The following is a 54331-nucleotide window of genomic DNA, read 5'->3' as shown; positions in this document are numbered from 1 at the left end:
TCCCGAACTCACGTGGAGCGCGAAGTCGATGCGGTGCAGGGTGATGTGTTCGATGCCGACGCACTCCCCTACACCAAGGCGGTGATGGAGGAGACGATGCGGCTGTTCCCGCCCGTTCCGTTCATGAGCCGGCAGGCCATCGCGGAGGATCGGATCGGCCGGATCAAGATCCCGCAGGGATCGCTGATCATGGTGGCACCCTACGTGCTCCACCGCCACCGGACGTTATGGGACGAGCCCGAGACGTTCATGCCTGAACGTTTCCTGCCGGAGAACAGAGCGGCGGTGCAACGATTTTCGTACCTGCCGTTCGGAGCCGGACCGCGCGTCTGTATCGGCCAGAGCTTCTCGCTCCAGGAAGCCGTCATCGTGCTGGCGCATATGATCCGTCGCGTACGCTTCACATTGCCGGCGGATCATGCCCCGGTGACGCCGTTGCAGCGCGTAACGCTTCGGCCAGAACATGGCTTACGGATGCGAGTGGCGCTGCGGGCCTGACCTGACCCGCGGCACCATTATTAGGTAAGCGAAGCGCGCTTCGGCTCAGTTCTTCTTGCGGAACGCATCGAGGCTCACGACTTCGGCGCCGGCCTCACCACCCTCGGGCTTCTTGGCCGCTGGCCGGGCCGGCTTCCCGTCCGCGCCATCCTCGGTCTTGTCGAGGTTCTGGCTCGCACCCTGCGCGGGCAGAAGTTTGGGAACGCTTGCGCCGATCGCCGCGGTGGCATTGCCTTTCGGCATGATCTCGCTCGGCTCCGATGCGGCGCCACGCGGCGCGTTCTTCGAGCCCGGGACCTGTGGAGCATCGTCCGAAGCGTCATCCTCAGCCGTCTCGTTCAAGTCGAACTTTAGGCCGAACTGCACGGAGGGATCGAAAAACCCGCTCAGAGCATCGAATGGTACGAGCAGACGCTCGGGTACTCCCGAGAAGGACAGACCGACCTCGAACGCATGTTCGGTGACGCCGAGGTCCCAGAACTGATGCTGGAGGACGATGGTCATGTCCTGAGGGTATTTCTCCCGCAACCGCTGGGACATCCGCACCCCCGGCGCTTCCGTCCGGAACGAAACGTAGAAATGATGTTCCCCCGCGAGGCCTTCGCGGGCCGCGTCGGTCAATACCTTGCGCACGACGCCGCGAAGGGCATCCTGAACCAGAAGGTCGTAACGGATCAGATCGTCTGCCATCGCTTGTCGCTTTGCCCGGTACCTGCCGGAATATCGCGCTGGTGGCGCACCGGGTCGGTGAATTGACGTGAAGGCTTGCCGGACTCGGGCCCAGGTTTCAATCGCGCCGTTGCCGCCGTGGTGGCCACGGGGGGCGGTGAATTGACACCGTATCCAAGTACCCAGAATTCTGCTGAAAACGCCTGGGTCCATCGGCTTTCACCGAAGTCTGTCAGGCGCCTAGCCCGGCCTCTCGACCGAGCGGATTGAATATAGAGGGAGAGGCGTCGCTTTTGAAGCCCGATCCTGTCGTGGAGATGTCCGCGGAGCGGGCAATCGCTGAAATGGCTCGCCATGAAGGCGACGGGCGGTCGAGGCGCTCGTCGTTCCATCTGGCCGCGACCGCGTTTCGGGATGCCATCGGCCTCGTCCTGGTAACGCTGTCCATCATGGTCGTCGCGGCCATCGCCGCGATGCTCATCGTTCGAGTCGGCGCAGACATCCTGCAGGGTATCGATCCGCTGGCCAGCGACGTCCGCCGACCCCGGCTCTATCCGCAACAGATGGTCCTACGGGAGGTGGCGAGCGACATCCTGCGACAATGCCTGATCGTCGCCATCGTCATCGGTACGGCGATCTGGTCCGCGGGCAAGGCTTGGCGCGCCAAGCTCGCGCTCAGTCCGGTCGACGCACCCGGCCTCGCTCCTTCGAGGCTTCTCGCCATCATCCTGTTCTGGCCCTTCCTCCATATTCTGTGGGTGATCGCGACCGCGGATGCCTTTCACATGGCGTTCGGACGCAATGTCGGCCTGTCGCCCCTGCTCAGCAGGACGGGCGCATTCGCTTGGCTCGCCTTCACGATCGTCCTGGCTCCCGTGGCGGAGGAGTTGCTGATGCGCGGGGCCATGTTCGATAGGGCATCGCGCTTCCTCAAGCCGTGGGGAGTCATCCTCGCTACCTCGGCACTGTTCGTGCTGCTTCATCTCCAGGTCGGCAGCATCGCCCGTCCGGTCTCCCTCGTCCCCCTGGCCCTGATGCTAGGCTGGCTCCGTTGGCGGACCGGGCGGCTATGGCCATGCATCCTGCTCCACGTCTGGAGCAATCTCGCCGTCGTCGCCTACTTGCTGTGGCCGGCGCCCGCCTGACGCTCGCCTCCCGACCCGCTTCGCGGTATCGCAGGAGACAAGAATGGGATCCCGATGCACGCCTATCATCAGCTCATCGAACGCATCCTCTCCGAGGGGACGCGCAAGGACGACCGAACCGGCACAGGCACGCTCTCGGTCTTCGGCCACCAGATGCGCTTCGACCTGGCGCAGGGCTTCCCGCTTGTGACGACGAAGCAGTTGCATCTGCGCTCGATCATCCACGAGTTGCTCTGGTTTCTCACCGGTGACACCAACGTGCGGGCGCTCCAGGCCAACGGCGTCACGATCTGGGACGAATGGGCCGACGACAACGGCGATCTCGGTCCGGTCTATGGCCGGCAATGGCGTTCCTGGGCTAAGCCCGACGGCGGTGCGGTGGACCAGATTTCCTGGCTCGTGGACGAAATCAGGCGGAACCCCGATTCCCGTCGCCTGATCGTTTCGGCCTGGAACCCGGCCGACCTCGACAGGATGGCGCTGGCGCCCTGCCATTGCCTGTTCCAATTCTATGTCGCCGACGGGCGGCTCTCGTGCCAGCTCTATCAGCGCTCGGCGGACGTGTTTCTCGGCGTGCCCTTTAACATCGCGTCCTACGCGCTTCTGACAGCCATGATCGCGCAGGTGACCGGTCTCAGGCCCGGCGATTTCATCCATACCCTGGGCGACGCCCATCTCTACGTGAACCATCTCGACCAGGCGCGGTTACAGCTGACTCGTGAGCAGCGCCCGCTGCCAAGCCTCGTTCTCAATCCGGAAGTCCGCTCGCTGTTTGAATTTCGGTTCGAAGACATCGCCATCGAAGGCTACGCGCCGCATCCCGCCATCCGTGCGCAGGTGGCGGTCTGATGTCTGTCTCCTCCCGCCCCCTGATCAGCCTCGTCGTCGCCATGGCCCGCAATGGCGTCATCGGCCGCGACAATGGCCTGATCTGGCGACTCGGCAGTGATTTGCGCCGCTTCAAGGCACTGACCATGGGCAAGCCGCTTCTGATGGGTCGGAAGACCTACGAATCCATCGGACGACCATTACCCGGCCGACGCATCATCGTTCTCACCCGCGATCAGTCACTCTCGATTGCGGACGTCAATGTCGTGCACGATTGGGAAGGGGCCATCGCGGCGGCCGGCGATGCGGAGGATCTGATGGTGGCCGGTGGGGGGGAGATCTATGCCCTGGCGCTACCGCATGCCGACCGCATCTACATGACGGAAGTCGACATTTCTCCTGAGGGAGACACCGTCTTCCCCAGCTTCGACAGAGGTACCTTCCACGAAACATCCCGCGTCGCACACCCGTCCGGCGATCGGGATGAATGCGCCTTCGCATTCGTTGATATGGAACGGGTCCGGTAACTCTACGCCGCGACGCATTGTGCAAGAGCGCCCGGCGCTGTTGCCTTTCCCCTTCATGATGCCCACTTGCCAGCCTTGACAGGACGGAGTGGCGACACTCAGTACCGTGAGACGGATCGGCCCGAAGCGGCAACGCGCCGGGCCGACCTCGAACGTCACTGCCTCAGCGGGAGATATCGGCGAGCATGCCTTGGAGCAATCAAAGCGGCGGCGGTGGCGGCAACGGGGGAGGGCCCTGGGGCCGTGGCGGCGGCGGCAATGGAGGCGGGGGCGGCCCGTGGGGTAGCGGCGGTGGAGGCGGCGGCGGTAAAACGCCTCCCGACCTCGAAGAGATCCTCCGTCGTGGCCAGGACCGTCTGCGCGGGATCATCCCCGGCGGGTCCATGGGCGGCGGCAAGGGTGTGGCCGTGGCCGGCGGCATCGTGCTGTTCATCTGGCTCGCCACCGGCATCTACACGGTCGCGCCGCAGCAGGTCGGTATCGAGACGATCTTCGGCCGCTACACGAACACCACCGGTCAGGGGCCGCATTACAACTTTCCCTATCCGATCGGCGCGGTCACCAAGCCGAATGTCGGTCAGGTCAACAGCGTTCAGATCGGCTACCGCGCAGGTGTCGGGTCTCAGTCTCGGGGCCGCGACATGCCTGAGGAAAGCCTGATGCTCACGGGCGACGAGAACATCGTCGACCTCGATTTCGAGGTGCAGTGGCGCATCAATCCGCTGAAGGCGTCGGACTTCGTCTTCAACCTCGAGAATCCCGAAGGGACGATCAAGGCAATTTCCGAGAGCGCCATGCGCGAAGTGATCGGTCGCCGGAATATCCAGGCGATTCTGACCAACGAGCAGTCCAGCGTGGCCCAGGAGGTCAAGGAGATCACCCAGAAGGCTCTCGACGAGTACGGCGCCGGTGTCCGCATCGAAGTCGTCCAGCTCGTGGCCGTCAACCCGCCGCCGGATGTTCGGCCCGCCTTCATCGACGTGAACGCGGCTCAGCAGGATGCGGAACGCGCTCAGAACGAAGCCCGCACCTATGCGAGCCGCGAGGTTCCGCAGGCTCGCGGTAAAGCCTCGCAGATCGTCCAGGCCGCGGAAGCCTACAAGACCCAGGCGACAGCGGACGCTACCGGTCAGGCGGCCCGATTCCAGCAGGTCTACGAATCCTACAAGCTCGCACCGGCTGTCAGCCGTGAGCGCATCTTCCTCGAAACGATGGAGCGGGTCCTGGGCTCGGTCAACAAGGTCATCATCGACCAGAACGGAACCGGCGTTGCCGGTGGAGCAACGGGCGCGGGCGTCGTTCCGGTGCTTCCGCTGACCGAATTCGGCAATCGCAACACCAATACGGGGGCTGGACGATGAACAATCCCGCTCTTCGCACCGGCGTCCTCTTCCTCCTAGCAGTGCTCGCCGTCGCGCTCTATGCTTCGGTCTTCACCGTCGGACAGATGCAGCAGGCCCTGGTGATCCAGTTCGGCCGGGTCCGCACGGTCCTTAACCAGACTGGCACCGAGAAGCCGGGCCTGTACTTCAAGGTTCCGCTGATCGAGAACGTGGTGCTCTTCGACAAGCGCGTCCTCGATCTCGATCTTCCGGTTCAGACGCTTCTGACTGCCGACCGGCAGAATCTGGAAGTTGATGCGTTCGCCCGCTACCGCATCGTCGATCCGCTGCGCTTCTATCAGTCGGCGAATAACGTCCTGCGCGCCAACACGCTTCTGGCGAGCTTCACCAACTCGGCCCTGCGTAACGTGCTCGCCCGTTCGACCCGCGACGCCATCGTGCGGACCGAGCGTTCGCACCTGATGAACGTCATCCAGGGCGACGTGAACAATCAGGCGAAAGAGCTGGGCGTGGAAATCGTCGACCTGCGCATGACTCGGGTCGATCTTCCGGCGCAGAACTCGACCGCTGTCTACAAGCGGATGATCACCGAGCGTAACCGTGAGGCCGCCGATATCCGCGCGAACGGCGATCAGATCTCTGCGACGATCAAGGCGAAAGCGGACCGCGACGTCACCGTCGTCCTGTCGGAGGCCAACCAGACTGCTGAAACCCTGCGAGGCCAGGGCGACGGCGACAGAAACCGGATTCTCGTGGAGGCTTTCGGCAAGGACCCTGATTTCTTCGCCTTCTATCGGTCGATGCAGGCTTACGAAACTGGTCTGAAGGGGCCCGAGACACGCCTCGTCATCAACCCGAACTCGGATTTCTTCCGTTATTTCAACGATCCGCAGGGGCGTGCTCCGGCAACTGCACCGCGCGCATCGGGTTCGGCGGATGCGGCTCCGACGACCGGGACCGTCCGCTGAAACGGGCGTCCATTGACTGACCTACCCTTGATCGTCCGCTTCGGCGGACGATCTAAGCCTCGTCTCAACAAGAGGTCGACCATGATTTCCGCCGCGAGCGCCAGAACGGCGCGACGTCCCCGAGCGTTCCACCAGACGGCACGCTCGGCCTTCGCCGCCGTGTCGTTCGCCACCGCCGTGGCGTTCACGGGCCTCGCGACTCCGGCTCTGGCGAAGGGACCTGAATCCCTTGCCGATCTCGCCGACAAGGTGACCGACGCCGTCGTCAACATCTCGGCCTCTACCACTGTGGAGTCGAAGACACCCGGCCGGACGATGCCGCAGCTGCCTCAGGGCACACCATTCGAAGATCTCTTCGAAGAGTTCTTCAGTAAGCGTGGTCAGCGCGGTGACGGTGATTCACCGCGTCCACAATCGCGCAAGTCGAACTCCCTCGGCTCGGGATTCATCATCGACGCGTCGGGCATCGTGGTAACGAACAACCACGTCATCGGAGACGCCAACGACATCCAGGTGATCCTGCACAACGGCACCAAGCTGAAGGCAGAGATCATCGGCAAGGATCCCAAGATCGATCTTGCCGTTCTGCGGGTGAAGCCAGAGGCCGACAAGCCGCTGAAAGCTGTGCCCTTCGGCGATTCGGAGAAAATGCGTCCCGGCGACTGGGTCATCGCCATCGGCAACCCGTTCGGCCTCGGCGGCTCGGTCTCGGCCGGCATCGTGTCCGCGCGGGGCCGCAACATCGAGTCCGGCCCCTACGACAACTACATTCAGACCGACGCGGCCATCAACAAGGGCAATTCCGGTGGCCCACTGTTCAACATGGATGGCGAAGTCATCGGCATCAATACGGCGATCCTGTCGCCGACGGGTGGCTCGGTCGGCATTGGATTCGCCGTTCCCTCCGCTACGGCGTCACAGGTCATCGACCAGCTTCGTGAGTTCGGCGAGGTTCGTCGTGGTTGGCTCGGCGTGCGCATTCAGAACGTCGACGATGCCACCGCCGACGCCCTTGGCCTCAAGGGCGGCGCCAAGGGCGCGCTGATCGCGGGCGTCGACGAGAAGGGCCCTGCAAAGACGTCCGGACTCGAAGTCGGTGACGTCATTACCAAGTTCAACGGAACGACGGTGAAATCGTCCAGCGACCTTCCCCGCATCGTCGCATCGACCCCGGTAGGTAAGGTGGTCGAGGTCATCGTAGTACGGAAGGGTACCGAGACAACCAAATCGGTCACCCTTGGCCGCCTGGATGATCCTGAGAAGCCGCAACTCGCCAATGCCAAGCAGCCTGAGGCGGAGCCCGCAATTCGGCAGGCCCTCGGTCTCAACCTGTCCGGGATCACCGACGAGCTGCGCCGTCGGTACAGCATCAAGGATAGCGTGAAAGGTGTCGTCGTCACGCGCGTCGACCCCAATTCCACCGCCGCCGACAAGCAGATCAAGCCGGGTGAGGTGATCGTCGAGGTTGGACAGGAATCGGTCTCATCGCCCGCCGACGTGACGAAGCGGGTCGATCAGCTGAAGAAGGAGAACCGCAAATCGGTTCTCCTCCTCGTGGCGGCCGCATCGGGTGATGTGCGCTTCGTGGCGATCGGACTGGAATAAGCGCCGTCCCATCGAGAGCATCAGCCCATCTCGCACGCGGGATGGGCTTCGCTATGCCGTCGAGCCGGGACATTCGTCTTGTGCGACTCGCCGGCCGGCGCGTAGGCTGATCTCGACGCTATTGAGACTAGCAATTGATGACGGCGGTCGCCTTCGACACCTTGAAATTCGCCCGCTCCCTTCGCGAGAAGGCGAAGCTGTCGTCCGAACAGGCCGAGGGCCTCGCGGACGCATTCACCGAACTGTTTCAGAGCGACATCGCCACGAAGTTCGATATCGGATCGGTGAAAGTCGATATCGAAGCTCTTCACTTCTCGACACGAGTGGATATCGAAGCTCTTCGGCTGTCCACGAGATCAGACCTTCGCGAAGCCCTGGCACGGCTGGAAGCCAAGATCGAAGCCACGAAGGCCGACATCATCAAATGGATGTTCGGGACGATCGGCTTTCAGACCCTGATCATCCTCGGCGCCGTCATCGCCCTGGCACGGATCGTCCGCTGACGGCGTAGTCCTACGCGACGAACTCGTTCGCCCCGTAACCCTGCAGGTAGAGAAGCGCGGTCAGGTCGCCGTGGTCGATGCGGACATCGGCCGCCGCCGCGACCTTGGGTTTGGCGCGGAACGCCACCCCGAGCCCGGCCTCGCCGAGCATGTCGAGATCGTTTGCCCCGTCGCCCACCGCCAGCGTATCCTCACGCTCAAGTCCGAAACGCGAGCGCAGGGCGATGAGCGTCGCGCGCTTGGTCTCCTTGCCGACGATGGGCTCCAGCACCTCGCCGGTGAGATGGCCGTCCTTCACCCCGAGGGTGGTGGCGTGAGCCTCGTCGAAGCCGATCGTCGCCGAGATCGGTCCCGTGAACAGGGTGAACCCGCCGGAGACCAGGCAGGTATGCGTTCCGTTGGCCTTCAGTGTCCGCACGAGGACGCGCCCCCCCGGTGTGAGGGTGATGCGGTCCCGGATGAGGTCGTCCACCACGCCGACCGGCAGATCGCGCAACAGGGCGACACGCTCGCGCAGGGCCGGCTCGAAGGCGATTTCGCCGCGCATGGCCCGCTCGGTGATGGCGGCGACGCGGTCCTTCAGGCCGATCGTGTCGGCGAGCTCGTCGATGCATTCCTGCTCGATCATGGTCGAATCCATGTCGGCCAGGAACAGTCGCTTGCGGCGGTGGGAGCCGGCCACCTGCACGGCGACGTCGAACGGTTCGGCGGCGAAGGCCGCCCGTAGCCGCCGCGCCGTTGCGGAAACCTCTTCACCGGAGCCGGGAAACAGGATCTCGGCCGCCACCTCGCCATGGAGGATGCGCGGTTGATGATCGGTCCGCAGCACGGAACGGGCTTCCGCGAGAACCGCATCGGTGATGGCGGGCCGGCTCTCGTTTGCTATCAGGGTCGCGACGAGGGTCATCGGGGAGTGTCCACGCCTTGCCGCCGGTCACGGACGGATCACACAGACAGGCGCCCCCGGCGGCGATCCTCATCGCAGGGCCCACCGCCTCGGGCAAGTCCGGCCTCGCGACGGAACTCGCGCGCCGTCACGACGGCGTCGTGATCAATACCGATTCCATGCAGGTCTATGCCGACCTGCGACGGTTGTCGGCGCGGCCGAGCGTCGAGGAGGAAGCGCTGGCGCCCCACAGGCTCTACGGCGAGGTAGATGGCGCGGTGAATTACTCCGCCGGCCATTTCGCCCGCGATGCCGCGCGCCTCCTCGACAGCTTGCACGGCCGGCTTCCGATCTTCGTGGGCGGCACCGGCCTGTATTTTCGCACCCTGGAGGAGGGGTTGTCGGACCTGCCGCCGGTCCCCGATGAGATCCGAACCGCGCTTCGCTCACGGGCCGAGGACCGGGCCACCGACCTGCTCCATGCCGACCTCGCGGAGGTCGACCCCGCCGGAGCGGCGGCCCTGCGGCCCACCGACCGCGCCCGGATCATGCGGGCGCTCGAAATCTTCGCCGCCACAGGGCGGCCGATCTCGGCGTTTCATGGCGAGCGCGTCGCCGGGCCGCTGGCGGGCAAACGCCTGGTCAAGCTGTTCCTCGCCCCCGAACGCGAGACCCTGCGTGCCCGGATCGACCGACGTTTCGTGGCGATGATCGAGCAGGGCGCCCTCGACGAGGTCTCGGCCCTGCGGGAGCGCCGCCTCGATCCGCTCCTGCCGATCATGCGCGCCCACGGCGTGCCGGGCCTCATCGCCCATCTCGACGGGACGATCCCCCTCGCCGAGGCGATCCAGCGCGGCCAGGGCGATACAAGGCGCTACGCCAAGCGGCAATTCACCTGGTTCCGCCACCAGATGGGCGAGGACTGGGCCTGGACCGATCCCGACGCGGCCCTCGCCGTGGCGACCAGCCTCATTTTTCCAGGCGGGCGATGAGGCTCGACGTATCCCAGCGGTTGCCGCCCATAGCCTGCACGTCGGCATAGAACTGGTCGACGAGGGCGGTGAGCGGGAGCTTGGCGCCGTTGCGCCGGGCTTCGAGGAGGAGAATGCCGAGATCCTTGCGCATCCAGTCGACGGCGAAGCCGAAATCGAATTTTTCGGCATTCATCGTCCGGCCGCGATTCTCCATTTGCCAGGAGCCGGCCGCGCCTTTCGAGATCACGTCGAGCACCGCATCCACGTCGAGCTCGGCACGCTTGGCGAAGTGGATCGCCTCCGACAGGCCCTGGACGATGCCGGCGATGCAGATCTGGTTGACCATCTTGGTGAGCTGGCCGGAGCCCGCCGGTCCCATCAGGCGTGAGGCCTTGGCGAAGCTGAGGATCGCGGGATCGACCTTGGCGTAAGTGGCCTCGTCCCCGCCGCACATCACGGTGAGCGCCGCGTTCTCGGCGCCGGCCTGTCCGCCGGAAACGGGAGCGTCGATAAAGCCGAGGCCGAGTTCGGAGGCGGCCTGGGACAATTCGCGGGCGACCTCGGCCGAGGCCGTGGTGTGATCGACGAAGACCGCGCCCTTCTCCATTCCGGCGAAGGCACCGTCCTCACCCAGCGTCACGCCGCGCAGATCGTCGTCGTTGCCGACGCAGGCGAAGACGATCTCCTGTCCGGCAGCCGCCTCGCGCGGGGTCTTAGCGAAGGCGCCCCCATTGGCCTTCACCCAGGCTTCCGCTTTGGCGGTGGTCCGGTTGTAGACGGTGACGTCGTAGCCATTCTTGGCGAGATGACCCGCCATCGGGCCGCCCATCACACCCAGGCCCAGGAACGCGACCTTCGCCATCATCCGTCTCCATCCGTCACTACGTTTGCGGCGGGTCTAGATTCGATGGCGAGAGGGGTCAAACGCGAGACGGTCTCAGCCGCCCGTGACGCTCATATGGCGTGGTACGGCAGCCGGTCGGGCGCGCTCGATGACGAAGTCATGGCCCTTGGGCTTTCGCGCGATCGCATCGATCACGGCTTGAGTGACGAGGGCGTCGTCCGGTGAGGCGCGCAGGGCCTCGCGCAGGTCGGCCGCGTCTTCCTGGCCGAGACACATGTAGAGCTTCCCCGTGCAGGTCAGGCGGACACGGTTGCAGCTCTCGCAGAAATTATGGGTCAGAGGCGTGATGAAGCCGAGCCGCCCCCCGGTCTCGGCGATGCGGACATAGCGGGCAGGGCCACCGGTGCGGTCCGGCAGCGGAATCATGGTGTATCGCTGTTCGAGACGTGCCCGGGCAACAGACAAGGGCAGGAACTGGTCGGTACGGTCACCATCCACTTCACCCAGGGGCATCACCTCGATAAGGGTCATGTCCATGCCATCGCCATGGGCCCAGGCGATCATGTCGGCGATCTCGTCTTCGTTCACGCCCTTCAGCGCCACCGCGTTGATCTTGACCTTGATCCCGGCCTTGCGGGCCTTCTCGATGCCGTCGAGCACGACCTTGAGGTCGCCGCGCCGCGTCACGGCGCGGAACTTGTCCGGGTCGAGCGTGTCGAGAGACACGTTCACGCGCTTGATGCCGAGTTCGGCGAGTTCCGATGCGAAGCGACCGAGCTGCGTGCCGTTCGTCGTCATCGTCAGCTCTTCCAGGGCGCCGGTGCCCAGATGGCGCGACAGACGACGGAAGAGATGCATGATGTCGCGGCGAACGAGCGGCTCGCCGCCGGTGATCCTGAGCTTGCGCACGCCCCGGTCGATGAACACGCCACAGAGCCGGTCGAGTTCCTCTAGCGTGAGCAGATCACGCTTGGGCAGGAACGTCATGTCATCCGACATGCAATAGACGCATCGCAGGTCGCAGCGATCGGTCACGGAGATGCGAAGATAGGTGATAGCCCGCTGGAACGGGTCTATCAGGGGCGCTTGCGCTTTCGAAGCTACGGGTTCGGCATAGGCAACACCCATGGGAGACTCGTGGCTCTTGGCTGGGGAGATTTCTGAAGCGTGGTCGCGCGAGGAACCTAGCATCACTGGCATATGAGGCGTTGGTGGCCAGGGAGCAAGCGCATGCCGACGCATGCCCCGTACGCTCTACACATATATTGCATCCGAGACTGTTACAGGCATGAGAGTTCCAATATGAGCCAGCATCACGCCGATCCCCTCCCCACCGGACAGCAGGTCGCCGCACCGGAGCGGTGGCCCACCGAGATCCGCCTGTCAGGCGACAAGCGGACGCTGAACGTCTCCTTCGAGGATGGCGGCAAGTTCGCGCTGCCAGCGGAATATCTGCGCGTCTCGAGCCCCTCGGCCGAGGTTCAGGGCCATTCCCCCGCCGAGCGCAAGGTCATCGGCGGAAAGCGCGACGTGGCTATCCTCTCGGTGGAGCCGGTGGGCAATTACGCGGTCAAGCTCACCTTCGACGACATGCACGATACCGGGCTGTTCGGCTGGGGCTATCTCTATGACCTCGGCCGTGAGTACCGGAACCGCTGGGCGACGTACCTGTCCGAGCTCGAAGAGCGCGGCCTCGTGCGCGATGCCGCCCGGCGTCCGGCCACCAATCCGGCAAAGGGCGAGCCTCCGAAGAGCGAGGGAAGCTGCGGAAGCGGGTGCGGATGTCACTGACCGCCACCGCGGACCCGAACGGTATCGCGACCCCGACTCCCGCCACCAGCCGCCGCATCCTGGCGCTGGCTTTGCCGATGACGCTCGCCAACGTCACCACCCCGCTCCTCGGTTTCGTCGGGGCGGCGGTGATCGGGCGCCTCGGCGATGCCGCTCTCCTCGGCGCCATGGCACTGGGCGCGGTGGTATTCGATGCGATCTTCTGGTCCTTCGGCTCGCTTCGCATGGCGACGGCGGGGCTCACGGCTCAGGCGGCAGGTGCCCGCGACTCGGCCGAGATCGACCGGATCCTGGCCCGCTCGCTTGCGGCCGGAATCCTGGTGGGGCTCGTCATCGTCGCCGCTCAGGTGCCGATCGCGACCGGGGCCTTCGCGCTCAGCGGCGCGAGCCCGGCAGTAATCGCGGGTCTCGCCACCTATTTCCACATCCGCATCTTCGCGGCCCCATTCACGCTGGCGAACTATGCCATCCTCGGCTCGGTGCTCGGTCGTGGGCGGACCGATCTCGGACTTCTGCTTCAGGTGGCGATCAACCTCGTCAACATCGTCCTGACCCTCATCCTCGTACTCTGGGCGGATCTCAGCGTCGCGGGAGCCGGCATGGCCACGCTCGTCGCCGAAGCCGCCGGAACCGGCATCGGGCTCGTCCTCCTGGCCCGGCTCGGCTCGCGTCCGTTCGCGGTACCGTTCGCCGTCATTCGCGATCCCCTGGCATTGGCGCGCATGCTCAGCGTCAATGCCGACGTCATGATCCGCACCCTGCTGCTGGTCGGTGCCATCGCCCTGTTTTCCGCGCTGGGTGCGCGCTCTGGCGACGTGATCCTGGCGGCGAATGCCGTCCTGTGGAATCTCTTCCTCATCGGAGGGTTTTTCCTCGACGGGTTCGCCACCGCGGCCGAGACGCTGTGCGGGCAGGCCGTCGGCGCGCGTGACGAAGCCGGTTTCCGCCGCGCGGCCCGCCTCAGCGTAATCTGGTGCGTTGCCTTCGGCCTAGCGGTGGCGACACTGTTCCTGGCCTTCGGCGCGGCCTTCATCGATACGGTCACGACGAGCCCGGAGGTGCGCGAAACGGCGCGTGCGTATCTGGCCCCCGCCGCACTCGCTCCTCTCGTTGCCTCCGTGCCGTTCGCCTTCGATGGAATCTACATCGGCTCCACGTGGACACGGGCCATGCGCAATCTGATGATCGCGGCCACCGGCGTCTACGCCGTGGCGATCGGCATCGCTCACACCGCAGGCTTCGGGAATATGGGTCTGTGGCTCTCGTTCCTGATTCTGCTGGCGGCACGCGGCGCCAGTCAGGCTCTGGCCTATCCGGGGCTCGCCCGCCGGACCTTCGATAGTGCGCCTGCGGCAAGGGATGTGCGCGCGCCCTGATCGTCGGCGTCCGAGCCGGATTGGTGCCGTTCAGCTTCGATCGATACACTGAGCACGTCTCACCAGCCGGGGATCGGCGCCGGTATCCATCCGCGCCGCCTCATCGGAGTCCTCCGTGCCCTATACCACCCTCTCCGACGTCGCCCCCGCCATCGATACGTCGCCGCGCTTCGCCTCCTCGGTTCCCGACACCGTCATCGCGATCCCGGTCTACAACGAGGCCGAGCGGATCGAGGCCTGCCTCCGCGCCATCGACGCGCAGGAGGGCGTGCGTCCCGGCAGCCTCGGGCTTTATCTGTTCCTGAACAATTGCAGCGACGGCACGGATCGGATCGTTGCCGAACTCGTGCAGGACATGTCGATCCCGGTCCGGGTCAGGATGGTCACCTTCGACGGCGCCCATGCCGGATGGGCGCGCCGCGCGGCCATGGAAGCCGCTGCCGAATGGATCGGCCCGGACGGCACCGCCGGAACGATCCTGACCTCGGATGCCGACAGCCGGGTGCCGTCGGATTGGGTTGCGCGCAACCTCGCCGCCTTGGATGCCGGGGCCGATGCCGTAGCGGGGCGCATCCAGATCGATGAGGACGAATGGGCGGCACTGCCCAAGTCGCTTCGCGCACGGGGCAAGCTCGAAGATGCCTACAGCGATCTCCTGACCGAGTTGGAAGCACGGATCGATCACGATCCGCACGATCCCTGGCCGTGCCACCGGACGACGATCGGCGCCACGCTCGCCGTCCGCCTCTCGGCCTACCGTAAGGTGGGGGGCATGCCGATGATCGCTCTCGGCGAGGACGGCGCTTTCGTAGCAGCCCTGCTGCAGCACGGGCTGCGGGTCCGGCACGCCAAGGACGTCGTCGTCACCGTTTCCGGCCGCCTGGTCGGCCGCGCGCCCGGTGGCGTCGCCGATACGATACGCGCGCGCTGCGAGGTGCCTGACAGCCTCTGCGATGCACGTATGGAGGCGGTTCCCCGCGCGCTCTACCGCTATCTGTGGCGACGCCGCCTTCGTCGGCTCCACGCCTCGAGCGCCTTGGCGACCACCACGGCCTGGGCACGCAAACTGTCGATCCCCGAGGCGGATGCCGTGCGGATCGCCAAGCAGCCTCTCGTCGGACTCGCGGTCGCCGAGATCGAGCGTGTCAGCCCCAAACTGGTCTACCGCCCGCTCGGCCCTCGGCAACTGCCCCGCCATATCCGCCTGGCGACGGTCGCCCTTACATTCCTACGCGCTGCTTCGGCCCTGAACCGCAAACTGCCGCCCCCCGAACTGCCTGAAGTCAAGACGCTGCCTGAAGCCAAGACAATGGCGGTCGATCCCGCCTCTCGCTGAGCCTCGCGCTTCGACAAAGACGACGCCTTCAGATCGGCTTGCCTGCGATCCCCAGGCCGACTTTCTCGCCTCTCACCGAAAGAATGCCTCGCTTCAGGATCGCGTCTTCGAGTTCGTCGAAGGCCTTCGTGAGATGGGTCTTGGCCGTCAGGATGGTCGTGGCGCGCGGACGAGGCTGCTCCATCATCAGGCCGACAAGGTCGTCCGTACTTTCCAGGACGATGCGGTGAAGCGAGTGGATCGTAGGGTCGGGTTCGATGAACCGCATCGCACTATCGGTCCACCGCCTCAACTCGCCAGATAAATCCTCACCCACGGAAGCATAAGCTTCGATCTTCATGCGAACGTTCACGAAACTCGTCGCGATGTCTTTGTGCAGCTGCGTCATGACAATAAGGTCGGTCGGGGTTGGACTTCATAGGCCGTGAGGATAGTCTCTGTTCGTCAACAAAATATGGCATGCAAAATCGTGCGCAAAGTCGCACCGATCAGCCATGATTGGTGCTGGCCAGATATCGCGCGGCGTTCATGCGAACCACACGTTGTGCCGTCGTGACGGAGAGGGCCTGGAAGGCCGCCGTCATGCCATGCATCACTTCGGGCGCCGTCGCGCGCTCCGATTGCGAGGTCGTGAACAGCTTGAGGATTTTCCAGCCGAGCCGTACGGAGCGGACGAGATGATGTCTCCGGCCAAGCCCCCCAGCCAGCGCATCCCATTGTTCACGGATTGGTCGCGCGTCCGTTAACGCCCCGCCGTCGCGAACCGAGCATCCGGCATGGGATGAGCCGCAGCGGTATCGAAGATGCCTTAGAAAATTCCCGATGATGGGTGATTCCCGCCATCGGGCTGAAAAACCGACGCCAGCCCTGTCCGTCAGGGTAAGGCCGGGCGAACACCCTGGCTTCCTGGCGGTGCAACACATTGGAAGTATTCTGATATATGGTTTTTCTCAAGAACCGGCTTTGCTTCCGACGATCGCTGGGCTACGCGCTAGCGACAATGCGCAAGATCACTCACTCCGCACTGATTTCCGCCTCCCTGCTGGCCTTCGCGGCCCTGGGCACCGGCTTCGCCTCGGCCAAGGAGACGCCGATCGGCCCTCCCATGCTCAAGGACGGGCTGGAAGTGACGGCGGTCTATCTTCAGCCGATCGAGATGGACCCGCCGGACATGATGCGCGCCGCCGCTCAATCCGACATCCACCTCGAAGCCGACATCCGCGCGGCCAAGGACAACCGTAACGGGTTCGCCGAGGGCGATTGGCTCCCCTCCCTCGACGTGAGCTTCGAACTGACGAAGCTGGAGGGCGAGGCCGCCACGGGTCCGAAGGTCAGTGGCTCGCTGATGCCGATGGTCGCCAATGACGGCCCGCATTACGGCGACAACGTCAAGCTGAGCGGCCCCGGCCGCTACCGGCTCAAGCTCACCGTGGCGCCTCCCGGCAAGAACCAGCATTTCGGCCGCCACGTGGACAAGGAGACCGGCGTGGCCGAATGGTTCAAGCCCTTCGACCTGATCCAGGACTTCACCTTCGCCGGCACCGGCAAGAAGGGCGCGTATTGAGCACCGTGATGCAGCACGTCCGCAGCCTCGCACTCGCCTGCGCCTTCCTGGCGGCCGGCATCGGCTTTGCGTCGGCCAACGACATGCCGGTGATCAAGGTCGAGATGAAGGACGGCGTGATCATCCCCGAGATCATCGAGGTGCCGGCCAATACCCGCTTCAAGCTGGAGATCACCAATACCGGCACCTCGCCGGTGGAGTTCGAGAGCATGGAACTGAAGCGCGAGAAGGCTTTGGCCGCCGGCGCGACCTCGGCAATCGTGTTCCGCACCCTCGACCCCGGCACCTACGACGTGTTCGACGACTTCCACCCGGAAGCCAAAGCCAAGCTGGTGGCGAAGTAGCCCGATGGCGGCGAGCGTCTCGACGGACCTGCGTGAAGCCTGGATCGACCGGCGCCTCGCGGAACTCGGCCATTGGCTCCAGCGCCACGGCGGGATCATCCGCAGCGTGCAATGGGCCGTGGTGGCGGTCTATCTCGTCCTCGTGGCCGTGCCGGCCTTCCTGCCCCTGCCGGACCGGACCGCCCATCTCTGGAACAACCTGACCGTCCTCGCGCAGTTCGCGTTCTGGGGCATCTGGTGGCCCTTCGTCCTCGTGAGCATGGTGCTCGTCGGCCGGGCCTGGTGCGGGGTGCTGTGCCCCGAGGGTACGCTCACGGAATTCGCCAGCCGCTGGAGCCTCGGCCGCGCGGTGCCGCGCTGGATCACCTGGGGCGGCTGGCCCTTCATCGCGTTCGCCGGAACCACGGTCTACGGCCAGATGGTCAGCGTCTACGGCTACCCGAAGCCAGTGCTCGCCGTCCTCGGCGGCTCCACCGTGGCGGCGATCGCGGTGGGCCTCGTCTATGGCCGCAACAAGCGCGTCTGGTGCCGCTATCTCTGCCCCGTGAACGGGGTCTTCGCGGTGCTGGCCAAGCTCGCGCCAGTGAGCTTCCAGGTGGACCGCCCCGCCTGGGCCGCCTCCGACAAGCCGCAGGGCGCCGCCTTCAACTGCGCTCCCCTGGTGCCGGTGAAGACCATGCGCGGGGCCGGCTCCTGCCATATGTGCGGGCGCTGCAGCGGCTATCGCGGGGCGGTCCGCCTCGCCCGGCGCTCCCCCGCCTACGAGATCGTCCATGTGGCCGGCACCGAGCCGAGCCTCGAACAGACGGTCCTGATCCTGTTCGGCATGATGGGCCTCGCGGCCGGCGCCTTCCAATGGTCGTCGAGCCCCTGGTTCATCGACGCCAAGCAATGGCTCGCCACCTGGTTCATCGAACACGGGATGGTCTGGCCGCTGGAGACCACCCTGCCGTGGTTCGTGCTCACCAACTACCCCGAGCACAACGACGTCATGACCCTGCTCGATGGCGGCCTGCTGCTGGCCTATATCGGCGCCGCGACGATCATCCTCGGATTCGGCCTCTCCGCCCTCGTGGCCCTCGGCACTCGCTTTCTCGGCCCCTGGTCGTCGTCGCGTTTCCACCACCTGACGCAGACGCTGATCCCCATCGCTGGATGTGGCGTTTTCCTCGGCCTCTCGGCCCTCACCGTCACCTTCCTGCGCGGGGAGGGGCTCCCGCTTCCCTACGTCGCCGAGATGCGGGCCGGGCTGCTCATCGGCGCGAGCCTGTGGAGCGCGTGGCTCGCCTGGCAGGTGGCGGGGCTCACCACCGGCGGATGGCGCCGGGCGGGCGCGACGGCCTGTATCGCCGCCGCCGCCACCCTGTCGGTTTCCGGCTGGGTGCTTCTGTTCTGGATCTGGTAGGGCGCTCACACCGCCCGCCCGCGACATCGAAGGAAATCTCCGCATGATCGGAGCATTCGTCATCGCCTTCCGCGAGGTCATCGAAGCCGGCCTCATCATCGGCATCGTGCTGGCGGCCACGCGCGGCATCACCGGGCGCGGCCGCTGGATCGGCCTCGGCGTGGTCGGCGGGCTTGCCGGCGCCTGCCTTGTGGCGCTCTTCGCGGAATCGATCTCCGACGCGTTCGAAGGCGCGGGGCAGGACATCCTCAACGCTGCCGTCCTCGCCACCGCCGTCGTCATGCTGATCTGGCACAACACCTGGATGAGCCGCCACGGGCGCGAGCTTGCGGGCGAATTGAAGGCCGCCGGAGAATCCGTGCGCAGGGGGGAGACCACATCCGCTGCCCTGGCCTTCGTCGTCGGCGCGGCGATCCTGCGCGAGGGCGCGGAGTTCGTCCTGTTCCTCTACGGCCTCGTCGCGTCGGGCACGTCCGGCCCCGACCTGCAGATCGGGGCGCTGGCCGGAGTCGGCGCGGGCATCCTGATCTCGGCGGTGAGCTATTTCGGCCTGGCCGCGATCCCGACCCGCTACGTCTTCTCGGTGACCAGCGCGCTCATCATCTTCCTCGCCGCCGGCCTCGCCGCTCAGGCGGCACAGTTCCTTACCAATGCGGGGCTCATCACCGTGCTCGACCGGCCGCTCTGGAACACCGCCAACATCCTGTCCGAGGGCAGCATGGTCGGCCGCGTGCTCCACGCCCTCGTCGGCTATATCGACCGCCCGACGGGGCTGCAGGTCATCGTCTATCTCGGCACGATCCTGGTCATGGTCGCCCTCATGCAGTGGTCGTCGGCGGACAAGCGTCGGCGGACACTGCGGACGGCGTGAAGCGGAGACACAGGCCGTGCATGTGACTCACGATTCGGCGGCCCCGGCGGCCGCCCCGATCAGCTTCGACGAGTTCCTCGCCGTCGACATCCGGATCGGCACGGTGGTCTCCGCCGAGCCTTTCCCTGAAGCGCGGAAACCTGCAATCAAGCTCGTCATCGATTTCGGTCCGGCCATCGGCACCAAGCGCTCCAGCGCCCAGATCACCGAACATTACCGGCCGGAGGATCTGGTCGGCCGGCAGGTCGCCGCGGTGGTGAACTTCCCCCCGCGCCAGATCGGCAAGTTCCTCTCGGAGGTCCTGACGCTGGGCTTCGCCGATACGAACGGTGCCGTCGTACTGTTCCGCCCCGACCATGCCGTGCCGGACGGAAGCCGCCTGTTCTGAATGTAGACTCACCGCCGGCGGGTAGCGGTCGCTATCCAGGCGTCCACTCGCGCGGCCATCCCGGCCGGATCTCCGCTGAGCGCGAGGATCTTCTGCCTCGAGGTTTCGCCCGCCGCGATCCGGATCTCGGACCGTCGCAGTGACAGGGCCTCCGCCAAGGCAGCGATAAGAGCCGTATTGGCGGCGCCCTCCACCGGCGGCGCGGCGACCCGCATCTGTACCCAGACACGTCCATCGGCGGTCTCGACCAGCCCGTCGAGGCCCGTTCGGCTCGCACGTGGCGTCAGACGCACGGCGAGCCGAATCCCCTCCGAAGTCAGGGTATAGGGACACGCCTCGGTCATGGCATGGCCGAGGCGTGGCAACGGCTCTCCGCCGACGGCAAGATGATTCCAATTAGCCACAACACCAGACCCCTTCCTCAGTGCGATCCCGGCGCGAGGCAAAAGCGGAGCATCGGCGAAAGTCTTCTCTCCGGATTTCTCCCAAGAGACCTATGCGGCGGTCTTCGGCACGCATGGCCGCTTGTCAATCGCGCGTCATCGGCGCGCATTTTATATCCGGAGGGCTGTCGCGGCGGCCGTGTTGCACTAAGCTGCACCGCATCGTCACTGGAATGCGTTCATGTCCGATCTTCGCCTGCGCCGCAGCGTCCTTTACATGCCCGGCTCGAACCAGAGAGCCCTCGACAAGGCGAAGACCCTGCAGGCGGACGCTCTGATCCTGGACCTCGAAGACGCGGTCGGGCCGGACGAGAAGGAACTGGCCCGGGATCAGGTCTGCGCGGCCGTGAAGGGTGGCGGGTATGGCAGCCGCGAGCTCGTAATCCGCGTCAATGCTCCCCAGACTCCCTGGGGCGAGGCGGATTTGAAGGCCGCGATCCAGGCCTGTCCCGACGCCATCCTGATGCCGAAAGTGTCCTCGCCGGCGGTTCTCGAGAGCATCGCCAACCATCTCGAAGCCCTCGACGCCCCCGAGAGCATCGATGTCTGGGCGATGATCGAGACCCCGGCGGCGATCCTCAACATCCAGGAGATCGCCAAGGCCCGGCGCGACCGGCGCACCCGGCTCACCTGCTTCGTCCTCGGGACGAACGATCTTGCGAAGGACACCTGGGCCCAGCTCGTGCCGGGCCGGGTGCCGATGCTGCCCTGGATGATGTTCACCCTCGCCGCCGCCCGCGCCGAAGGACTCACCATCCTCGACGGCGTGTGGAACGATATCGGCGATGTGGAGGGCTGCCGCACCGAGTGCCGGCAGGCCCGGGACCTCGGCTTCGACGGCAAGACGCTGATCCATCCCAACCAGCTCGAACCGGCCAACACCTCCTTCGCCCCGACCGAGGAGGAAGTCCGCCGCGCTACCTTGGTGATCGAGGCCTTCGACAAGCCGGAGAATGCCAAGCGGGGTGCCATCAAGGTCGAGGGCCGCATGTACGAGCGCCAGCATATCAGCATGGCGCGCCGCGCGGTGAACTGGTCGGACTCTATTGCCGCCAAAGGGTATTGAGGGCGGGCCTGCGTCGCGAAGGCTCGGCCGGGCGGGGAACAAGGCGTGGTGAAGCGGGCTTTCCCGCTCATCCCGCCTCACCCCGGTCCTTCGCCGTCGCGTTACCGCCCACGGACGGGTCGGGATGATTCGGGCAGATCGGGTGAGGTCAGCACCGGAGGGCGCCACTGCCTTCCGCCGACGTCTTGCCCCAAGGATTCTTGCCCCTCATGAGCCCGATCCTCGAACCCTTCACCCTCGGCGACCTCACCCTCAAGAACCGCGTCGTCATGGCTCCGTTGACCCGGAGCCGGTCCTCCGACGAGGGCATTCCCCCGGATTTCGCGGTCGACTACTACGCTCAGCGGGCCAATGCCGGTCTCATCATCTCGGAGGCGACCAACATCTCGCCTCAGGCGGTCGGCTACGCCCTGACGCCGGGCATCTGGACCAATGCGCAGGTAGAGGGATGGAAGCCCGTCACCGCGGCGGTTCACGCCAACGAGGGCCGCATCTTCCTGCAGCTCTGGCATACGGGGCGGATCTCGCATCCCGACGTGCAGCCCAACGGCCAGTCGCCGGTGGCGCCCTCGGCCCTGAAGCCCGAGGGCATGGCTTTCACCAAATCCGGCATGAAGCCGCATGAGACGCCCCGTGCGCTAGAGACAGACGAGATCCCGGGCATCGTCGAGGATTATCGCAAGGCCGCCGAGAACGCGAAGCGCGCAGGATTCGACGGTGTCGAGATTCATTCGGCCAATAATTACCTGCTCGAACAATTCGTGCGCGATTCCACCAACAAGCGGACCGACCAGTATGGCGGCTCCATCGAGAACCGTCTTCGCTTTCCCCTCGCCGTGGTGAAGGCGGTCACGGACGTCTGGGGCGGCAAGCGCGTCGGCATCCGTCTTTCGCCCGCCACCACGGAGCCGGGCAAGACACCGCTGGACAGCGATCCGAAGGCAACGTTCGGCGCCTATATCGACGCGCTGAACGCGTTCGATCTGCTCTACGTCCACACGATCGAGGGCGTGACACAACAGACCCGCGACGTGCCGGACGAGGTCGATTTCGGTCAGATCCGCGAGCGTTTCCAAGGCGCCTATATCGGCAACAACCAATACACGCTCGAACTTGCCGAAAAAGATCTTGCCGAGGGGAGGGCGGACCTGTTCAGCTTCGGCCGGCCCTATATCGCCAATCCCGATCTCGTGGAGCGGCTGCGCACCGGCGCACCGCTCGCCGAGGCTCCGAAGGCGTATTGGTATGGCGGGGGCGCCAACGGCTATTCCGACTGGCCGGGCATGAACGGCCCCGTCGCGTTCCGGCGCTGAGGCTTTGTCCTGAAAGGCGGGCCTCAGCCCTTCGGTGAGGGCGGGGGCTCGCTGGCCTTGGCCTCGACCTGGGCGCCATCGGCGTTGGCCGGTTGCGGCACGGACACTTCCGGGTAGCGCTTACGATACTCTTTGAGGAAGGCCTGCAGCGTATCCGCCTTGGTGGCTCTCTGCGCGATATCCCGGAAGGCTTGGCTCCGCACGGCGTTCGGCTGGGTGAGCAAGGCGAAGGTGCGCGCATCCATGCTGTCGGCCATGGGGCCGGCGAACTTCGCCCGCAGGCGCTCGAGCCCGAGCACCTCGTTCGACAAGCCGTAGGCAATGGCGGCGCGGATGATGTCGGAGCGCATGGCATCGTCGAGAGGTTTGCGCATGCGCCATGCCTCGCCGACCATGGCCTCATGCGCCTCGCCGGCCTCGCGCCAGCGGCGGCCACCCCAGAGAATGTCGGCACGCAGCCGGTCCGCGTCGGGGCCTGACTCCGCTTCGATGGTCTCCAAAGCCAGATCCGTGCGTGACAGGTCGGACAGGGCGCGGGCGCGGATGAGGGCGCGGGCGCGGCGCAGATCCTCGGGAAGCTCGGGCTGGTAGGTAGCATCGATGACCTGAAGCGCCTGAAGGGGCTTCTCGTCCATCATCCTGATGGTCGCCAGCCGCGCAGCGACACTGGCGCGGGCCGGCCCGGACAGCCGGTGATCGACCTGATGTTGGAGAAGTTCACCGGCTGAATCGAGGAGATCGAGTTCAACCAGCTTGTCCGCGAGGCGGCGCACGATCTCGTCGCCACGGCGGCCGATCGGGGCGAAATCCTTGAAGTCGAAATACAGCGCCAGCGCCTCCACGCCGGACATCTTCGCGCCCTTCTCGGTCAGGAAGAGGTCATCGAACAATTCCTGAGCGCTGTCGTGGAGCTCGCGGCTGATCGGTGATCCCGGCGCCAGCGCATCCGCCTTGCGTGACGCGGCAAAAGCCTGCCGCCAGCGCCCGGCTTCCATGTTGAGCTTGGCGAGTGCTGCGATCGTCCTCTGCTCGATCTCGTCGCCATGCCAGGTGAGGAGGAGGGTTTCCAGCCGCTCGATCGCCTCAGCCACCGGCATCTTGTCGAGGGCATGGGCCAGGATCGCGGCGCGAAGGGTCGCCACCGCCGCGATGGGCCGGTCCGCCGTGTCCGAGAGCCGCGTGTAGGTGTCGAGGGCAGCACTGGTCTGGCCCGTCACCTCGTCGATGCGTGCGCGCAGGAAGGCGAGCCTGTCGGTGACGGAGCGATCCGCCGCGCGCGCCAGCGCCGTCGTGATCTGCCGGCCCGCAGCGGCCCAATCGCCGTTCTCGATGGCAGCCTCCGCTGCCGCCGCGCGAAGCAGTCCCTGCAAGTCGTCGGGATAGCGCTCGATGATGCCGGCCGTATCGCGAAAGGCCGTATCGGCGGCCGGCCAGCGACCCGCCATGGCATCGAGGTAGCCTTTCCAAAGCCGTGCTTCCGGGTCCGCCCGGAGGAACTCGTTCTCCAGCGCCTTTCGCGCATCGGCGTAGCGCGCCATCTGGATGTTTGCCACGGCGGTGAGGATGGCGAGTTCGCGTTGCCCGGCCAGAACCGGATCTTCGCTGGCCGCCACCTGAAGGACACCGAGGGCTTCCACGTCGAGCCCGTTGGCGAGCATACCCCTCGCGAGGATCAGTCGCAGCGGTCCACGCGCCGGCCGTGGGGCATCCACCACGTCGTTCAGTTGCTGGCGCAGGTTCTCACCGATATTGCCGCTCCTCGCCGCATCCCAGGGCGTGCGCTCTATGGCGAGATCGCTCACGGCGGTGAGTGCCGGCTCGGCAGGACGCGCGACGCCGGAAACCGACATGCCGCCCTCGCGGCCGATCACGACGCCGTCCATATCCGGCCGCACCAGCAGGTCATCGGCTTTCGCAAGGACGGCGACGCCCTGACGACTGGGCAGCAGCTCGAAATCCACGAACGCCTGGCGTTTGGGGATCCCGGCGGGCTTGGGCCCATAACCGGTCACGACACCGATCCGCTCGCCGTTCCGCTCGATCCATGTCGCTCCGCCCGGATGCGGCAGGCGTATACCGATGCCGATCCGGCCACTGACTTCCGGGTTGCGGATCGCCGAAAGCGGTTCGCTGGCCGACAGATTCTCACCGGCGACGAGTTCCCACCCGGTCGGTGCGTCGGCATCGCCAATCGGAACGAGATCGAGAAGGCGCTCGCGGGGAACCCTGAAACTGAGAACGATGAAGGCACCCTGCCGCCGGGGCTGGCTGACCGTCTCGAAGACCGCATCGCCAGCGGGCACGACGACGGTTTCGGCGGTCTCGAAGACGAGGGTAGCGATGCCGGCGCGTTCGAACAAAGCCGCCGCCGGCTGTCGGCTGAACGGGAAAGCGAGGCCTGGGCCCGCTGGCCGCAGGATGAGGGTTTTCTGCGGGGCCGTCACCTGCGGGGCACCCACCTGCTTCTGCATCGTCGCGGTGAGCGGCGAGGCGGGTTTCGACGCAGGTTCGGCCTTCCCATCCGCGGCCTTGCCGTCGGTTGAGGACTTACTGTCAGGGGAGGGTTTGCCATCGACGGGCGCGGCCCTGGCGTCCGATGGCACAGCTTTGCGGAGGATATCCAGCGTGACGCCGTCATCGTCCCGTCCGGTCCGGATCTCGTATCCTGCGGCGGGACTCACCATGAGGCGGGCGCCGTCCGCATCATTCTCGACCGTCAGAGTCTCGATGGCAGGCTTCGTCCGTCCGCGGGGAGCGCTGTCATCGATGCGCCAGGCACCGGGAATCGTCAGCCGCGTTCCCGATCCGGTCTCGTCGAAGCGAGCGACCGTATCCGGCGGGAGCCGCAAGCTAAGGCGCGTCAGCGTTGGGAGACGCGAGAGTTCGAGGGCGAGTCGCCTCGGTTCCACGATGGGCGTGGCCGCCTTCATGGCAGCTTCTGCCAATTGCGCCCGACGGACGAGGTCGGCCACGATCTCCGGTGGCAGGGGAGGGGGAAGCCCGGACCAATCCTCAGGTAATAGATCGATGAAGACATGCTCGCCCGCCGCCTGAACGTTCAGGCGATACGGCTTCTGCAAGGCGATACGCATGCCGGTCCCGTCAGGGTCCCGCCGCACCGTCGAGACGAATTCGGGGATATCACTGACGATCTTTTCCGGCGCGGGAGTGGTGGGTTCGCCGAAATTCACCAGGAGGACGAGGCCGGACATCCTGGCCTTTACCGGAACCGCCGAATTGAAAGTCATGGCGATTCTGGCGTAGCGCCCGACCTGATTGGCCTTCACCGTCAGGAGCCGCGCGGCTTCCGCCTCGCTGGCCCAGACGAACGTCCCCGCCACGATCGAGGTCGCCATGAAGCCGGCCATGAGGTGGCGCCGACGTCTCGCGATTCCGGCCCCCATTCCCATTGCAGTTTACGCCACACCCGGTTGCGCGGAGAGCCGAAGACAAGCCGCCGCGAAACGATACACCGTCGGCGACTCTCCCCCTTCGAGGCTAACGCCCGCCTAACGGCCGCCTGGCGCGCTGTCTCAAAACTGCGCGTCGCTCGAGCGATACTGGCGCATGCATTCTTTCGAAGCGCGATATCGTCGGATCCGCGCTATCTCGCCCTCCGAACAAACAAAAAGCCCCACTCGGCTTTCGCCAAGCAGGGCAGTGTTCAGAAGGACATTCCTTGGGAGGAATGACCCTTCATATCATGTGAGATCCCACATTTACCACATCGACCCCAAACATCTCCCCGGCTTTCGAGGCTGGGCTACCCTGACGCTCGAGCATATGTCGGCGTTGCCCAGGGCGGACGGGACAGATCCGGTCAATGATCGGCGTTACAGACCGCCGTTTCCGCCGCTGCCACCGCCAGCGCTTCCGCCCCCGGACCGACGTGAGGGCTGGCTGGAATTGCCGCCCGCCGCCGAGCTGTCGCGACCGCTGCGGCCACCAGTATTGTTCGACATGCTGGGGGTGCCAAGGCCGCGCTTCGAGTAGCGCGAGCGCGCATCGGCGGACGTCGTCATCTGGGCGAGCGCGAGAGAGGAAACGGCGAGCGCACAGAATGTGATGGCTAAGGTCTTCATAGGTGCTCCTGCGAATGCCCGGAGGTAACGCGGGACCGACCGGAAATATCCATACTGGACAATGGAGATCGCGATAGTAAAAGCCCCGCCCGGCATAGGCCAGACGGGGCGAAGTCGTCATATCCCCCTCGGGGCCGAGGGTATGGGTTAGACGCTTCACGGCACCGGAATCATCCCGGAAAGACGGCGACTGCGCAGATGTCGCACCTCCCCGGCGCGTTACCGCCCTAGATGACGCAGGCTATCGATGGGTTCGGCAACCGATGTGGTATCTGTACGGCCTCGTACTGCTCGCTGGCGTCGCGAACGCTGTGCAGGCGGGACAGAACGGTGCATTGGCGAAAAGCTTCGGCGGCTCGCTGAGTGCGGGCCTCGTCGTGGCAGCGGGAACGGCCACTTGCGTGCTTCTCGTAGGGCTTGCATCGGGCAAGCTCACGCTGCCGACCACGGCTCAGGTCCTCGAGGCCCCGTGGTGGGCATGGTTCGGCGGAGTGCTGGGCGGCGGCATCGTTGTCGCGCAGCTTATGGTGGCGCGTCAGATCGGGGCGGCTCCCTTCCTCGGCATGCTCGTGACGGCGGGCGTCGTCGCTTCGATCATGCTCGATCATTTCGGATGGGTCGGCTTCGAACGCCATCCGGCGACCCTGTGGCGCATCGTCGGCGGCCTACTGATGATCGGAGGCGTAGCCCTGGTGGCAAGCTCCTAGCCCATCGGGCCGAACCCTTACAGCGCCGCCCGTCTCCCGCCGGGCCGGTCACTCTCACATTTCGTCCTCAGGAACACCGATGCACCGCTACTTTCCCGTTCTGATCGCCGTCTTCGCCCTAATTGCGGCAGGAATTCTATATGCGTTCGTCCGAAACGGAGACACGGCACATACCGCGCCCGTCCAGCAGACGGCGCCTCGCTGATGCGTCGCCTCATGCCCATGGTGCTGCTGGGACTGGCTGCGATCCTTGCGGTGATCTGGGTCGGCGTTTGGAATTTCGAATCGCTTCGCACGGAAAGGTTCGAGAACGGCGGAGCCCCCGCCGTTCCCGCCTGCGATCCGGACAACAAGGTTGGCAAGGCAATCCTGCCGAACTGCCCGGATGCGTCGATCAAAGCGACGTCCAAACCCTGACACGTACACCGACGGCCGAACTTTGATCCATCCGGGACCGACGACGGTCCCGGATCGACGGTCTGTACAAGCGGATCGGGCTGATACCCGATCCGGTCACTGCTTCACGACGAGGCCCGGAAGGGTTTTGCCGTTCGCGCCGAAATTCTCCAGCGCCTTGGCGCAGTTGGCCGGAACGTCCTGCGAATAGACGTCGGCATAGGCCTTCACGCGCAGAATGAGTTCGCCGCCCGCCAAGGCATCGGGCTCGAGACCGAGGCTCCGCACCACCGTCTTGAAGGTCTCGTAATTCGGTTTCGCTTCGGGGCAGGACACCGAGACGAACTGCAACAGCCCAGCGAGCTTGGCGGCGGTGTTCTTCTGGCGCTCTTCCTTGGTGTCCGGGGGCGCTGGCGCATCCGGGGCGGGCTGTGCGGCGAGCGGGAGCGTCAGGCTTCCGAACAGGAGCGAGGCGAGCAAGATCTGCTTCATGGGTGGCGTTTTCCTACCTATCTGTCGCATCGCCTGACTGTTTGCCGTCAGTGCGAGAGCGCGCTGGCCCGGGCGAGTGCGGCACCGAAGCCGTTGAGCGGCACGGTGATCGTCGTGGGTTCGGTGGCGTCCTGCTTCGGTGCGAGAATGAGCAGGTTCTTCGCGGTCTTCATCGTGTCGGTGGCGAGGGTGGGCAGGCTCACCGGGACGAGGCACCCTTCGGAACTGCAGGTGTAATAGGGGGCGCCCTTGCCGAGGACCGCCTCGTCGATCTTGAAACTCAACCCCGCCTCGATCTGGAACCCGAACGGCATCAGGATCAGTCCATCGGTGCGGTCGTTCGCCGGCGGCTTGAGCTCGATGGCGAATTCGCGGCGATTGTCGCGCTTCGAGCCCTGTGCCTGCACCACCGAGCAGATCGTCGCCTGATTCTCGCGGGAGCAATTGATGCTCCAATCGCCGTAGCTCTCGCTCAGCGCGCTGGCTCCTTCCGGCCACGTCGCCTTGGCGAGGGCGGTGGGCGCAGGCGCGGCTGTGGCGGCAGCGGCCGGTTTCGGTGCGGGCTTGGGTTTCGGTTTGGGTTTGGGCTTCGGCGACGACTCGGCGGCCGGTGCGTCCTGCTCCGGCGCGGCCTCCTGGGCGTAAGCGGCGTTCCAGGCATCCCCGATCGCGGCAAGCGAGATCACGCCGACCAGGGGTAAAACATGTCTCCAACGCATCAAGCGGGCATCCGGCGTTCGAACGAAGTCACGCCTGCCGCCTAGCCCTCCCTGCCTCCAAGCGCAATGCACCGGTTGGGATCGCGATTTGTCGCCCACCGGCAATCCGACCCGTTCGCCTTGCCTGATCTACCCGCGGGGCTCAACGCCGCTTGTCCTGGCCGGTGCCCTGGTCGATGGCCGGCAATTCGTTGGGGCCGAGGCCCATGACGACCGGCTGCTGCGTCGGTGTCTGGCCACGCGCGCGGTTGGCCAGGGCCACGGTCAGCTTCTCGGCGGGCTCCGATTGCATCAGGGCCAGGACGTCGGCCATCTTACGCGGGTTCATCGCCAGGACGATGGGCACCAGCACGTCGAGGGCAAGACGGTCGAAGACGCGGGCGGCATCCTTCGGCTTCATCGTCTCGTACATCGTGACGATGTTCTTCAGGGCCGCCCTCTCGGCCTCGGCCTGTTGGGCGCCGGCCCCGTCTGGCCTCTCTTCGTTGCGTTTGAGATCCTTCACGCCCTCTTCGAGCTTGCGTTCGGCGGTGCCGAGCATCTGCTCACGAAGGCTCAGGGTCTCGTCACGCTGCTTGAGCGCGTCGCGCCGAGCAGACAATTTTTCGAGGATGGCGCGCTCGCTGGCCGGCATCGGCTCCGCGGGCGGCGGTGGCCGTGGAGCAGGCGGCTCCGGCTCGGCCGCCGGCTTCTCCGGCTCTTTCGGTGTCACCGAACCCGTGGTCTGCGGGTCGGCGAGTTCGTAATTGGTCCGCGCCTTAGCGAGGACCCTGGCGAAGTCTGGAAGTTGCCCACCGGCCGAGGCCGCGCTCGGCCCCATATCGTCGACGACGATGGCGCCGAGCTTGAGCACGAGCAGTCCGACGGCCGCCATCGTCACCGCATCGATGAGGCGCAGCTTGTAGGGCCGAACCTGGCCGGGACCTTTACGGCCCGGCCGCAGCTTTCCGAGGTGGTTCTGCTCCGCGCGGACGAGGAAGCCGGACTTCTTCATGCGGCGCGGCTCCGCAGGCGTCCAAGGGCGCGCTCGGACATGGCGAGCGCGGCGGCGGCGGCGGCTCCGAGACGCTCGCCGTTAGGGCTCGATGCCGCGACCGGCGCCTGCTCGGGCTGGGTCCGGCTGGCGCGGAGCTCCGTCGGGCGGATGTCGGAGGGGCGGATTTCGACGGGCGGCACCGCGGCCAACTGCGACGGCTGGGAATGCGCGACGATGGCCGAGATGCGGGCGATCACGGTCTGGCCGGCCTGGACATGGGCGGAGAGATCGGCGGCATAGCGCTCCGCCGTGCCGAGACGGTCGGCCAGGGTGCGGTCGCATTCGTCGAGGGTGGCGCGCAGGCCGATGATCGCCCGCTCGGCGGTGGAACTCGCCACCACGAGATCGCCGATCGTCTGGCGCAGGGCCGCTTCATCGGCCTTCATCCGGGTGATGCGCCGGCTCAGGCTCACCGACGAAACGATGCTGGCGACGAGCAGCACGGCAACGAGGACATCGGCGGCGAGGGTGACGAGGAGGCTCATGGCGCGGTCACCCGTCGTTGCGGTTGTTGATGGAAGCCTCGAAGGCCTGGAACGTGGTGCGCGAGCGCCGCAGTGGCCGCGTAAGCTGCACCGAGATGTTGTCGTCGACCCGGCCGATGCGCCCCTGCGTCAGGGCCCAGTCGCCACAGCGCACGGAGATCAGGTCCGTGGGCTTGGTATCGAACATCAGCGTGTCGCCGACCTTGAGCGACAGCACCTTCTTCAGCGGCAGCATCATCTCGTGGAGGACCGCATCCATCGTCGCGTCGGCCTGCCAGATCTCGGTGGCGAGGTGGCTCTCCCAGACATGATCGCGGCCGAGCTTCTCGCCCATGAAGCTCTGCATGAGCAGTTCACGGATGGGCTCGATCGTGGCGTATGGAAACAGGATCTGAAGCTGGCCGCCGCGGCCGTCCATGTCGAGCTTCAGGGTGATCAGGATGGCGGCGTTGGCCGGCCGGGTGATCGTGGCGAAGCGCGGGTTGGTCTCGATCCGGTCGATGCCGAAGCGCACCGGGGAGAGGGGCTGGAACGAGAGTTCGAGATCGCTGAGGATGATCTCCACGAGGCGCCGCACCAGCTGCATCTCGATAGTCGTGAACGGACGCCCGTCGAGCCGGGTCGCCGAGCCGCCGCGCTTGCCGCCCAGCAGCAGGTCGAGGGTCGAGTAGGCGAGGTTCGATTCCACCGTGACGAGGCCAGAATTCTCCCAGGCATCGGCCCGGAAGACCCCGAGCAGGGTCGGCAGCGGAATGGCGTTGAGATAATCGCCGAAGCGGACAGAGGTGATGTTGTCGAGGGTCACCTCGACGTTGTCCTGGAAGAAGTTGCGCAGGCTGGTCGACAACAACCGGATCATCCGGTCGAAGACGATTTCCAGCATCGGCAGGCGTTCGTACTGGACGACGCCCGAATCCACGATGGCGCGGACACCGCCGGCACCCGATGCCGACAATTCGCGCAAGGAGAAGCCGAGGACGCCGTCGATCTCATCCTGGTTGAGGATGCGGTCGTTGCCGGCGAGTTCGGGGAGATTGTCGGTCTCCCCGTCCTCGATCATCGTCGCCCATTCGGCGGCGACGTCGCTGGCATGCGTGCTCGTGCCCTGCTCGGCGAGAGCGGCGCCCCACTCGTCGGCGAGCGAGGTTTCGCCGCCTTCGGCGTTCTGCGCGATTAGGGCCGCTGCCCAATCGTCCTCTTCGAGCTCGTCTTCGGGACCTGCCATGACCGTCTCGATACCGGTTGAGGGGGATTACTGGACGATCACGTCCTTGAAGAGCACGGCCTCGGCCCGTGCCGGATGGATCGCGACATTGACGCGCCGCAGCAGTTCCTCGCGGAGCCGGTAGAGGCCGGCCGAGCCGGCGAGATCGCTGGCGCGCAGCTCACGCATGTAGACTTGGAACGTGTCCTCGATGCGCGGCATCAGCGGCTTGACCTCACCCTCGACCTTGGCGTCCTTCAGTTCGAGGGACACTTTGACCTTGGCCACACGCGGCTTCTCCTGGCCGGGGTCGTTGGCGAGGTTGATCGTCATCTCGCGCACGTCGAGGAAGACGAGGGGCTTCTTCACCTCGACGGCGGCGTGATCGTCGCCGCCCTTCTTCTTCATCATAAAATATCCACCGCCACCGCCGGCCAGCAGCAGCACGGCCGCACCGATGATGATGATCTTCTTCTTTCCACCCTTCGGGGCTTCGCCTTCGGCGTCTTCCCCGTCGGCGGAAGGGGTCTTCGTCGGCTTCTTGGCCATGGCGCGCCCCCTTCGGATCTCGTCTCAGGGTGCGTTCGGCGATGTGTGCCCGCGACCCCTTGGAGGGATATATCTGTGGCTACGGTTAACACCTCGTTAAGGAGGCAAATTCTGCCGGGCGGTTCTTGCCGTGGGGAGAGGAAGATCAGCGGACGGGAGCAGGCCGGACTCATACCAAGCAATTGATACTCATCATCAAATCAATTTTTTGGCGGATGGCACGGGCCGTGCGGACATGATTAACGTCGCCGCAGCCCAAGGCCTTTCGATCCATGCAAAACGCGCTGTTTGTCGGAGTCTCCAGTCAGGTCGCCCTGCAGCGTGAACTCGACGTGATCGCCAACAACATGGCGAACGTCTCCACCACGGGCTTCAAGGGCCGCAGCTCACGGTTCCAGGAATACCTGATGCCGGTCGCGAGCGCCGACTCGTTCCAGCGGCAGGATCGGCGCGTCTCCTACGTCATCGATCAGGGCACGGCCCTCGACCTCGCCCAGGGGCCGATCGAGCAGACCGGCAATCCTCTGCATGTGGCCGTGCGCGGCGAGGCGTTCCTCGTGGTCCGCACTCCGACCGGAGACCGCTACACCCGCAACGGTGCGTTCGAGACCGACCCTCAGGGCAACCTCGTCACCAGCGACGGCTATGCCGTCCAGGGCGAGGGTGGGCCGATCCAGATCAACCCCCAGGAAACCGGCATCGCCATCGGTCCGGACGGAACGGTCTCCACCAATCTCGGCATCCGTGGTCGCGTGCGGATGGTGACCTTCCCCAACCCGCAGTCCCTGACCAACGAGGGCGCCAACCTCTACTCGTCCCAAGCGGCCCCGGTGGCCGCCGGCGTGAACGGCCGCCTCGAATCGGGTGCCCTCGAACGCTCCAACGTCAGGCCCGTCATCGAGATGACCCGGCTGATGGACGTGAACCGCACCTACACCATGGTCTCGGGCGTGATCTCGCGCCTGGACGAATTGCGGGGCACGGCGATCCGCCGCCTCGCCGACGTCGCGTAAGGAACCCAGGCGATGCGCGCCCTCTACGCTGCCGCCACCGGCATGGCGGCCCAGGAACTCAACGTCCAGGTCATCTCGAACAACATCGCGAACCTGCGGACCACCGGCTACAAGCGCCAGACCGCCCATTTCCAGGATCTGCTCTACCAGAACCTACGCCGGGCCGGTTCGTCGACCTCGGACCAGAATACCCAGCTTCCCGCCGGCCTCGCCATCGGCTCGGGCGTGAAGACGACCTCCACCGCCCGGACGATGTCGCAGGGTCCGCTGGCATCCACGGAGAAGGAATACGACGTCGCCATCCGCGGCGAGGGTCTGTTCCGGGTCACGATGCCCGATGGCCGCATCGCCTTCACCCGGGACGGCTCGTTCGATCTCTCCGCACAGGGACAGCTGGTGACCCGCGACGGCTACCTCGTCGATCCGGGCATCACCGTCCCCAACAATGCGACCAGCGTGACGATCAGCGCGCAGGGTTCGATCCAGGCCACGGTGCCGGGTCAGACCGCGCCGCAGAATCTCGGCCAGTTCCAGCTCTCCCGCTTCGTCAACAAGGTCGGCCTCGAATCCATCGGCGACAACCTGTTCGTCGAAACCGCTGCCTCCGGCCCCCCCATCAACGGCCTGCCGGGCGCCGAGGGCTTCGGCAACCTGCAGCAGAGCTACCTCGAAGAGGCGAACGTGAACGCCGTCAACGAGATCTCGTCCCTGATCGCCGCGCAGCGCGCCTACGAGATGAACTCGAAGGTCGTCACGGCGGCCGACCAGATGCTCTCGACGACGTCGCAGATGTTCCGCGCCTGACGGTGCGGGCGCCTCACTCCCCTGACGTCCCAGCCTCGTCCTTCCATTTTACCCCGCCTCCGAAAGCGTCATGCCATGTACGCCCTGAGACAGATCCCCGCCGCCGAGTCACGGCGCGCCGCCACGCTCACCCCCGGCATCGTGGTGCGCGCCCTCTTCGCCCTGGCGGCCCTCTGCTTCATGACCGTGCAGGTTCTCGCGGAGAACAACGGCCAGCGGCTCCGCCTCCGCGGCGACGTCACGGCGCGCGGCGATATCCTGACCCTCGGTGATCTCGTGGAAGGTGCGCCGGCGGATCTCGCTCAGCGCGCGCTGTTCCGCGCTCCGGCGCTCGGGGCGTCGGGTACAATCCAGGCTCGCCGCATCGCCGACGCGATCGCGCCCCTCGGGCTCGGCGAGATCGAGACGGGCGGGCGGGCTCAGGTCTCGGTCCAGCGCGCCGCTCGGCGCGTGGGCCCGACCGAGATCGAGGCCGCGATCAAGCGCGTGCTGGAGACGTCCTACGGGCTCGATCCACGCAACCTCGCGATCCGCATCGATGGGGAGAACACCGTTCTCCTCGCCCCCCTCGATCTCGACGGACAGGCGACGGCCCTCGACGTCACCTACGATCCGCGCCTGAAGCGGGTCGCTGCCCTCATCACCCTGGGCGAGCGTCAGGCATCCCTGCGCGTCGCCGGACTCGTGCAGGAAATCCGCGAGGTCCAGATTCTCTCCCGCACGCTCAATCGCGGCGACACGGTGAGCGCCACCGACGTCACCATCGAGCGCCGCCCCCGGGAGGCGACGCCCCCCGACGCCCAGGCCGGGTCGGTCGTCTCCATCGGCCAGGTCGCACAGCGCAGCCTGAGTGCCGGCTCCATTCTCCGATCCGGCGACGTCGCACCGGCGGATATGGTCCAGCGTGGCGAGGCCGTGACCATCGTTTTCGATGCCCCCGGCCTCAACCTCTCCCTGCGCGGCCAGGCCAACGAGAACGGCCGCCTCGGTGCCGCGATCACCGTCACCAATCCCGTCTCCAAGAAATCCCTCGCCGCCACCGTGATCGGCCTCGGCCGCGTCTCGGTCAGCTCGCCCGCCAGCCTCGGCCGCCAGGCCAGCGCGGCGTTCGACGCCGCCCGCTGATCCCACCCGATCGCCTCTAGGAAAAAAGCTGGCTCCCATGACCAACCGCACCACCCGCCTCACCTTCAAGCCGCTCTCGCTGGCCGCTGCCGTGCTGGTCTCGTCGGCCCTTGGCGCTTGCAATACGGTCGATCGGCTGTCGCAGGTCGGCGCCACGCCTACGCTCTCGGCCATCGAGGACCCGACTTCGCAGCCGGGCTACCGCCCGGTGCGCCTGCCGATGCCGGACGTCCAGCCGGTATCCTACGCACCGAATTCCCTGTGGCGGACAGGATCGCGTGCCTTCTTCAAGGATCAGCGCGCCGCCCGGATCGGCGATCTCGTGACGATCAAGGTGAACGTCACCGACCGCGCCAACCTGAACAACGAGACGAAGCGCTCCCGCTCCAATGCGGAAGGAATGGGCCTTCCCAACGCTTTCGGCCTGGAGAGCAGCGCCGCCGTCGCCGCGGCCGGGATCAGCCCAGACAAGCTGATTGCCGGGACATCGACCTCATCGAGCGATGGTTCGGGGTCGGTCCAGCGCAACGAGACGGTGACGACCAACATCGCGGCGATCGTCAACCAGGTCCTGCCCAACGGCAACCTCGTCGTGGAGGGCAAGCAGGAAATCCGCATCAACTTCGAAGTGCGCGAACTCATCGTCGCCGGCGTGGTCCGGCCGGAGGACATCGAATCCGACAACACGATCGATTCCTCGAAGATCGCCCAGGCCCGCATCGCCTATGGCGGTCGCGGTCAGATCACCGATGTGCAGCAGCCCCGTTACGGCCAGCAGCTCGTCGACATCCTGCTTCCGTTCTAAGCCGGAAGAGGCCGGTCAATGGTCGGTGCCGGGCCGGTTCGGGCGCGGAGCGGTACCGTGATTGTCGACGAAGGCGGAGCGTTCGGGATCTTTCTTGAGCGCGGCGACACGGCGGCGCTGCCACATCGCCACCCCGATCACGAGAGCGAAGGTGGCGAGCGCAAGCACCAGGATCAGAACTTCATTGTCCATTTCGGGATCCTTGATCGACGCAAAGTCGTATCAGTAATCACGAGATGAGCGCGAAGGTTCCGGCGCAGAAAATCAATGCCCTGCCAAGCTTACGCCGGATATCGGGCCCCGATCATCGGATCGAAAGCTCGGGCTCCGGTATCCGCAATGCTTGATCACCGATGCCATCCCCGACAGAGCCGGTTGATGACGTGAGGTTCGGTGCTACTCGTCCCGATAGACGCGCTCGCGCCGCTCGTGGCGCTCCTGCGCTTCCAGGGACAGGGTGGCGATGGGCCGGGCATCGAGCCGCTTCAACGAGATCGGCTCGCCGGTTTCCTCGCAAAATCCGTAGCTTCCGTCTTCGAGACGGGCGAGCGCTGCGTCGATCTTGCCGGTGAGCTTGCGCTGCCGATCCCGCGCCCGCAACTCGATGGCCCTATCGGTTTCGGACGACGCGCGATCGGCGAGATCGGGATGGTTCTCGTTCTCGGTCTGAAGTGCGACGAGTGTATCCTGCGCCTCGCGCAGGATATCGGCCTTCCAACCCACCAGCTTGCGGCGGAAATACTCACGCTGCCGATCGTTCATGAACGGCTCGTTCTCAGACGGAACATACCCGTCTTCGATCTTGACTGTCGCCATCCTCGCCCCTTCGCAAGTCCGTCACAGCCGGTACGCGGCGATGTTTCGCGTGCCTATACTTGAGGGCGCCCCACACTACAACGCACCCGACGTCCCGAACCTCATCTGATTTCATGATGCGTATACCATGCGACAAACACGCAACGGGTGCATCCCCCCGGCGGCGGGTCCGTCGGTGGCGAGTCCACCCGGTCGCCAAGGATTATCGGGGTCGGGTCACGGCGCGTCAGATTGGCCCATAGCTGTGGCAATCGAGACCGTACGCAGTCGGACAGGTTGCGCGAATGGCTGTCGCCGGAGCAGTCCCGCAGGTATGCGGCTGGACCGTCGTGACCTATACCTGTCTCGTTCGCGCTGGTCCGGTGACCGACGGCTCGATCTCGCCTTACGCGTGCAACCGAGGCCCTGAGAGTGCCGGAAAGCCGATCTTTGCCGAAGCCGATCAAAGAACATTCGGAGATCTTCGTAGGCGGCAGCGAGATGGCGGCCCTGATGCGGGCCAAGGACTGGTCACAGACTCCTCTCGGCTCGCCGGAAGGCTGGCCGGAGGCGCTGAAGGTCGCCTTGCGGATCCTGCTGACCTCGAGATTCGAGATGTGGCTCGGCTGGGGGCCGGACATCGCCTTCTTCTACAACGATGCCTACCGCCCGACCCTCGGCCTCAAGCACCCGGATTCCCTGGCCAAACCCACCCGGATCCTCTGGGCCGAGATCTGGGACGACATCGAGGCACGGATCCGCAGCGTCTACGATCACGGCGAAGCGACCTGGGACCGTGGGTTGCTGCTTCTTCTGGAGCGCAACGGCTATCCCGAGGAGACCTATCACACCTTCTCCTACAGCCCCGTCATCGACGACGACGGATCGGTGGGCGGCCTGTTCTGCGCGGTCAGCGAAGAGACCGACCGGGTCATCAGCGAGCGCCGGCTCGGTATCCTGCGCCTTCTGGGAGAGAGCCTCGCGCGTGCAGAATCCCGCCCCGACGTCCTCAGCGCGGTCGAGGCCAGTTTAGGCGTGGCGCGTCGAGATCTTCCCTTCAGTGCCATCCATCTCTTCGAGGGGGGCAACCTCGCCCATCTCGCCTCCACCACCGGAATATCCCGGGACCATCCCGCACTGCCGGGTGTGATCGATCCTGCGGGCCCCCTCGCCGAATGGTTCGGCGGCACCCAAGGCGAGAGGATCATCGATCTCGATCAGGCGCAGAACTGGCCCACGGGCGATTGGTCGAGGCCGCCGGCGAGGGCAGTGACGCTGCCCCTCGTCGGACAGGGTGGAAGCGCACCGCTGGGCATCGTCACGGTCGGCCTCAATCCGCACCGGCCCTTCGACGCGGATTACCTCAGCTTCCTCAAGCTTCTCGCCGGCCAGATCTCGTCGAGCCTCGCCAGCGTTTCCGCCTACGAGGCCGAGCGGCGGCGCAACGCCGTCCTGGCCGAAGCCGTCCGCATGCGGCAGGAGGCGGCCGAAGCCCTGAGGCAGGCCAACGACGCCCTTCTTTCCGAGGTGCGGCAGCGGACGGCCGAGCGCGACCGCATGCGGTCTCTGTTCAAGGACGCGCCCGGCTTCATGTGCGTCCTGAGCGGCCCGACGCACGTTTTCGAGTATACGAACGAGGCCTATCTCCAGCTCATCGGCCATCGCGACATCATCGGGATCGCCGTCCGTGAGGCATTGCCCGAGGTCGAGGGCCAGGGCTTCTTCGAGCTCCTCGACGAGGTCTATGCGACGGGCAGGCCCTTCATCGGGCGTAACATGACCGTGACGGTTCAGTTCGGACGGGAGGGCGGCCTAGAACAGCGCGTCGTCAACTTGGTCTACCAGCCGATCACGGAAGCGGACGGAACGGTCAGCGGCATCTTCGCCGAGGGTCACGACGTCACCGACCGGGCCCAGGCCGAGGATGCCCTCAGACGCCTCAACGAGACGCTGGAACAGCAGGTCCAGGCCCGCACGAAGGAGGTGCAGGAGCGGACCGAGGAGCGCGACCGGGCCTGGCGCCTGTCACAGGACCTGTTGATGGTCACCGAAGCCGACAGCCGGATCGCGGCGGTGAACACGGCGTGGACGACGCTTCTCGGCTGGACTTCCGACGCCCTTACCGGACGGTCCTTCGCGGAACTCGCCCATCCCGAAGACCGCGACGCCGTCTGCTCGACCTTCTCGGCCATCGTCACCGAACCGCTCACCGCTCCTTTCGACCTCCGCCTGCGCCATGCCGACGGCAGCTATCGCTGGTTCGCCTGGACGGGCGCGTTCGAGGACGGGCGGATCTATGCCAGCGGGCGCAACACCACGGCGGAGCGCGAACAGGCCGCCGCCCTGGAACTCGCCGAGGATGCCCTGCGCCAAGCCCAGAAGATGGAGGCCGTGGGCCAGCTCACCGGGGGCATCGCCCACGATTTCAACAACCTCCTGACCGGGATCGTCGGCTCCCTCGACCTGATGCAGACCCGCCTGTCGCAGGGGCGGATGGAGAATATCGAGCGCTACGCCAAGGCGGCGATGTCCTCGGCCAACCGGGCAGCCGCGCTGACCCACAGGCTTCTCGCCTTCGCAAGGCGCCAGCCGCTCGACCCGAAACTGGTGGATGCCAACGCGCTCATCGCGTCGCTCGAAGATCTCCTGCGCCGGACGATGGGCGAGACGATCGCTCTCGACATCGCCATGGGGAAGGGGCTCTGGCCGACCTTGTGCGATCCGCACCAGCTCGAGAACGCCATCCTCAATCTGGCGATCAACGCCCGCGATGCGATGCCGGATGGCGGCCGGCTCCGCATCGAGACCAGCAACACCGAACTCGACCGAGCCTATGCCCGGCTGCATCCGGGGGTGGAGCCGGGCCCCTATGTGTGCATCGTCGTGTCGGATACCGGCACCGGCATGCCGGCCGATGTCATCGCCCGGGCTTTCGACCCGTTCTTCACGACGAAGCCCCTGGGGCAGGGGACCGGCCTCGGCCTGTCGATGATCTACGGCTTCGCCCGACAATCCGACGGGCATGCAAAGATCGATTCCCAAGTGGGGAGCGGCACGGCAGTGAAGCTCTACCTGCCCCGCTCCATCGAAGCGGTCGTGGAGGTGGACGCGGTTGGCGCCGTCGCGGAACTTGCTCGCCTCGGCGCCGGGGAAACGGTTCTGGTGGTTGAGGACGAGACTGTCGTCCGGGACCTCATCGTCGATGTGCTGGAAGACCTCGGCTACCGTGCGATCTCCGCCGCCGACGGTTTGTCCGGCCTCAAGATTCTCACGACCCAGGAGCGCGTCGACCTGCTCGTGACCGATGTCGGCCTCCCCGGCCTCAACGGTCGCCAACTCGCCGATCAGGCGCGTGAAACCCGGCCCGGCCTCAAGGTGCTGTTCATCACGGGGTATGCCGAGAACGCCATCTTCGGCAACGGCCAGCTCGATCCGGGCATGCAGATGATCACCAAGCCGTTCCCCGTGGAGATCCTGGCTGGGCGCATCCGCGAGATGATGGAAAGCTGATCGGCGGGCGCGTCGTCGAGCGCTCGTAGCCCCTCAGCTGTCCTGCGCCGATTGCAGTTTGGCGAGTTCCACCGCCGCACGCAGCTCGATATCGGCGATGAGCCCATCCAGGCGCGGATCACCGCTCGTTCCCGCACGTTCCGAGAGACGGCTCGCGATGGACTGAAGTTCACGTGTCGACACCCGCCCCATCACCAGCGACGCCTTGAGCCGGTCGAGACCGTCCAGAAGGTCGTGGCCGCGCCTGGCGAAACGACGGCGACGCTCGCCGGGCTGCTCGTCCTGGCCCTGAAGGGTCAGGATCGCGTCGAGCCCCGCCAGAGACGTGGTCGATGCGGTGGAGGCGGCGGTGGAAGTGGCGGCGGCATCATGGCCCAGCATGAAGGACGGCGACGCATCCGCCTTGCGAACGGTCGGCGAGGCAGCGGCCGAAGCCTGCGAGACGAGGCGGTTATCGACGCGCATGGGCCGTCTCCGAAAATCAGGGCGTCGTTTCGCGCATCGGCACGACGATCGTTCCGGCCAGCAGATTCCGCCCTCGATGGTTAATCATCGGTAAACAAGCCGGCAGAACCTGCCGGGTCGGCAGGGAAGGCCGCCCCTTCCATGCCTCGACATCGCCAGTATGAATCAAGAAAAGCAATTATTATCAGTCACTTATCAGGCCAGATCTGTTGGCATGGTCCTGGCAGACATACCGGTATGTCCGACTTGACCGACATGCTCCGTCGACCAGCAAAGCGACTCATGCCACTCGCGATCGCCCGGCCCAAACATTCTACTCTCCTTGCCTGCGCAGCCGCGCTGCTGACGCTGGTCTTCGCTATGAACGGGCAGGCTTCCGCCCTGTCACGCGTGAAGGATCTCGCGAGCATCGAGGGAGTCCGACAGAACCAGCTGGTCGGCTATGGGATTGTCGTCGGTCTCAACGGTACCGGCGACACGCTCAACAACATCCCGTTCACCCGGCAATCGCTTCAGGCGATGCTGGAACGCCTCGGCGTGAACACGCGGGGCGCCACCATGCGCACCCAGAACCTCGCGGCCGTGATGGTCACGGCTAGCCTGCCGCCCTTCGCCACGCAGGGAAACCGCATCGACATCACGGTGTCGTCGCTGGGCGACGCCAAGTCGCTCCAAGGCGGCACGCTGCTGGTCACGCCCCTGCTCGGTGCCGATGGCGAGGTCTACGCCCTGGCGCAGGGATCGGTGGCCATTGCGGGCTTCTCGGCCGAAGGCGATGCCGCGAAGATCACCCGCGGCGTTCCCACCAATGGGCGCGTCCCCAACGGGGCGATGATCGAGCGCGAGACGGCGTTCAAGATGAACGACATGCGCTCCCTGCGCCTGTCCCTGCGCAACCCGGACTTCACCACCTCGAAGCGGATCGCGGCCGCAATCAACGACTTCATGGGCGCCGACACCGCCGAGCCCACCGATCCGGCCACCGTGACCCTGCAGATTCCCGCCAAATACAACGGCAACATGATCCGCCTCGTCACCGAGATCGAGCAGCTGAAGATCGAGCCCGACCAGACGGCGCGGGTCGTCGTCGACGAGCGCTCGGGCATCATCGTGATGGGCCGCGACGTGCGCGTCTCCACCGTCGCCATCGCGCAGGGCAACCTCACCGTCACCATCACCGAGCAACCGCAGGTGAGCCAGCCCGCACCCCTCTCGAACGGCACCACCACCGTCGTGCCTCGCACGGGGGTCAAGGTCGATACCGGCGACGGCAACAAGCTCGCCATGGTCAAGGAAGGCGTCACCCTGCGCGAGCTGGTGGATGGCCTCAACGCGCTGGGGGTCGGCCCCCGCGACCTGATCTCGATCCTCCAGGCCATCAAGGCCGCCGGCGCCCTTCAGGCCGATATCGAGGTGATGTGATGCAACCCCTTTCCTTCCTCCCACCCAAGAGGCGCTGACCATGCTGTTCGCCCCCCTCGCCGCCAAGGCCGCCATTGGCGTCGACCGCGCGCTCATCGGCGACATCGCCAAGACCGTCGGCAACGGCCTGAAGGAAGACGCGGCCAAGGAAAGCGCCAAATCCGCATCGACGTCAGCGAATGCCAGACTGTCGGCGACGGCCGCAAAAACCCCGGCGGAGGTCAAGGCCCGGAAAGCGTCCAACGAGTTCGAGACGATGTTCCTGGAACAGACCCTGGATCGACTCACCACCTCGGAGGGAACCGACGGTCCGCTAGGCGATAACGGCACCGGCGGAGCGGTCTACCGCTCGATGCTGACCAAAGAATATGCGGGCCAGATGGTGAAGAGCGGCGGAATCGGCATTGCCGATCAGGTTTACCGTGAGATGATCAAGATGCAGGAGGCCGGCAATGCACCCCGGATCTGAGACCAAAACGCTACGGATCGTCGACAAGGCCGGCGCCGATGCGCTGATCGCCCATATCATGGAGACGATGCAGTCGCTGGAGGCCATCCTTGTCGAAGAGGGTAGCCACGTAAGGGCCGGTCGGCTGCGCCAGGGGTTGTCGGACACGGAGCGGAAGACCGCTCTCGGTGCGTCCTATATGCAGGGCCTCGAAGTGGCGAAGGCCAATGCCATCGCGCTGGCGCGCTTTGCCCCGGACTCGATCGAGGGACTTAAATCCGCGCACCAACGCTTCGCTCAGGTGGTCGAGACCAGCCAGATCGTCCTGGCGACGGCGCGCACGGTGTCGGAGAGCCTGGTCAAGTCCCTGGCCGAGGATATGAGCCGGTCGAGGACGGCGACCGTCTACGGCCGTCCCTCGCAGCCGCCCTCGCCCTACGGCAGGGGCGCGGCTGCCCGGAGCCAGCCGCTGGTTCTGTCCCGCAGCCTCTGACGGCTCAACGCCCGCCCGCGTCGATCCTCACATAGGTGCGGACCGGACCGTAAGCCGTGTCCACGCGCGTATCGACGGCCAGTCGGCCGCCGGTGATCGGCCGCGAGTCGGGACCGTCTTCGCGAGAGTGGAGAGCGAGGCCCGTCGTCGCCCGACCACCAATGCGAATGCACGTGTCCGAGCCGGGAATACGAATGAAGCCGGAGCCGTGGCGGGGGCAGGGTTTCGCCGCCTGCTGCGGCTCGGGGCGGAGTGGCTCGAGAGCGAGAGCGGGCGCGGCCGACTCCAGGACCATACCGAAGAGCAGGCCATAGGTCCCGATCGTCTTCGCCATGCCTGTCCCTCGCCTTCATTCCCGAGCGATCATGCTGGATAGCTCAGCTTTCGCGATGGGTCGATGCCATGTCGCCACAGCGAGACGGTAACCTTTCGGTAAACAAACGTCCTTAATGCTTCCTGACACAGTCAAACGGGAAGCATGGGTCATGGCGGATAAGGTCATCGGGGCGGCGTCGTCCGATCGGTCGCCGGAAGCGCTGTTGAAACAGGCCGTGAGCGGCGCCAAGACGAGGCCGGCCCCAGTACCGGAGGCACGCAAGCGCCTGCCGGCCATTGATCCGCTTCTCGCCGGTGTCGCCGCGGCGGCTCTCGTTCTCGGCCTCGCCATGGGTGCGGGCGCGATGAGCCTTGCCTCCCCGAACGGTAACCTTTCCTCGGAATCCCTGACGCAGATTCAATCCCGTCTCGATGCCCGCCACGCGGATCTCGGTCGTCTGCAGATCGACATCGAGAAACTCGGCAGGGTCCTCGCTCAGGTGCAGGATGCGACCGAATCGGTTCGCAGCGAAGCAAAGAACCGCTCCGCGACACTCAACGACCGGATCGGAAAATCGGAACAGGCCATCATGACGAAGATCACGAGCCTCGCCGATCGCCAGGACCAGACCGAGCGCGACCAGACGGCGATGATCGCGGCCCTAACGGCTCAGATCGAAAAGCGTGCCGTGGCACCGGCTCCGGCCGCACCGGTGATGGCGCCGCAAGCCGCAAAACCTCATCAGGCTGAGCCGACTGAAACCGGCTCGATCCCGGATAAACCGAAGGTCGCCGCCCCGGCCGTGATCGAAACCTGGGCCGTGCGGGAGGTCTATAACGGGGTTGCCGTCATCGAAGACCGCCGCCATCGTCTGGTGGAAGTCGGTCCGGGCGATACGATTCCCGGTATCGGCAAGGTCGATGCGGTGGAACGGCGCGGTCGTGGCTGGAACGTCGTGACGAAGCAAGGGCTGATCACGAACCAGACGTGGTGATGGGAACGAAATGAGCGCGAGGGTGCGGCTTCAGGAAACCTGAACCTCGATTTCCGGATCACGCAAGGAATGCGGAAAGCGCGGCTCGATGGTCATGGGATAGACCATCGCGCTGGCGCGCGTGATGCGGGTCCGACCATGCGTCAGAGCACGGTCCTGGCTTTCCAGGGTCGGAAACAGGATTGCCGCCAAAAGGGCTTGGCCTTCGAGATCGGCGTCGAGATTCTTGGCTTCGAACACTGGCATTGCGGTCACCGGACCTTGAGCCGTGCGGATTCGCAGGGGTCGTTGGGCTCGTATAAGCGAATAATGGGGATTGCGGCAACAAGTTCCCGATCGCCCTGATTATTTACGCTTAATTTGCTTTTGCACTGCCACGAAGTTTTCGCAGTGCGAAAGCGCACCGGATCAAAGCTCTAACTGCGACGACCCACAGTTCTCGCCATTCGAAAATCTTATCCGAGTAAAGCCATCGCTTCTTTGGCAAGTCTCCAATGCAGACCGCCCCCTGGCCGTAAACACGGAACCGTCATCCGGTCGAAATCTACAATTAAAGACAAGTATTCTTCTGCTCATTGCGTCAGGAACCGTACCTCCCGGCATCCTAGACATGATCGTGACTTGATAAGACGTCGAATAAAATAGAATCGACGCTGAGCACACCTATATTCGGACCTCGAATTCAAGCATCCGGCATGGTCACCGCAATGGTTCGAGCAAGCTCGGCAGCTCGTTGGGGATCACGGCGACGATCCTGGGAAAGGTCGCCCTGTCGAGATCGGGACGTCGCCTCCTCTGGATATTCGACACGAAAAAGGGCGCTTTCGCGCCCTTGATCGACGTCTCCATTCGGACTTCGCTGGTGTCAGGCGACTGCGGTCGCCTTCACCGGGATGCCCTTCTCCGTCAGGAACTGCTGCAATTCGCCGGACTGGAACATCTCGCGGGTGATATCGCATCCACCGACGAACTCGCCCTTCACGTAGATCTGCGGAATGGTCGGCCAGTTCGAGAACGCCTTGATGCCGTCGCGGATCGCCATGTCGTCGAGGACGTTCACGCCCTTGAACGGCACTTCCAGGTAATTGAGGATCTGCACGACCTGGCCGGAGAAGCCGCACATGGGAAATTGCGGCGTGCCCTTCATGAACACGACCACGTCCTGGGAATCGATTTCGGTCTTGATGGCGGTGTTGGCGTCGGTCATTGCGATGTTCCTTGTTACTGGCCTGATCTAGTGATGGTCGGGCGCCGGTTTCAATACGGCTGCAAGACGCTCGAGACCGCGGTCCATATCGAAGTCGAGCGAGGTGAGTTCCTCGGGCGTGAAAGGCATGATGCCCGGGAGGCGGCCGGGCAGGGATTCTCCAAACACGTTGAGCGACGCGTCGGCGAGCTTTACTGATATGCTCCACAAGCGTTGCCAGTCGATCCGCTGACGCATCGAGGGCCTGTAATTGCGCGCGGCCGACGCATGCCAAACGATGACCTCCTTGCGCCATGACCGGGTCGATTGAGCCGTAGGCGCAGAGACGTGCTTCAAAATGTGAATGAGCACCTGGGAAAGCGCGCTCTCGACACGATCGATCTCGGATCGCCCGACGCTCTCGATCTCCTCGATTATATTATGCCAATCGAGAACATTCGATAATTCCGGGCGCTGTCCAAGCGCGCGCAGAGCTACAGCCTGTTCCATTGCCCAGGCCACGGCATCGTCGTCGTAAAGGCTCGGCTGGTCCATGGGGACGCCTCGTTGATCGCCCTTAATCCTGAGGGACGCCCGTCGTGAGCGCAAGGGCGTGGAGCACGCCCCCCATCCGCCCCTGGAGCGCCCCGTAGACGAGTTGGTGCTGCGCCACGCGAGTCTTGCCCTTGAAGGCCGAGGAGATGACCGTCGCGGCGTAGTGGTCGCCGTCGCCGGCCAGGTCCTTGATCTCGATCGTGGCGTCGGGCAGCGCCTCGCGGATCATGGCCTCGATATCGCGCGCATCCATCGGCATCGGACTTAAATCCCTTTCGAGTGACGTTCAGACCGCGGCAGGCCGGGTCGCCATGTAGGTCGGCAGCCAGCCTTCATGCGCCTCGCGGAGATCCGCGACGGATATGGTTTCACCCGCGGGCAAGGTCAAATCCTGCCCCCCGGTGAGGCCGATGACGGCGGCCGGGATGCCTTGCGCGTTCGCGCTGTAGAGAAGGTCCGGCACGTTTTCGGGATCCACGCTGAGGAGATAGCGGGCCTGGTCTTCTCCGAAGAGATAAGCATGCGCAGGTAGACCCGCCGGCGCTTCCGGCAGCGTCGCGCCGATGCCGCCGGCGATGGCCATCTCGGCCAAGGCCACGGCAAGGCCGCCATCCGACAGGTCGTGCACCGTGTCGACGAGCCCGGAGACGATGAGGCTGCGGACGAAATCGCCGTTGCGTCGCTCGACCGCGAGGTCGACCGGCGGCGGCGCACCGTCTTCGCGGCCGGAGACCACCGAGAGATAGACCGACTGGCCGAGCCAGCCCTCCGTCGCGCCGACCAGGACCAGCATGTCGCCGTCGCGCTTCAGCGAGAGGGTGGCATGCTTCGTCACGTCGTCGAGGAGGCCGACGCCGCCGATCGTCGGGGTCGGCAGGATGCCGACGCCGTTGGTCTCGTTGTAGAGCGAGACGTTGCCGGAGACGACGGGGAAGTCGAGGGCGAGGCAGGCCTCGCCGATGCCCTTGAGGCAGCCGACCAGCTGACCCATCACTTCCGGCTTCTCCGGGTTGCCGAAATTCAGGTTGTCGGTGATGGCGAGAGGCTTGGCGCCCACCGCCGTGATGTTGCGCCAGGCTTCCGCCACGGCCTGCCGACCGCCCTGGACCGGATCGGCCTCGCAATAGCGCGGCGTGACGTCGGCGGTGAGGGCGAGTCCCTTGGGGCCGTCCTCGACGCGCACGATGGCGGCGTCGCCACCGGGCTTCTGCACGGTGTTGCCACCGATGAAGTGGTCGTATTGCTCGTAGACCCAGCGCTTCGACGACAGGTCGGGGGAGCCGACCAGCTTCTTCAGGGCCTCGGCATTGCCGATCGGCGCGGGCACGTCGGCGGCGGCGATGACCGGCTGGTGCGTGTTGGCGATATGAGGGCGGTCGTAGAGCGGGGCTTCGTCACCGAGTTCCTTGATCGGCAGGTCGGCCATGGTCACGCCGTCATGCTTCACCACGAAGCGCAGCGTATCGGTGGTGTGCCCGATGATCGCGAAATCGAGGCCCCATTTCACGAAAATGGCCTCGGCTTCCGCTTCCATACCGGGCTTGAGCACCATGAGCATGCGCTCCTGGCTCTCCGAGAGCATCATCTCGTAGGCGCTCATATTCTCTTCGCGGGCCGGCACCTTCTCGATGTGGAGCTCCACGCCGAGATCGCCCTTGGCGCCCATTTCGACGGCCGAGCAGGTGAGGCCGGCCGCACCCATGTCCTGGATCGCGATGACGGCCCCCGTCGCCATCAGTTCGAGGCAGGCTTCGAGCAGCAGCTTCTCGGCGAAGGGGTCACCGACCTGCACCGTGGGCCGCTTCGATTCAGAAGCATCGTCGAACTCGGCCGAGGCCATGCTGGCGCCGTGAATGCCGTCGCGGCCGGTCTTCGAGCCGAGATAAACGATCGGATTCCCGACGCCCGTGGCCGCTGCGTAGAAGATCGCATCGGTGCGGGCGAGGCCCACCGCCATGGCATTGACGAGGATGTTGCCGTCATAGCGCGGGTGGAAGCCGACGGCGCCGCCCACGGTGGGAACGCCGAAGGAATTGCCGTAGCCGCCGATGCCCGCCACCACGCCGGAGACGAGGTGGCGCGTGCGGGGATGGTCCGGCGAGCCGAAGCGGAGCGCGTTCAGCGCCGCGATGGGCCGGGCGCCCATGGTGAACACATCACGCAGAATTCCGCCGACCCCGGTCGCCGCGCCTTGGTAGGGCTCGATGAAGCTCGGGTGGTTGTGGCTTTCCATCTTGAAGACGCAGGCCAGACCGTCCCCGATATCGATGATACCCGCATTCTCGCCCGGCCCCTGAATCACCCACGGCGCCGAGGTAGGCAGCCCGCGCAGATGCTTGCGGGAGGACTTGTAGGAGCAGTGCTCGTTCCACATGGCCGAGACGATGCCGAGTTCGGTCAGCGTCGGGTCGCGGTCGATGAGGGCACGAAAACGCTCGTACTCGTCCGGCGTCAGGCCATGCTGGCGCACCAGTTCAGGGGTGATCGGAACATCGTTGCGGAACATGCGAGCCCTCTCGACCGCTCAGGCTCCACTCGGGCGGCCTCCCATGGACGGAAGTCGCGCGAGGTGAACCTAGTTGGGTCGGCTCTAGAGTGTAAGCGCCTGTGCTGGCAACACGTCATCGCGGCGTCCGGCCATGCGCTCTCGTGGAAAAGCGCCGTCAGGCCGCTTTGGACGGGGGCAGGACACCCGCTCCGCGACAGCGGTCGATGATGCTGTGGATAGGCTCCGGCCCGGCGACGAAGGCGACGTAATCGAACGCCTCCGGGTTCAGGCTCGACATCAGAAGCTGGAAATGCATGCGGAACAGGTTCCACTTGCGCCGGGCGATGATCTTGCGCTCGATCAGATCGGTGATGCGGACATGGATCTCCACCGGCTGGTGCCCGGCAAGCGACGGGACACCGGAGGCGGTGAGCACGTCGCGATCGTGGACCGAGAGCCAGTCCCATTTCGCGCGCACATCGATCCAGCGAATCGCCGGTGCCGCCGCCACCCGGGAGAGCGCTGCGCGCATCTCTTTGGCCGGCGCATCGAGAGTGATCCAGGGGATCACGCTGCCGATGCTGACGAAGGAGACGGGCGTGCCGCGCAAGCCGAAATCCGGATCGCGGGTGAGGATCCGGTCGAGGGCCTCGATGCCGAGAAAGCTCGACGAGGAATGTCCGATGACGACGATCTCGGAGGCATGGCCTTCGGCGGCCTGGATCTCGGTCGCGAAGGCGTCGAGGCGCGCGCGCATCCGGGTCTCGGCGCCGCTGGCATGGTCGTAGGTGAAGGCGGTATCGTCCACCAGATGGGCGACGTAGAACGGCTTGCCCCGTGTCACCGCCATCAGGCCGAGATGAATCCCGTAGGAGAGAATGGGGATCGCCGCGAGGCTCCAGGGTCGCCATTGCTCCGGTCCGAGCCAGGCCGGCAAAGCCGCGAGGACGAGGGAGAGGACCACCAGCGCGGCATAGATCGCGTGGACGCCGATGATCACGCGGGCGAAGCGCTTCGCCTCGCGACGGAATCGCTTCGGGTAGCCGTCCCGTAAGAGCCGCCACCAGAGTGCGGGCACCTCGAAGAGCCGGCGCAAGGTCGATCGTGGGAACCGGGCGCGGACGATGTCGTCCCAGCGCAGCAGGGTGTAGCGCGTCGGCGCGCCATCCGCCTCCACGCGCCAGTCGAGACGCAATCCGTCGGCGGACCGTTCCGGATCGCTCACGGTGATGGTCATGCCGCGCCGGACGGCGGTCAGCCGGCTCTCCCGCCGGAAGAGGCCCCAATAGGTCTCGGGCTCACGCGGGTCGAAACCCGGCATGTAGAAGACCTGGCGAGGCAAGGTGTCGGGGGCCGGCGGTTCGAAGGCGATGGGGCTGGTATCCGTGACTGTGTGGAAGACAGGCGCGAGCGGGGCGCCGAATCCGCTGCCTACACGAACTGGCCGGCACGATACGAGTGCGAAACCGCATCAGGCTGTGCCGGTCGAGAGCGCTCTCCGCCGACGTGGATGCCGGTTCGACGAAAACGAGCGCGGCACAACAAGGGGCTGGAGCTGTGTCCGGCCCGACATGCTCGGGCCCAGCGCTAGCCGTGCGTAAGGTATTCCGCGATGGCGGTGACGAAGCGGTCGCCATAGGCGTCGCGCTTGCGCTCACCGACGCCGTGCACCGTCCGCAAGGCGTAGAGGTCGACGGGCTTGGCCTTGGCCATCTCGATCAGCGTGCGGTCGGGAAAGACCATGAAGGCGGCGATGCCTTCGCCGCGGGCGATGGTGGCACGCAGGCCCCTGAGATGCTGGAACAAAGCTTCCGTCGCCGGATCGAGATCGAGGGTCGCATCCTCGCGCGCCGCGCCGCTGCGCTTCCGGTCACGCGGCTCGGCCACCTTCGGCTCCGGGTCAGGCCGCATCTGGATCGCTTCGCGGCCGAACAGGATGGCCTCGCCCTTTTCGGTCAGGGAGAGCCCTCCGAACCCGTCGTCGTTCTCCGCCACCGCACCGGCTGCAAAGAGCTGGCGCAGCATCGCCCGCCATGCCGGGAGCGGCTTGTCGGCACCGACACCGAAGGTCTTCAGGGCCGTGTGGCCGTTGCGCCGGATCGTGTCGGTCTCCTTGCCGTGGACGACGTCGCAGACATACGCGGCGCCGAAACGCTGCCCCGTACGGACGATGGCCGAGAGCAGTTTCTGCGCCGGCACGGTGGCGTCGATGAGCGAGATGCCGCTGCGGCAGAGATCACAGCGGCCGCAGGGCTCGCTCGCCTCGCCGAAATAGCCGAGCAGCGATTGCCGCCGGCAGGTCGCACCCTCGCAAAGCGCGATCATTGCCTCCAGCTTGCGCCGCTCGACCCGGCGGCGCTCGTCCGGCACGTCCTTCTCGTCGATCTGCCGTCGGCGCAGGGACATGTCATCGAGGCCGTAGATCGTGAGCGTATCGGCGGGCAGGCCATCGCGACCGGCGCGGCCGATCTCCTGATAGTAGCCCTCGACATTGGAGGGCATGTCGGCGTGGCAGACGAAGCGCACGTCCGGCTTGTTGATGCCCATGCCGAAGGCGACGGTGGCGGTCATCACCACCCCATCCTCCTGCAGGAACGTGTCCTGGTTCTTCATGCGCGTGCCCTGGTCGAGGCCGGCATGGTAGGGGAGGGCGTTGAACCCATCCTTGGCGAGCACCTCCGCGAGCTGCTCCGTGCGCTTCCTCGACGAGCAGTAAATGATCCCGCTCTCGGAGCGGCGGTGGCGCAGGAAGCGCTCGATCTGGCGGGTCGGGTTGTCCTTCGGCGTGAAAGTCAGCCGGATGTTCGGCCGATCGAAGGAATGCACGAAGGCCTTCAGGTCGCGGCCGGCCGGAAACAGCCGCTCGGTGATGTCGGCCCGCGTCGCCTTGTCGGCGGTGGCGGTGAGCGCCACGGTCTGGACATTCCCCAACGCCTCGCGCGCCTTGGATAGGTCGCGGTATTCCGGGCGGAAATCATGGCCCCATTGCGAGACGCAATGAGCCTCGTCCACGGCCAGCCGCCGGACGCCGGCCCCGCGCAGGGCATCCATCAGCCCTTCCATCATCAGCCGCTCAGGCGAGACGAAGAGCAGCCGAAGATCGCCGCTGCGGATCTTGCGCCAGGTCTCCCGCGACGTCGCCTCCGCCACCGATGAGTTCAGGGTCGCTGCTTCGACGCCGAAACCGATCATCTGCTGGACCTGATCGTGCATCAGGGCGATCAGCGGCGACACGACCACCGTGAGTGAGGATTCGACCAGGGCCGGCAGCTGATAGGTCATCGACTTGCCCGAGCCCGTCGGCATCACCGCGAACACGTCTGTCCCATCGAGGACGGCACCGATCACCTCGTCCTGTCCAGGCCGGAAATCGTCGTAGCCGAAGGTCTTCTTGAGGGCGCGTCGAGCTTCGTCGAGGCGGTCGGTCATGCAGGGCCCGTCATCGCGGTCAGGGAAGGGCGGCAGGCGGACGTCGCGCCGGCCATCCTCGGCACGGCAATGCCGCCGTCGCGGCCGTCATTTGCCAGGATGGTGGCTTTGACGGCCTCGGGCTCCAAGGTCAATCTTCGGGATCGCCGCCTCGCCTCGATCGCGAACGTGTCAGCGGGATGCGATCGCGACGGCGGCACCGGCCATGACCGTTCCGGCTCCACGGTGGAGCAGTCGCCGCGCCCTGGCGGAGGTCATCACGCGCCGGGTCCGTTCGGCCGCCAGGACGTAACCGGAGAGGATGATGCCGAGGACGAGAACGATGGTAGCACCAAGCTCCGCCAGCCCCAGAACATCGATCCGGCCGAGATCGACCACCGTCGGCAGCAGGGCCAGGAAGAACAGGATCACCTTCGGGTTGCCCAGGGTAACGGCGAGGCCGCCCGCGAACAGACGCAAGGCTCCCTCGTCACGAAGAGGCACCGCGTCGATCACACCGACCCGGGATGTCCAGGCTTTGAAGGCCAGGGCAGCGAGATAGACCGCGCCGGCATATTTCAGGGCGACGAGAAGCGGCGCGAAGGTCTGCGCCACCAGGGCAAATCCACTCGTCGCCACGGCGAACCATATCAGGTCGCCGACAATGAAGCCCGCGACGAAGGCACCGATGCCGCGGGTGCCCTCGGCGAGGACACGCGCCACCAGGGCTGCGATGCCGGGGCCGGGGGAGGCTACGGCGGCGGCTTAGATGGCGGCAAAAACGACAAGATGCGCGATGGGAATGACGCCTGCTCCGGTCGACAGTTGCAATACAGGGCATACAAAGACTTCACATCTTAAGTCACCCGAAAGGAGATGTCTGCTCAGATTGGGCAAGGGTCAGCGGGTCGTCATCGCGGGCCGATGAAAGACCGGCGAGTTTATCCCATGATGGTCCTTCCCTTCCTCGGTTTCGCTGGCGCCACGGGGGCGGCGATCGCCGGGAGACGCGGCCTGGCCTTGCTGCTCTGGGGCCTGTCCCTGGGCGTGCTGCTGGCATTGTTCCGCGAGCACGCTACCGACGCCCTGCCGCTCGTCTTCTGAAGGCCACGGAATGTCCGCATCGTCCCTCGCCCGCGCGCTGAACGCAGCGGGACTCCTCGGCTGCAGCCTCATCCTTCTCGTGGCGTTTTGGTTTCAGATCGTTCTCGGAGAATTGCCGTGCCCGCTCTGCGTGCTCCAGCGCGCCGCTTTCACGGCAGTCGGGCTGGGGCTCGTCCTCAATATCTGCGACCGGCCGAGACCGTCACATTATGCCATCGTCATCCTGAGCGCGGTGGTGGGGGGCGCGGTCTCCGCCCGTCAGACGGCTTTGCACATCATCCCCGGAACCGGGACTTACGGCTCGGACCTGTTCGGCTTCCATTTCTATGTCTGGGCGCTCATCGCCTTCACCGGCATCATCGTCGCCGTCGCCATCCTGTGCCTGTGGGATCGGCAGTTCTCCCCTGAGATCGCCGTGTCGAGCTCGGAGACGGTCTCGGTCCTCGGGCAGCCCACCGGAACGGCGCCGACAGTTCTCCCCGGCACCCGGGCCGGAGCGCTAGGCCTATCCGTGGTCCTGCTGTTCCTCGTCGTGGCGCTGGCCAATGCCGGATCGACCTTCGCCGAATGCGGGTTCGGCCTGTGTCCCGACAATCCGGTAAATTACGAGATGTTCGAGCGGCTGATCGCGCGGTGATTCAGACGGGCACGATACGCCCGTCGGACACCGAAACCATGTCGGCGCGGCCATCCAGCTCGGCGAACAGCGCCGGATCGGCGCCGGTCATCCAGACCTGCCCCTGCAGGGCGGCCAAGGCATCGAACAGGCCCGCCCGCCGCCGCGGATCGAGATGCGCCGCGACCTCATCGAGCAGGATGACGGGAGCGATGCCGCACATGGCCTGAACCAGGCGCGCATGGGCCAGGACGAGGCCGATGAGCAGCGCCTTCTGCTCACCTGTCGAAGCGGTCGCGGCCGCTACGTCCTTCGGTCCGTGGCGGACCACGAGATCGGTGGCCTGCGGGCCGACGAGGGTGCGCCCGGCGGCACGGTCGCGGTGGCGGCCCTGGCGCAGGGCAGCGCGGAACCGGTCCTCCGCCTC

General features: G+C 65.7%; 58 protein-coding genes and 1 pseudogene (2 of these 59 only partly in view). 32 read left to right on the top strand and 27 right to left on the bottom strand.

From position 1 onward, the window contains the following. Positions 1 to 498, top strand: partial view of a cytochrome P450 gene (locus tag ACYQML_RS23075; RefSeq protein ID WP_461234148.1) — the 3' portion only. Its footprint begins 897 nt before the window's first position; only the last 498 of its 1395 coding nucleotides appear in the window; its start codon lies off the left edge, out of view; its stop codon occupies positions 496 to 498. Positions 499 to 543: 45 nt separating this feature from the next. Here the strand turns inward: ACYQML_RS23075 and ACYQML_RS23070 are convergent, their stop codons facing one another. Next, a complete protein-coding gene (locus ACYQML_RS23070) occupies positions 544 to 1188 on the bottom strand; it encodes an SspB family protein (protein ID WP_461234146.1) in 645 nt (214 codons plus the stop codon). A gap of 323 nt (positions 1189 to 1511) precedes the next feature. Between ACYQML_RS23070 and ACYQML_RS23065 the strand changes: the two genes are divergently transcribed. From ACYQML_RS23065 to ACYQML_RS23035, 7 genes are all read left to right on the top strand, one after another. Next, positions 1512 to 2312 carry a lysostaphin resistance A-like protein gene (locus ACYQML_RS23065; RefSeq protein WP_461234145.1) on the top strand — a complete coding sequence of 267 codons (801 nt, stop codon included), beginning with the start codon at positions 1512 to 1514 and terminating at the stop codon, positions 2310 to 2312. Positions 2313 to 2366: 54 nt separating this feature from the next. Then, the gene (locus ACYQML_RS23060) at positions 2367 to 3161 is read left to right on the top strand and encodes a thymidylate synthase (protein WP_461234144.1); all 795 of its coding nucleotides are present in this window, start codon (positions 2367 to 2369) and stop codon (positions 3159 to 3161) included. Further along, positions 3161 to 3667 (top strand): dihydrofolate reductase, encoded by a 507-nt coding sequence (locus tag ACYQML_RS23055; RefSeq protein ID WP_461234143.1) that lies wholly within the window; start codon positions 3161 to 3163, stop codon positions 3665 to 3667. Before ACYQML_RS23060 ends, ACYQML_RS23055 begins: the two co-directional genes overlap by 1 nt. Positions 3668 to 3852: 185 nt before the next feature. Next, positions 3853 to 5028, top strand: coding sequence for an FtsH protease activity modulator HflK (hflK, locus tag ACYQML_RS23050; protein ID WP_461234142.1), 1176 nt, complete (start codon positions 3853 to 3855; stop codon positions 5026 to 5028). Next, complete coding sequence (gene hflC, locus ACYQML_RS23045; RefSeq protein ID WP_056424635.1) at positions 5025 to 5978, top strand: protease modulator HflC; 954 nt, start codon at positions 5025 to 5027, stop codon at positions 5976 to 5978. The genes hflK and hflC overlap by 4 nt, the downstream gene beginning before the upstream one ends. An 81-nt stretch (positions 5979 to 6059) precedes the next feature. Beyond that, positions 6060 to 7583 (top strand): Do family serine endopeptidase, encoded by a 1524-nt coding sequence (locus ACYQML_RS23040; protein WP_461234141.1) that lies wholly within the window; start codon positions 6060 to 6062, stop codon positions 7581 to 7583. Between the two features lie 137 nt (positions 7584 to 7720). Further along, the gene (locus tag ACYQML_RS23035) at positions 7721 to 8086 is read left to right on the top strand and encodes a CCDC90 family protein (RefSeq protein WP_461234140.1); all 366 of its coding nucleotides are present in this window, start codon (positions 7721 to 7723) and stop codon (positions 8084 to 8086) included. A 10-nt stretch (positions 8087 to 8096) separates the two neighbouring features. Here ACYQML_RS23035 and serB read toward each other — a convergent pair whose 3' ends face one another. Beyond that, positions 8097 to 8993: a phosphoserine phosphatase SerB gene (gene serB / locus ACYQML_RS23030; protein WP_461234139.1), complete on the bottom strand. Its 897-nt coding sequence runs from the start codon at positions 8991 to 8993 to the stop codon at positions 8097 to 8099. A 17-nt stretch (positions 8994 to 9010) separates the two neighbouring features. Between serB and miaA the strand changes: the two genes are divergently transcribed. Then, entirely contained in the window at positions 9011 to 9964 is a 954-nt protein-coding gene (miaA, locus tag ACYQML_RS23025) for a tRNA (adenosine(37)-N6)-dimethylallyltransferase MiaA (RefSeq protein ID WP_461234138.1), read from the top strand. Here miaA and ACYQML_RS23020 read toward each other — a convergent pair. Further along, positions 9942 to 10808 (bottom strand): NAD(P)-dependent oxidoreductase, encoded by an 867-nt coding sequence (locus ACYQML_RS23020; RefSeq protein WP_461234137.1) that lies wholly within the window; start codon positions 10806 to 10808, stop codon positions 9942 to 9944. The two genes, miaA and ACYQML_RS23020, sit on opposite strands and share 23 nt — an antisense overlap. A 75-nt stretch (positions 10809 to 10883) precedes the next feature. Further along, positions 10884 to 11918, bottom strand: a complete 1035-nt coding sequence (moaA, locus tag ACYQML_RS23015; protein WP_056424647.1) for a GTP 3',8-cyclase MoaA — start codon at positions 11916 to 11918, stop codon at positions 10884 to 10886. 174 nt (positions 11919 to 12092) lie between these two features. On the opposite strand from moaA, the gene ACYQML_RS23010 reads away from it, so the two are divergent. From ACYQML_RS23010 to ACYQML_RS23000, 3 genes are all read left to right on the top strand, one after another. Next, complete coding sequence (locus ACYQML_RS23010) at positions 12093 to 12581, top strand: gamma-butyrobetaine hydroxylase family protein (RefSeq protein WP_461222705.1); 489 nt, start codon at positions 12093 to 12095, stop codon at positions 12579 to 12581. Then, on the top strand, positions 12572 to 13957 hold the full coding sequence (locus tag ACYQML_RS23005) for an MATE family efflux transporter (RefSeq protein WP_461234136.1): 1386 nt from the start codon (positions 12572 to 12574) through the stop codon (positions 13955 to 13957). Before ACYQML_RS23010 ends, ACYQML_RS23005 begins: the two co-directional genes overlap by 10 nt. 151 nt (positions 13958 to 14108) lie before the next feature. Then, complete coding sequence (locus ACYQML_RS23000) at positions 14109 to 15293, top strand: glycosyltransferase family 2 protein (protein WP_461235772.1); 1185 nt, start codon at positions 14109 to 14111, stop codon at positions 15291 to 15293. Between the two features lie 28 nt (positions 15294 to 15321). Here the strand turns inward: ACYQML_RS23000 and ACYQML_RS22995 are convergent, their stop codons facing one another. Then, positions 15322 to 15681: a hypothetical protein gene (locus ACYQML_RS22995; protein WP_056424658.1), complete on the bottom strand. Its 360-nt coding sequence runs from the start codon at positions 15679 to 15681 to the stop codon at positions 15322 to 15324. Positions 15682 to 16293: 612 nt separating this feature from the next. Here ACYQML_RS22995 and ACYQML_RS22990 point away from each other — a divergent pair. Genes ACYQML_RS22990 through ACYQML_RS22970 form a run of 5 tightly spaced genes read left to right on the top strand, consistent with a single transcriptional unit; the run spans position 16294 to position 19865 of the window. Then, positions 16294 to 16857 carry an iron transporter gene (locus ACYQML_RS22990; RefSeq protein WP_018042582.1) on the top strand — a complete coding sequence of 188 codons (564 nt, stop codon included), beginning with the start codon at positions 16294 to 16296 and terminating at the stop codon, positions 16855 to 16857. Positions 16858 to 16865: 8 nt separating this feature from the next. Then, complete coding sequence (locus ACYQML_RS22985; RefSeq protein WP_461234135.1) at positions 16866 to 17201, top strand: cupredoxin domain-containing protein; 336 nt, start codon at positions 16866 to 16868, stop codon at positions 17199 to 17201. Positions 17202 to 17205: 4 nt separating this feature from the next. Next, positions 17206 to 18606, top strand: a complete 1401-nt coding sequence (locus ACYQML_RS22980; RefSeq protein ID WP_461234134.1) for a 4Fe-4S binding protein — start codon at positions 17206 to 17208, stop codon at positions 18604 to 18606. Between the two features lie 43 nt (positions 18607 to 18649). Further along, positions 18650 to 19477 (top strand): FTR1 family iron permease, encoded by an 828-nt coding sequence (locus tag ACYQML_RS22975; protein ID WP_461234133.1) that lies wholly within the window; start codon positions 18650 to 18652, stop codon positions 19475 to 19477. Between the two features lie 16 nt (positions 19478 to 19493). After that, entirely contained in the window at positions 19494 to 19865 is a 372-nt protein-coding gene (locus ACYQML_RS22970; protein WP_461222712.1) for a tRNA-binding protein, read from the top strand. Between the two features lie 8 nt (positions 19866 to 19873). Here the strand turns inward: ACYQML_RS22970 and ACYQML_RS22965 are convergent, their stop codons facing one another. Then, on the bottom strand, positions 19874 to 20209 hold the full coding sequence (locus tag ACYQML_RS22965) for a DUF167 family protein (protein ID WP_461235771.1): 336 nt from the start codon (positions 20207 to 20209) through the stop codon (positions 19874 to 19876). Positions 20210 to 20489: 280 nt separating this feature from the next. On the opposite strand from ACYQML_RS22965, the gene ACYQML_RS22960 reads away from it, so the two are divergent. Further along, positions 20490 to 21374 (top strand): HpcH/HpaI aldolase/citrate lyase family protein, encoded by an 885-nt coding sequence (locus ACYQML_RS22960; protein ID WP_461222714.1) that lies wholly within the window; start codon positions 20490 to 20492, stop codon positions 21372 to 21374. Positions 21375 to 21583: 209 nt separating this feature from the next. After that, entirely contained in the window at positions 21584 to 22687 is a 1104-nt protein-coding gene (locus ACYQML_RS22955; protein ID WP_461234132.1) for an alkene reductase, read from the top strand. Positions 22688 to 22710: 23 nt separating this feature from the next. Here the strand turns inward: ACYQML_RS22955 and ACYQML_RS22950 are convergent, their stop codons facing one another. After that, a complete protein-coding gene (locus ACYQML_RS22950; RefSeq protein WP_461234131.1) occupies positions 22711 to 26055 on the bottom strand; it encodes a hypothetical protein in 3345 nt (1114 codons plus the stop codon). Between the two features lie 465 nt (positions 26056 to 26520). Continuing rightward, on the bottom strand, positions 26521 to 26769 hold the full coding sequence (locus tag ACYQML_RS22945; protein WP_056424689.1) for a hypothetical protein: 249 nt from the start codon (positions 26767 to 26769) through the stop codon (positions 26521 to 26523). A gap of 263 nt (positions 26770 to 27032) precedes the next feature. On the opposite strand from ACYQML_RS22945, the gene ACYQML_RS22940 reads away from it, so the two are divergent. Together ACYQML_RS22940 and ACYQML_RS22935 are read left to right on the top strand one after the other, a co-directional pair. Next, complete coding sequence (locus ACYQML_RS22940) at positions 27033 to 27476, top strand: DMT family transporter (protein ID WP_056424691.1); 444 nt, start codon at positions 27033 to 27035, stop codon at positions 27474 to 27476. Between the two features lie 216 nt (positions 27477 to 27692). Then, the gene (locus ACYQML_RS22935; RefSeq protein WP_461234130.1) at positions 27693 to 27893 is read left to right on the top strand and encodes a hypothetical protein; all 201 of its coding nucleotides are present in this window, start codon (positions 27693 to 27695) and stop codon (positions 27891 to 27893) included. A 96-nt stretch (positions 27894 to 27989) separates the two neighbouring features. Here the strand turns inward: ACYQML_RS22935 and ACYQML_RS22930 are convergent, their stop codons facing one another. From ACYQML_RS22930 to fliL, 6 genes are all read right to left on the bottom strand, one after another. After that, a complete protein-coding gene (locus ACYQML_RS22930; RefSeq protein ID WP_461234129.1) occupies positions 27990 to 28364 on the bottom strand; it encodes a hypothetical protein in 375 nt (124 codons plus the stop codon). Between the two features lie 47 nt (positions 28365 to 28411). Next, positions 28412 to 29083 (bottom strand): invasion associated locus B family protein, encoded by a 672-nt coding sequence (locus tag ACYQML_RS22925; RefSeq protein ID WP_461234128.1) that lies wholly within the window; start codon positions 29081 to 29083, stop codon positions 28412 to 28414. A gap of 142 nt (positions 29084 to 29225) precedes the next feature. Further along, complete coding sequence (locus ACYQML_RS22920; RefSeq protein ID WP_461234127.1) at positions 29226 to 30077, bottom strand: MotE family protein; 852 nt, start codon at positions 30075 to 30077, stop codon at positions 29226 to 29228. Next, positions 30074 to 30604, bottom strand: a complete 531-nt coding sequence (locus ACYQML_RS22915) for a DUF6468 domain-containing protein (protein WP_461234126.1) — start codon at positions 30602 to 30604, stop codon at positions 30074 to 30076. Before ACYQML_RS22915 ends, ACYQML_RS22920 begins: the two co-directional genes overlap by 4 nt. A 7-nt stretch (positions 30605 to 30611) precedes the next feature. Next, positions 30612 to 31829, bottom strand: coding sequence for a flagellar motor switch protein FliM (fliM, locus tag ACYQML_RS22910; RefSeq protein WP_056424709.1), 1218 nt, complete (start codon positions 31827 to 31829; stop codon positions 30612 to 30614). A gap of 27 nt (positions 31830 to 31856) precedes the next feature. Then, positions 31857 to 32357: a flagellar basal body-associated protein FliL gene (gene fliL, locus ACYQML_RS22905; protein ID WP_461234125.1), complete on the bottom strand. Its 501-nt coding sequence runs from the start codon at positions 32355 to 32357 to the stop codon at positions 31857 to 31859. A gap of 272 nt (positions 32358 to 32629) precedes the next feature. Between fliL and flgF the strand changes: the two genes are divergently transcribed. From flgF to flgH, 4 genes are all read left to right on the top strand, one after another. Further along, complete coding sequence (gene flgF, locus ACYQML_RS22900; protein ID WP_461234124.1) at positions 32630 to 33370, top strand: flagellar basal-body rod protein FlgF; 741 nt, start codon at positions 32630 to 32632, stop codon at positions 33368 to 33370. A gap of 12 nt (positions 33371 to 33382) precedes the next feature. Next, positions 33383 to 34174: a flagellar basal-body rod protein FlgG gene (flgG, locus tag ACYQML_RS22895; protein WP_056424719.1), complete on the top strand. Its 792-nt coding sequence runs from the start codon at positions 33383 to 33385 to the stop codon at positions 34172 to 34174. A gap of 75 nt (positions 34175 to 34249) precedes the next feature. After that, complete coding sequence (flgA, locus tag ACYQML_RS22890) at positions 34250 to 35299, top strand: flagellar basal body P-ring formation chaperone FlgA (protein WP_461234123.1); 1050 nt, start codon at positions 34250 to 34252, stop codon at positions 35297 to 35299. A 37-nt stretch (positions 35300 to 35336) separates the two neighbouring features. Further along, entirely contained in the window at positions 35337 to 36104 is a 768-nt protein-coding gene (gene flgH / locus ACYQML_RS22885) for a flagellar basal body L-ring protein FlgH (RefSeq protein ID WP_056424727.1), read from the top strand. A gap of 15 nt (positions 36105 to 36119) precedes the next feature. On the opposite strand, the gene ACYQML_RS22880 is transcribed toward flgH, so the two are convergent. Beyond that, positions 36120 to 36296, bottom strand: coding sequence for a hypothetical protein (locus ACYQML_RS22880; RefSeq protein ID WP_200919058.1), 177 nt, complete (start codon positions 36294 to 36296; stop codon positions 36120 to 36122). Between the two features lie 204 nt (positions 36297 to 36500). After that, positions 36501 to 36920 carry an RNA polymerase-binding protein DksA gene (gene dksA / locus ACYQML_RS22875; RefSeq protein ID WP_056424729.1) on the bottom strand — a complete coding sequence of 140 codons (420 nt, stop codon included), beginning with the start codon at positions 36918 to 36920 and terminating at the stop codon, positions 36501 to 36503. 480 nt (positions 36921 to 37400) lie between these two features. Between dksA and ACYQML_RS22870 the strand changes: the two genes are divergently transcribed. Then, the gene (locus tag ACYQML_RS22870; RefSeq protein ID WP_461235770.1) at positions 37401 to 40409 is read left to right on the top strand and encodes a PAS domain-containing protein; all 3009 of its coding nucleotides are present in this window, start codon (positions 37401 to 37403) and stop codon (positions 40407 to 40409) included. A gap of 33 nt (positions 40410 to 40442) precedes the next feature. Here the strand turns inward: ACYQML_RS22870 and ACYQML_RS22865 are convergent, their stop codons facing one another. Further along, entirely contained in the window at positions 40443 to 40874 is a 432-nt protein-coding gene (locus ACYQML_RS22865; RefSeq protein ID WP_461234122.1) for a flagellar assembly protein FliX, read from the bottom strand. Positions 40875 to 41156: 282 nt separating this feature from the next. On the opposite strand from ACYQML_RS22865, the gene ACYQML_RS22860 reads away from it, so the two are divergent. The 3 genes from ACYQML_RS22860 to ACYQML_RS22850 are packed head-to-tail and all read left to right on the top strand — an operon-like array spanning position 41157 to position 43237. Continuing rightward, entirely contained in the window at positions 41157 to 42296 is a 1140-nt protein-coding gene (locus ACYQML_RS22860) for a flagellar basal body P-ring protein FlgI (protein WP_461228097.1), read from the top strand. A 40-nt stretch (positions 42297 to 42336) separates the two neighbouring features. Beyond that, positions 42337 to 42765 carry a rod-binding protein gene (locus ACYQML_RS22855; protein ID WP_461234121.1) on the top strand — a complete coding sequence of 143 codons (429 nt, stop codon included), beginning with the start codon at positions 42337 to 42339 and terminating at the stop codon, positions 42763 to 42765. Then, entirely contained in the window at positions 42749 to 43237 is a 489-nt protein-coding gene (locus tag ACYQML_RS22850) for a hypothetical protein (RefSeq protein ID WP_461234120.1), read from the top strand. Before ACYQML_RS22855 ends, ACYQML_RS22850 begins: the two co-directional genes overlap by 17 nt. Before the next feature lie 4 nt (positions 43238 to 43241). On the opposite strand, the gene ACYQML_RS22845 is transcribed toward ACYQML_RS22850, so the two are convergent. Then, on the bottom strand, positions 43242 to 43571 hold the full coding sequence (locus ACYQML_RS22845; RefSeq protein ID WP_461234119.1) for a porin: 330 nt from the start codon (positions 43569 to 43571) through the stop codon (positions 43242 to 43244). Positions 43572 to 43722: 151 nt separating this feature from the next. On the opposite strand from ACYQML_RS22845, the gene ACYQML_RS22840 reads away from it, so the two are divergent. After that, positions 43723 to 44547, top strand: a complete 825-nt coding sequence (locus ACYQML_RS22840) for a hypothetical protein (RefSeq protein WP_461234118.1) — start codon at positions 43723 to 43725, stop codon at positions 44545 to 44547. A gap of 30 nt (positions 44548 to 44577) precedes the next feature. Here the strand turns inward: ACYQML_RS22840 and ACYQML_RS22835 are convergent, their stop codons facing one another. From ACYQML_RS22835 to ACYQML_RS22800, 8 genes and pseudogenes are all read right to left on the bottom strand, one after another. Next, positions 44578 to 44793: a hypothetical protein gene (locus ACYQML_RS22835; protein WP_461234117.1), complete on the bottom strand. Its 216-nt coding sequence runs from the start codon at positions 44791 to 44793 to the stop codon at positions 44578 to 44580. A gap of 619 nt (positions 44794 to 45412) precedes the next feature. Then, positions 45413 to 45754, bottom strand: coding sequence for a Grx4 family monothiol glutaredoxin (gene grxD, locus ACYQML_RS22830; protein ID WP_056424753.1), 342 nt, complete (start codon positions 45752 to 45754; stop codon positions 45413 to 45415). Positions 45755 to 45781: 27 nt separating this feature from the next. Beyond that, positions 45782 to 46288 carry a DUF29 domain-containing protein gene (locus tag ACYQML_RS22825; protein WP_461234116.1) on the bottom strand — a complete coding sequence of 169 codons (507 nt, stop codon included), beginning with the start codon at positions 46286 to 46288 and terminating at the stop codon, positions 45782 to 45784. A 22-nt stretch (positions 46289 to 46310) separates the two neighbouring features. Beyond that, a complete protein-coding gene (locus ACYQML_RS22820) occupies positions 46311 to 46547 on the bottom strand; it encodes a BolA family protein (RefSeq protein WP_018042619.1) in 237 nt (78 codons plus the stop codon). Positions 46548 to 46574: 27 nt separating this feature from the next. Continuing rightward, the gene (purL, locus tag ACYQML_RS22815) at positions 46575 to 48794 is read right to left on the bottom strand and encodes a phosphoribosylformylglycinamidine synthase subunit PurL (RefSeq protein WP_461234115.1); all 2220 of its coding nucleotides are present in this window, start codon (positions 48792 to 48794) and stop codon (positions 46575 to 46577) included. Positions 48795 to 48951: 157 nt separating this feature from the next. Continuing rightward, a complete protein-coding gene (locus tag ACYQML_RS22810; protein ID WP_461235769.1) occupies positions 48952 to 50097 on the bottom strand; it encodes a hydrolase in 1146 nt (381 codons plus the stop codon). Between the two features lie 266 nt (positions 50098 to 50363). Then, positions 50364 to 52205, bottom strand: a complete 1842-nt coding sequence (recQ, locus tag ACYQML_RS22805; protein ID WP_461234113.1) for a DNA helicase RecQ — start codon at positions 52203 to 52205, stop codon at positions 50364 to 50366. 171 nt (positions 52206 to 52376) lie between these two features. Continuing rightward, positions 52377 to 52931 (bottom strand): annotated as a pseudogene (locus tag ACYQML_RS22800) (LysE family translocator); the annotation flags it as partial. A 201-nt stretch (positions 52932 to 53132) separates the two neighbouring features. On the opposite strand from ACYQML_RS22800, the gene ACYQML_RS22795 reads away from it, so the two are divergent. Next, on the top strand, positions 53133 to 53288 hold the full coding sequence (locus ACYQML_RS22795) for a DUF5993 family protein (RefSeq protein WP_018042624.1): 156 nt from the start codon (positions 53133 to 53135) through the stop codon (positions 53286 to 53288). A 10-nt stretch (positions 53289 to 53298) separates the two neighbouring features. Further along, positions 53299 to 53925 (top strand): disulfide bond formation protein B, encoded by a 627-nt coding sequence (locus ACYQML_RS22790; RefSeq protein ID WP_461234112.1) that lies wholly within the window; start codon positions 53299 to 53301, stop codon positions 53923 to 53925. 1 nt (position 53926) lies between these two features. Here ACYQML_RS22790 and recF read toward each other — a convergent pair whose 3' ends face one another. Beyond that, positions 53927 to 54331, bottom strand: partial view of a DNA replication/repair protein RecF gene (gene recF, locus ACYQML_RS22785; protein WP_461234111.1) — the end only. It continues 759 nt past the right edge of the window; only the last 405 of its 1164 coding nucleotides appear in the window; its start codon lies off the right edge, out of view — the gene reads right to left on this strand; the stop codon is at positions 53927 to 53929.

Source organism: Methylobacterium sp. CM6244 (assembly GCF_054817885.1).
Note: the sequence above shows the minus strand (reverse complement) of the source record. Positions and strands in the feature narration are given on the sequence as shown.

Excerpts from the sequence above, each read along its gene's own strand:
- ACYQML_RS22840 (WP_461234118.1), top strand. The coding sequence starts at position 43,723 with ATGGCGGATAAGGTCATCGGGGCGGCGTCGTCCGATCGGTCGCCGGAA.
- serB (WP_461234139.1), bottom strand. The coding sequence starts at position 8,993 with ATGACCCTCGTCGCGACCCTGATAGCAAACGAGAGCCGGCCCGCCATC.
- ACYQML_RS22850 (WP_461234120.1), top strand. The coding sequence starts at position 42,749 with ATGCACCCCGGATCTGAGACCAAAACGCTACGGATCGTCGACAAGGCC.
- ACYQML_RS22835 (WP_461234117.1), bottom strand. The coding sequence starts at position 44,793 with ATGCCAGTGTTCGAAGCCAAGAATCTCGACGCCGATCTCGAAGGCCAA.
- flgG (WP_056424719.1), top strand. The coding sequence starts at position 33,383 with ATGCGCGCCCTCTACGCTGCCGCCACCGGCATGGCGGCCCAGGAACTC.
- ACYQML_RS22940 (WP_056424691.1), top strand. The coding sequence starts at position 27,033 with ATGTGGTATCTGTACGGCCTCGTACTGCTCGCTGGCGTCGCGAACGCT.
- ACYQML_RS22995 (WP_056424658.1), bottom strand. The coding sequence starts at position 15,681 with ATGACGCAGCTGCACAAAGACATCGCGACGAGTTTCGTGAACGTTCGC.
- ACYQML_RS22945 (WP_056424689.1), bottom strand. The coding sequence starts at position 26,769 with ATGAAGACCTTAGCCATCACATTCTGTGCGCTCGCCGTTTCCTCTCTC.
- recQ (WP_461234113.1), bottom strand. The coding sequence starts at position 52,205 with ATGACCGACCGCCTCGACGAAGCTCGACGCGCCCTCAAGAAGACCTTC.
- moaA (WP_056424647.1), bottom strand. The coding sequence starts at position 11,918 with ATGGGTGTTGCCTATGCCGAACCCGTAGCTTCGAAAGCGCAAGCGCCC.
- ACYQML_RS22965 (WP_461235771.1), bottom strand. The coding sequence starts at position 20,209 with ATGACCGAGGCGTGTCCCTATACCCTGACTTCGGAGGGGATTCGGCTC.
- ACYQML_RS22795 (WP_018042624.1), top strand. The coding sequence starts at position 53,133 with ATGATGGTCCTTCCCTTCCTCGGTTTCGCTGGCGCCACGGGGGCGGCG.
- ACYQML_RS23040 (WP_461234141.1), top strand. The coding sequence starts at position 6,060 with ATGATTTCCGCCGCGAGCGCCAGAACGGCGCGACGTCCCCGAGCGTTC.
- ACYQML_RS23020 (WP_461234137.1), bottom strand. The coding sequence starts at position 10,808 with ATGGCGAAGGTCGCGTTCCTGGGCCTGGGTGTGATGGGCGGCCCGATG.
- ACYQML_RS22855 (WP_461234121.1), top strand. The coding sequence starts at position 42,337 with ATGCTGTTCGCCCCCCTCGCCGCCAAGGCCGCCATTGGCGTCGACCGC.
- grxD (WP_056424753.1), bottom strand. The coding sequence starts at position 45,754 with ATGACCGACGCCAACACCGCCATCAAGACCGAAATCGATTCCCAGGAC.
- ACYQML_RS23035 (WP_461234140.1), top strand. The coding sequence starts at position 7,721 with ATGACGGCGGTCGCCTTCGACACCTTGAAATTCGCCCGCTCCCTTCGC.
- ACYQML_RS22980 (WP_461234134.1), top strand. The coding sequence starts at position 17,206 with ATGGCGGCGAGCGTCTCGACGGACCTGCGTGAAGCCTGGATCGACCGG.
- ACYQML_RS23005 (WP_461234136.1), top strand. The coding sequence starts at position 12,572 with ATGTCACTGACCGCCACCGCGGACCCGAACGGTATCGCGACCCCGACT.
- purL (WP_461234115.1), bottom strand. The coding sequence starts at position 48,794 with ATGTTCCGCAACGATGTTCCGATCACCCCTGAACTGGTGCGCCAGCAT.
- flgH (WP_056424727.1), top strand. The coding sequence starts at position 35,337 with ATGACCAACCGCACCACCCGCCTCACCTTCAAGCCGCTCTCGCTGGCC.
- ACYQML_RS23065 (WP_461234145.1), top strand. The coding sequence starts at position 1,512 with ATGGCTCGCCATGAAGGCGACGGGCGGTCGAGGCGCTCGTCGTTCCAT.
- fliL (WP_461234125.1), bottom strand. The coding sequence starts at position 32,357 with ATGGCCAAGAAGCCGACGAAGACCCCTTCCGCCGACGGGGAAGACGCC.
- ACYQML_RS22915 (WP_461234126.1), bottom strand. The coding sequence starts at position 30,604 with ATGAGCCTCCTCGTCACCCTCGCCGCCGATGTCCTCGTTGCCGTGCTG.
- ACYQML_RS22990 (WP_018042582.1), top strand. The coding sequence starts at position 16,294 with ATGCGCAAGATCACTCACTCCGCACTGATTTCCGCCTCCCTGCTGGCC.
- ACYQML_RS22870 (WP_461235770.1), top strand. The coding sequence starts at position 37,401 with ATGGCGGCCCTGATGCGGGCCAAGGACTGGTCACAGACTCCTCTCGGC.
- ACYQML_RS22865 (WP_461234122.1), bottom strand. The coding sequence starts at position 40,874 with ATGCGCGTCGATAACCGCCTCGTCTCGCAGGCTTCGGCCGCTGCCTCG.
- ACYQML_RS22790 (WP_461234112.1), top strand. The coding sequence starts at position 53,299 with ATGTCCGCATCGTCCCTCGCCCGCGCGCTGAACGCAGCGGGACTCCTC.
- ACYQML_RS22925 (WP_461234128.1), bottom strand. The coding sequence starts at position 29,083 with ATGCGTTGGAGACATGTTTTACCCCTGGTCGGCGTGATCTCGCTTGCC.
- hflK (WP_461234142.1), top strand. The coding sequence starts at position 3,853 with ATGCCTTGGAGCAATCAAAGCGGCGGCGGTGGCGGCAACGGGGGAGGG.
- ACYQML_RS22820 (WP_018042619.1), bottom strand. The coding sequence starts at position 46,547 with ATGCCGATGGATGCGCGCGATATCGAGGCCATGATCCGCGAGGCGCTG.
- ACYQML_RS22935 (WP_461234130.1), top strand. The coding sequence starts at position 27,693 with ATGCCCATGGTGCTGCTGGGACTGGCTGCGATCCTTGCGGTGATCTGG.
- ACYQML_RS22930 (WP_461234129.1), bottom strand. The coding sequence starts at position 28,364 with ATGAAGCAGATCTTGCTCGCCTCGCTCCTGTTCGGAAGCCTGACGCTC.
- ACYQML_RS23070 (WP_461234146.1), bottom strand. The coding sequence starts at position 1,188 with ATGGCAGACGATCTGATCCGTTACGACCTTCTGGTTCAGGATGCCCTT.
- ACYQML_RS23010 (WP_461222705.1), top strand. The coding sequence starts at position 12,093 with ATGAGCCAGCATCACGCCGATCCCCTCCCCACCGGACAGCAGGTCGCC.
- hflC (WP_056424635.1), top strand. The coding sequence starts at position 5,025 with ATGAACAATCCCGCTCTTCGCACCGGCGTCCTCTTCCTCCTAGCAGTG.
- ACYQML_RS22975 (WP_461234133.1), top strand. The coding sequence starts at position 18,650 with ATGATCGGAGCATTCGTCATCGCCTTCCGCGAGGTCATCGAAGCCGGC.
- ACYQML_RS22825 (WP_461234116.1), bottom strand. The coding sequence starts at position 46,288 with ATGGACCAGCCGAGCCTTTACGACGACGATGCCGTGGCCTGGGCAATG.
- ACYQML_RS22950 (WP_461234131.1), bottom strand. The coding sequence starts at position 26,055 with ATGGCCGGCTTCATGGCGACCTCGATCGTGGCGGGGACGTTCGTCTGG.
- ACYQML_RS22845 (WP_461234119.1), bottom strand. The coding sequence starts at position 43,571 with ATGGCGAAGACGATCGGGACCTATGGCCTGCTCTTCGGTATGGTCCTG.
- ACYQML_RS23055 (WP_461234143.1), top strand. The coding sequence starts at position 3,161 with ATGTCTGTCTCCTCCCGCCCCCTGATCAGCCTCGTCGTCGCCATGGCC.
- flgF (WP_461234124.1), top strand. The coding sequence starts at position 32,630 with ATGCAAAACGCGCTGTTTGTCGGAGTCTCCAGTCAGGTCGCCCTGCAG.
- dksA (WP_056424729.1), bottom strand. The coding sequence starts at position 36,920 with ATGGCGACAGTCAAGATCGAAGACGGGTATGTTCCGTCTGAGAACGAG.
- ACYQML_RS22960 (WP_461222714.1), top strand. The coding sequence starts at position 20,490 with ATGTCCGATCTTCGCCTGCGCCGCAGCGTCCTTTACATGCCCGGCTCG.
- ACYQML_RS22955 (WP_461234132.1), top strand. The coding sequence starts at position 21,584 with ATGAGCCCGATCCTCGAACCCTTCACCCTCGGCGACCTCACCCTCAAG.
- ACYQML_RS23060 (WP_461234144.1), top strand. The coding sequence starts at position 2,367 with ATGCACGCCTATCATCAGCTCATCGAACGCATCCTCTCCGAGGGGACG.
- ACYQML_RS22810 (WP_461235769.1), bottom strand. The coding sequence starts at position 50,097 with ATGCCGGGTTTCGACCCGCGTGAGCCCGAGACCTATTGGGGCCTCTTC.
- fliM (WP_056424709.1), bottom strand. The coding sequence starts at position 31,829 with ATGGCAGGTCCCGAAGACGAGCTCGAAGAGGACGATTGGGCAGCGGCC.
- ACYQML_RS22880 (WP_200919058.1), bottom strand. The coding sequence starts at position 36,296 with ATGGACAATGAAGTTCTGATCCTGGTGCTTGCGCTCGCCACCTTCGCT.
- ACYQML_RS22860 (WP_461228097.1), top strand. The coding sequence starts at position 41,157 with ATGCCACTCGCGATCGCCCGGCCCAAACATTCTACTCTCCTTGCCTGC.
- ACYQML_RS22985 (WP_461234135.1), top strand. The coding sequence starts at position 16,866 with ATGCAGCACGTCCGCAGCCTCGCACTCGCCTGCGCCTTCCTGGCGGCC.
- flgA (WP_461234123.1), top strand. The coding sequence starts at position 34,250 with ATGTACGCCCTGAGACAGATCCCCGCCGCCGAGTCACGGCGCGCCGCC.
- ACYQML_RS22920 (WP_461234127.1), bottom strand. The coding sequence starts at position 30,077 with ATGAAGAAGTCCGGCTTCCTCGTCCGCGCGGAGCAGAACCACCTCGGA.